Below are 57,671 nucleotides of genomic sequence, written 5' to 3' on the forward strand. Positions count from 1 at the left end.
CTCCCGTTGGTCGCAGTTTTGAAGAGAAGAAATAATTAAAATACAGTTGAAATTATGATAAAAGATTCATATAAAAATACAGCTAAAAGAAAGCTCAAAGATAAAGTTATCAGTGCCCGGTTTTCGGGTATTGAGTACATGGCTTTGAAGAAAAGGGCAAAAGATGCAGGGGTAAGCCTGAGTAAATTTGTCCGTTCAGTCTTACTGACTGGAAAAGTAGTCCAGCGTATCAGTAAATCCGATACGGATATACTTCGTAAACTCTCGGGAGAAGCAAACAACTTGAATCAGTTGGCAAGGGTTGCCAATAGAGAAGGATTCAAGAATGTGGCTTCTGATGTGATTAACCTTCGGGGTATAATAGTCGGTATCATAAACCAACTCTCAAATGATTGGAAAAGTTATGAAAAGAGCAGCATTTAAAGGATGTGTCAATTATGTGATGAATAAGCAGGATGCTAAGCTAATTTCAGCCGATGGTGTATTGTTGGGGAATGTCAATAACATAGTCCAGAGTTTCAATGCTCAACGCCTCATAAAGCCTAATATTAAACATCCTGTCGGGCATATCTCGTTAAGTTATTCGCCTGATGATGAGAAGAGGTTGACAAATGGTGCTATGGTTACATTAGCCAAAGAATATATGGAAAATATGGGTATTAAAGACACTCAGTATATTTTAGTACGCCACTTTGACAACGGTAATCCCCACGTTCATTTGGTATATAACCGCATCGATAATAACGGCAAAGTTATCAGTGATAAAAACGACCGGTACAGGAATGAAGCGGTCTGTAAAAAGCTGAAAGATAAATACGGCTTGACCTATGGTAAAGGAAAGGATAAAGTAAAGCGACAAAAGCTGAGAGGTAAGGATAAAACCAAATATCAGGTTTACAATGCTGTAAAAGATGTTTTGTCTAAATCCACCAATTGGACTGACTTTGAAAAACTGTTGAAAGAAAAAGGAATTGTTCTTTCTTATAAGTGTAAAGGGCGAACAAATGAGATACAGGGTATTTCTTTTACTAAAGGAGAGGTAACATTTAAAGGCTCGGAAGTAGACCGCAGCTTCAGTTATTCGAAGATCAATACTAGATTGCAAGAGAACGCTCAAAATCAAAGGATGGTTGAACCTGTCAAGAATATATCAGAAGATAAGCCCCAGAATCTGGGTGCGAGCCTTCTGGGGTCATTGATTCATGGGATAAGCTCTTTATCCACATTTGAAGTTCATGGGGATAATTATGAAGACGAACAGTTTGCTAAAAGGATGCAGTATGAGCAAAATAAGAGGAATCGAAAACGAAAATTTAAAAACGGAATTTAATTATGAAAAATAATATAGATAACAATGAGGAGTTACAGATTGTAATGGAAGGTTTTGTTCAGACTATATCGGAAATTAGAGAGGATATTACTGTTATTAAGGAGAACACAAGTCCAAACAGTAATGATAATCCTGCTGATTCGCCATTAACGGCAGACTTATTGAATAAGATAGCCGATACTGTTGACAATGCTAAAAAAGCGATTGATGAAGAGGATCTGAAAAAATTCATAAATATTATCATCAGTGTTACGACTCAGTTACAGGAAGAAGCTAATAAAGCTTCTGCCGAATTCCTGAACCAGAAGATTGCAGAGTTAAACGAACTTGTTAAAAAGCCGAGTATAGTGGAAAACAGATATTCGATTGATTTCAAGTCTAGTAAAACGTTTATTGCTCTTGTTATCTTAATCTTAGGTATTGGATGTTCATTGTATTACAATTATGACCAGTTACAGGAAAACAAGAGATTGAAGCATAATGATATTAAATACAGGTATATACAGATGAGAGGAGGTGTCTCTCAGGAGCATTTACTTTATTTGAACAAATCCTACGCTGAAAGATCTCAATACCGTGATAGTATACAGAGGAAAGTGATTGATTTTGAAGCTACAATCAGAAGGAAAGTGTATAATCAAACGATAAAGGAACAAAATGAGAAGGAGGAACAGCTAATTAATAAAAAGTTAGAAAAATTGACAAAATAGATTTACCATTAGCAATGTAATTTGTAAATAAAGGGTGTGTCTTTTAACTTAGTTTTGACAGAGTCCATAATATTGTGTAAATGAAAAANNTTTTTCATTTACACAATATTTCGGATAGTCCTTTTTTTGTCACCCCTCTTTATTCATTTTATAGGAAAATGCTAGGACTTGTTTTATTTTAGTTTTAGGCCCAATTGCTAAAAAAATAATGAATAGCATAAGCTTCTTTTACGCATTCCTCGAATTCTTTATTTCTAACACCATATCTAAATTCTTCTGCCTCATTACCTGTAAAAGGCGATACATAGACCGCCGGTATGAGATAGACATCTTCCTTTTCTTGATCTGTTAATGTATCATAGAGACGAATTAAGGCGTATGGACCAGTAGTATTAAATACAGCCATGCTTTTAGAAGCATATTTAGCGTCAGTCAAAAGAGTTCTAGAAAATACATATTTTACTATTCTTTCCATAAACGGATGCCCTGGAGTGCTAAGCATTAATGCATTGTTGAAGATGCGAAAATGGTTAGATATAAAATCTTTTTCTAAAGAGAAACAACACGTTTTGTCTTTAAGGAGAGTGTTCATCGGTTTTATAGACTCATAATCAAAATCCACATACATCCCTCCAATTTTATTTAGAATAAGGTAACGTATAGCATCCCATCGTTGTATATCATATTGGTATTTATTATATACGTACCAATATTGAGGATAATATTTTTTCACAAAATCATTCATGCGTTTATTATCCCAGAATTCGTATTTCCAATCTGGATAATCACGTTTCCATGTATCTCCTAATCGTTTAAAATTTTCTGGCAAAGGATCACTTATTCCTGACCAGATTTGATGAATAACTTGAGGTACTTTCATGATATTTTAATTTAATAAGATTGAAGTGCATTTTTACTTAGCTAATAAATAAAGATAATATCCCAAAGTTTTTTATCTTCACCTTTAAGTTTTGCATTAAATACGTCAGGAAGCTTTTCTTCATTATTATTGTATAGATACAATATTTTAAAAGATTCATCAATAGAATCTACTCGAAACGTTATTGACTTATTTTCTATATTTAATATAATTGAATCTTGGTGATTTATTTGTTTTGGTTTTATTGGTATTTGCATAATTCCTAAATATGAAGCCATATTTGTCTTTACAACTTCAATATTTACATTTTGACTAACTGGAATTTTTTTCGAAATGGCAATTGCTATTAAAATTAGAAAAACTAAAATAATAGATATACCATAACGTATCAAGAAATTTTTTTTTTGATTTGTATTACTCATTATTTAGCCAATTCTAATTGATTAAAAACTAATTTATAATATACTTCTTTTTTTCGAATTAATTGCTCGTGGTTACCTACTTCAGTTATAATCCCATTTTTTAAGACTACAATTTGATCTGCATTCTTGACAGTACTTAATCTATGTGCTATAATAACAACAGTCCTTCCCTTAAAGAAATGCTCTAAATTTTGGACAATTATACTTTCATTATCAGCATCTAGAGAACTTGTCGCTTCGTCCAGAAATAAATACTGAGGTTTTTTGTAAACAGCCCTTGCTATCATAATACGTTGCTTTTCCCCACCACTGATGCCTAGACCTGATTTGCCTATTTTTGTATATAATTTCAAGGGCTTATTTTCTATAAATTCCTGTAAATTAGAAATTTTAATAGCTTCCTTTAATCTATTTTCATCAATAGGATCAGCACCTAAAACAATATTTCTCAAAATAGTTTCAGAAAAAATATAGCTTTCCTGTATAACTATACCACATCTTTTCCTCCATTCATCAGATGAGAAATTATTTATGTCATAATTATCTATAAGTATTTCTCCATCTGTCTGTTGATAATATTTAAGTAGTAATTTAAGCAAGGTCGTTTTTCCACTACCACTTTCTCCTACAATAGCGGTAACTTTTCCTTTAGGAATTAATAAATTTATATTATTTAAAACCATTTTATCCGAAAATGGACCATACCGAAAATAGACGTCCTCCAATTTTATGTTGGAAACAGAATCTGGTATTTTTTGATATTCGACCTTATTGTCCTCATTTTCTAAAATATGGATCTCTCCGGCTCTTTCCAAACTAATTTTTGAATCTTGAAAATTTCTTACAAATCCGATTAATTGTTCCAGCGGAGAGTTCATTTGACCAATAATATATGTGATACTCATCATCATACCTAAAGTAATATGTCCCTGCACAACAGAAACAGCAACAAGAAAAGTTACTGTAATATTTCGAACCTGATTTATCAATGAATACCCTGCCGATTGTACTTGATTTACCTTTAAAGAATCAATATCAGCTTTATATTGTTTCTCTTGTATATCTTTCCATTCTTTTGCTTTATAATCCTGAAAATTATTAAGTTTAATTTCAGGCATTCCATTTATAATCTCTAATATGGAATTCTGATTTTCAGTTCTTACTTTAAATAGTTTGTAATCAACAACCTTTCTTTTCTTCAAAAAATAAAGCATCCACAGTATACTAATAACTGTAAAGCATGTATAAACTATTAAAACTTTTAGACTATAGAGACCAATAATGACAAAAAAAACAGAGAAAGATAATAGGGAGAAAACAGTCAGAAGAGTATCTGAGGTTGCGAAAGATTGTAATCTAGAATGATCCGCAATCCTTTGATGAAAATCTCCCGTAGACTTAGTATCGAAGAATTTCATAGGTAGGCGCATTATTTTTTCTAGGAAATCAGAGACTATATCAATATTAATCCTAGTACCCAAATAAAGGACAATCCAATTTCTCAAAAGAATAATAGCATAACTTCCCAGAAACAAACATAGCTGAGATATCGCTATAATTAATATGATACCTATATCAAGTTCCCCAATTCCTTTATCAACCATTGCTTGAGTCAAAAAAGGCATTATTAGTGAAACAATAACTCCGGCTAATAACCCCAAGCTTAGCTGAAACATCTCATTTTTGAAAGGAAGTAGATATTTTAATAAAAATTTCTTTATAGAATCATTCTCTGGAGGAGGTATCATTTGATAGAATAAATCAGTAGGAGTGGGAATTAAAATCACTCCTTGCCCCCCATGACTCCATTCTTTACAAAACTCCTCTTCAGATAACTTGTATTTGGAATAAGCAGGATCTGCAATCCAATAATATTTATTTTTAGTTATTTTATAAAGAACGACAAAGTGGTTCTGATGCCAATGCAAAATTACGGGAAGCTTGAACTCACACAATCTTTCTAGGGGCAGTTTGAAACTATTTACAGTCATACCTATTGCTTCTAGACCATCTCGTATTCCGGCAATTGAGACTCCCTCTGACGATAGGAAAGATAAATTCCGAAGATAGTTTAATGAATATTTTTTACCATAATATGCTGCTATCATACGAATACAAGCGGGACCGCAGTCTATACTATCCAATTGTCGTGAAAAATTCATACCCTTAAGTTAATGTAATCCTATTATTACTTATTATCTGAATCCTACTTTGAATTATATCTAATTTATCATCTTCACCTATGTTACCAGGGCATATATACAGAGACTGATTAATTTTTTTTTGAGAGCATACACTACAAATTGGCAAAATAGAGCAATCTTTACATATTGGATTAGAAAACCTAGAATTCATTCTACCTTGATAATATTTATTATATGTTATTGTTCCATCTTCGTTTAGTATCCCTTCTCGCTTAGCTTGAATAAAATCTTGAGATGTACACTTATATACATCTCCATTATAATTTACGACTATACTATCCCCTCTATCTGCATAACAAGATGTTCCCAAGCCTCCATTCTCACTATTTCCATCATGTTTCATTCCAAATGTGTCTAAAGTGAATCTTATCTTTTTTAATATTGGTGAGGTTTTTAGCCCCCCATCATGCGTTTGCCAAACAGGTTGAAAACTAAAATGAAATGAATCATAATATTTCTTATCCAAATCTTTAAATTCATCTATAAGATCTATAAAACAGTTAAGGTTATCAATATTGTAATTACATCGTATATTAACATGCAAACCTTTTTTTATTGCATATTTAATGTTTTTCAGAGTGATATCGTAAGTCCCTTTACCATTAGACATTTTTTTTATCGCATCATGCAAACTCTTATTTCCATCAAATGGAACTTGAATATATCCTATGACGTCTAATGAAGACAAATAATCTACAATATTAGATGTAAGTAAAACTGCATTTGTTGTGAATCCAATATTCAATTTGGTTTCAGAGCCATTACATAATTCTTGAGCAAAGTTAATCAAAGGTTTTACCGTTTTATTGAATTTTAACAATGGCTCCCCTCCAAAAAAAGAAATAGCCAAAGTCTTTAATTGTAAAGTTTTAATTTTATTCTCTAACAATTTCTTTATTGAATTCATTGTCTTATCATCAACATGACTGTTTTTTTGATGTGTTTCATAACAATACCAACAACGTAAATTACAATCAAGAGTTGGATTTATAGTTAATCTAAAATACACATCAGAATCTAATTGTTTCTCCCTATCTTGTATTGTTATTTCAACTTCATCTTTATAATTATCTATTATAAAAGAATTAGTTATAAGGCAGGTATAGAAATCAGGATGAAGTAATTTAATCCTATCTAAATTATTTTGGGAAATAATTGTATGAAGTTCTTTTGTAAGAATTAAAATTTTGTCAGTTCTACAATTATATAATATATATTTTTCATCTCCTGCTTTTATAGTTGAATTATATTTACTCCATTTCATGATATTAACTTTATTTTTTCAATAAGTGAAATACCCTCAAATGAGGGTATTTCACTTCACTGTTAATAGTAAGACATATTACTCTTAGCACTTCCACAATTATCGCATTTGCAATTGTCATTATTGCTAAGGCTACTATTGCTACAATTGTCATTGTTACTACCCCATCTAGGTTTGATCAGATCCGTTTCCACAACTCCATATCCACCTTTAAACGAGTTTTCTTCATCTGAAGTTAGAGGAGTTATATCCTCATTAACTTTTAATACTTTTTTCTCTTCCATGATTAAAAAAATAATATTATCTCTACTCTTTATAGGATTTTCGAGTTACTCCCTTGATTGATGTACATCTATTTAATTATCTTTATACTCATAATAATCTTGTATACTCTTGCTTTGCTTAGTTGTTACTTTTCTGCCTCCATTAAAGTTATAAATGACTTTAATCATAAATCCAGTTTCATTTGTTGTATAGTGCCTTTTTGACCATATATCAAGAGTATTTGTAATTCTTCTTCTATTATGTCGATACAGTGTAAAGTTTAAATTCAACAATAATTTATTATCCAATAAATATTTATATATTTTCCCATTTATACCATGTACTGTTTTATATATTCTATCCTGTGTTTTATAAGTCGGTTCTAAATAGTAAGAGAGATTTCCACCCCAGCCATTGTCAAAATCCATATTATTATTAATCGCTAAATAAGGTTTCCAACTTGATGAATTTATATCTACTCCTTCATATTTTAGCCATTGTATTCGTCCAATAGCTTTTAAACTCCACCATTTTGCTATTTTAAAGGTTCTATCTAGAGACAAGGCTTGCATATAATTCTTACCATCATTAACAGGCATAGTATAGGTTACTAATGGATCTTTTTCGTGTTGGAAGGTCTTAAAGAACAAAACATCTTCACTAAATCCGAATAGATAATTAATATTCCATTGACCATTAATCCCTCCTCCTAACATAATAAGGTGATAATTTACAGGTTTTATATCTAGATTACCTTTAGTATATAAATATTCATTATTATAGATTACCACAGGCGTGATCGCGCTATATGGAATTGGATCCATAGCTTTTTGATAGAAAAGGCTTATTGAGTTCCCTTTTTGTTCATCAATATTATACATTAAGTTAAGCGTAGGATATATGCCCCAATAATTTTTAGAATTCTGCTTGCTTATTTTTACAGAATTGTATTCAATTTTGTTTTCCTGTATTCTAATACCCACTTTGTAAGTAATTTTTTTTGTAATCATCGATGAAAAAGAAGCAAAACCTGCATAATTCTGTCCTTTCAGCTTATAATTATCACTAAGATCAAGATCAGACACCCAAATGTTATTTTCCCATTTTTTATAGTCTAAAAACTGTTTTGAATTATTCAAACTATAATTAAGACCAATATCTAGTTGCGATTTATCACTTATTCTTTGCTCCAACCTAGTATCTATTTCTAGCATATCAGTTCTATCATCTAATCGATCACTAGTATTCTCTTCATACCCATTATCTTTATCCAGATTGTATAAATAGCTGTTACCTCGTATCCTTTTATTATTGTATCTCAAATAGTCAATAATAAATTTTATTTTTGAACCTTTATCATCTAATATCCAATCATAATTTAAGGCCGCCTGATATTGCCTAGTTCTTAACTTTTCTTCTATTATCGATTCAGATCTGTCTATCCTTTCACCAACATTGTTTTTAACCGTAGACTCTGATCTATTGATAGGCTCTCCGTTAGTTATTCCCAATCTAAAATTACCACCTATGCTATGTCTGTTAGTAATATCATAGGTTAAACTCAATCTATCAGAGAAAGAATTTGTCCAACCTTTACCATCGGTCTGCATATCAATATACTTATTTATCTCTTTGTAATGGGAGTAAATATTATATTGACTAATATTTTTTAAATGTCCAAAATATGTGTAATTATATATACTCAGATTTTTATTCCTGTAATTCAATGATGCATTTATATTATCTGAATAATGTCCCCCTTTGAAATGTACAGAAAAATCGCTCGAAACAGATCCATAATATCCTCCATTAGACATCTTCTTCAATTTGATATCAATGATCCCTCCCATACTCGAAGCACTCTCTTCACTACCACTCATATGTACAATTTCGACTTTATCAATATTTTCAGCCTGAATTGCATCTAACTCATTTCTATCCCTTAGTTTTCGTCCATCAACATAAATTTCGGAAACATCTCGGCCATTAATTTTTAAGGAATTTTCTTCATTGGTAACACCAGGTAACAATGTAAGTACCTCTTTTGTATTATTTCCTTTTGTTATCGGGTTTCCTTGTAAGAATACTACGTATCTATCAATTTTTTGTTGAATAACATTAGCCGTAACTGTAACAGCATCTAATCCAACCACATTTTCCTCCATTAGAATGGAGTCAAGTATTGTATTTTCTTGTACTTCGATATTAACGTATTTGCGTTTATATAATAAATGGGTTACAGATAGTATGTATCTTCCGGATGGAATATTTTCAATTCTAAATTGACCTTTTTCGTTGCTAACATTTCCTTTAACGTACAAAGAATCAACCTCAGAAAGAATTGTAACTGTTGCGTAATCTACTGCTCTTTTTGATGTATCAAACAATACACCTTCTAAACGAAAATTCTTGATTTGTTGACTATGTAACAAAGGAACAATGAGTAGAAGCAAGATAAGAAATAATACTCTCATTATAAATACGTTATTTTTCACAGACTTGTTTTTATTATTAAATTAAGGATGTCAATTACATAATTGATGCAAAATAAAATTCAGGAAACAATTTAATATTTTTACCTGTTGCTATATTAAATAGGATATTGGTACACATCCCTGCTACAATCCAAGAGGCAACAGCCAATTGTGGGGGAGATAATTCTCTATTTTCTAGTGAATAAGCCTCAAGCACTTCTTCCAACCATTTTTTTCGATTATTCAAGTGTTTCAAATGTGTTATTACATAGGAGACAAAATATGCCTCAAATCCTTCACATGTATCATAAAATGTATTTAACTTCAAGCTTTCTCTATTTATGATAAATACACAACCTGCCCACCCTAAATTATAAGGATGTAATATTGGAATATTGTGACTTAGGCATACATCGTCAAAAAGAAAAGGAACATTCGATGTAAAATCAAGAGCATTAATCGCAATATCATATGCATCTAATGATACATAATCTTCAAGATTTTCCTCTGTCAGAAATATTGAATGATATGTTATATTAGCATTTTGATTTATCGCTTTTAATCTGTTATATATTGACTTAGTTTTCAACTCATCTATGTCAGACATTAAATAATTCTGTCTATTTAAGTTAGACTCCTCTACACAATCTCCATCAATGACACATATATTCTCAAAACCAAGTCTTAATGCACATTCTACTATTCCACTCCCCAAACCTACTCCTCCAACAAGAATTCGGTAGTTTCGTATTCTTTCTTGTTCTTCATCTGAAATATAGATTCTGTTTCTGCTATATAAAGATACCTTTGTTGTTTCCATAGAAAAGGTTTTAAATTTCTTGATATATTATAGACAGGAATTGTTTCAGAACCAATATGATTTTTAGACTCTCCTGCTTGAAGCATATATATACCTAGCAATCTTATTTTCTCATATAATTTACGATCACACTCTGCAAACATTATTGATTCATTAGAACAGATATGAAATAACGCTTGTACCAATAATATTTTTAAAATAACAGAACTAGCCTTCCCTAAAGAAAAAGAGTCAATAGCTAAACAACCAATATGCCAGATATTCGGCGTTTTAGTTTCTTTCTCTTGAATATTGTCAATATTAATATCAAATACTGCTTGTATTGGTAAAACATATTTTTTAGTCCATCTTAAAGTTCTAATAGTTCCTATTATATTTCCTTGATTATTTCTTATTCCATAAAAAAATGAATCTTGAAGCCAGCATTTTTCTCTCTCATATAACTCTTCAATTTCCCTTTTTATAGTTGTAGGATAATACCCCAAATGAGATTTATAATTTGTTTCAATTATAAAATTTGAAGCCTCCTTTAAACTTGCATTGGAAAACCTCCATAAAGAAAAATTCTCAAATTGTCGTATTAAGCGCTCCATGATAAAAACTTTAAATTGTTATTTATTAGAAACTTACAGAATAAAGTTTGAAGTAGATGATTAGCGACCAATCACAAATACAGCCGTAATAATATGAAAATCAAATTTTAAACACACAGAAAACATTTGAAAATCACTAAAAAACGAGCATTTATTGAATATGAGTTCTGTTTTATTTATGTATACAAAAATATTTTATTAAATAATAACTACCTTTACCCTTTTGGGTAGTTTTTTCTTTTTTTACTAAAAATACTATAATCCATCTTTACATATCTATTTAAAATGAAGAATTTATGTTATTCAATTTAGACGATTTTTTTGAAGGGGTTACTGATGAAGAGTGCAATGATACTATTGATTATAAAATATCACAACTACTCATTGATACCCTAGATGCAATGAGTAGAGTATCAGGGGAAAGCCTATATGTTATTAACTATTTAAGTAGAGGATTCTTATATGTTTCTCAAAATCCTTTATTTTTAAATGGTTATTTAAGAGAAGATGTGTTAAAAATGGGATATTCATTTTATGAAAAAAACTTACCCCAAGAAGATATAGATATGTTACTTGAAATAAATAAAAAAGGATTTGCTTTCTTTTATCAACAACCAATAGAAGACAGACTTAAATTTACAATTTCATATGACTTTAGATTACTTCAAAAGAACAAATCAACAACAATGATTAATCATAAATTAACACCTATATTGCTAACACCAAAAGGTAATATATGGCTAGCACTATGTTCTGTAATGCTATCTACAGAAAAAGAATCTGGAAACGTATATATTAATAAATCTGGGGTTCTACATAGACTGAGATATTCCTTTGAAGGAAAAAGATGGAGATCGACCGAAGTTGTTTCCCTATCAAAGATAGAAAACGTTATACTTAAGCTTTCTGCACAAGGTTTATCAAATAAACAAATAGCTGAAACAATTTATCTTAATATAAATACAATTAAATTTCATAAGAAAAATATTTATCAAAAACTTAATGTAAAAAATATTACAGAAGCTATCGTATTTGCTCATAATAATTATATAATATAAGCTCATTTTCCTATAGTCGGGGGTTACTCTAATTTTATTATATCGGTCTACTCTTCAACTATATAGGCTATTCAAAGATAATTATTTATTGAAACTGTAGTAAGGAATTATATTGAAGCCTGTCTTCTATGCTGTATCCTTCAATATACGAACCTGTTACTGATTTATTAGAGTGTCCCAAAGCAAAACCAATATAAGATTCAGGCACTCTGTTATGAGCCAATATTGTCCCATAGGAATGCCGAGCCGCATATGTGCTTACATTCTCAGGAAGATGCTTTTCTTCGGGTAAATTATCATTTATAGACTTGATAAGTTTTTTAATATTACTATTAACAACATAAGTAATATTCTTTGTCAGTCTTATTTCATCAGCATATGACTCATCACCTTTCAGAAATGAAAAGACATAACTCTCTTTATTCATATTATTACCCCACTCTTCAATAATTTCTTTCATTTTTGGAAATAAAGGAAAAGATATATACAGATCCTCCGTAGCGGTACTCTTTGTCTTCTCTCTAATAAACGTAAATTCATTTGTCTTTCTGCTGTAGTCAGACCATTTTAAACGAATCAGGTCTGCAAAATTCATTCCATTAGCCCAGAAAGAAAATAAAAATAAATCTCTTGACATTTTACGATTCCTTTCTTTTATAGAAACATTTGCTATTATTTTAATATCATCCAATGTCAATGCTATTTTTCTGCTACCTGTTTTTTTTATGGTATATGAGTTTTGAGAGCCCTTTTTAAAACAATAATCACTCGGTCTTATTGTACCATCACTTAAAGCAATATTGCAAATTGTCCGCATGGCACGCATACGCATAGCAATAGTTGTTTTCGTGTATCCATGTTCTAATGCTTCTTTCTCAAATCGTTGCATTTGTTCAGCAGTAATATCCTGAAAAGTTAATTCTAGAATATCTTTACTACATTTCTGCATTTCTTTTCGTTTACACCACTTACCACATTTGAAACAAACGAAAGCATTTAAAGCACCCTGATAAAACTCAGCAGTATTTAGTTTGTCTGCATCAATTAGTTTCTGAATCTTATGTTTAAAAGCTGTATTAACACTCTGTTTATTTCCTCTACCTAACAATGTTTCTAATCTGTCGAAGTTAAAGGCATTAAATTCGCAGAGCTGTTTAACTGCATTAAATATTACTTGTGATGACGCTTCTATACTTCGCCTAGCCTCTACAAGCTTAGATTCTCTAGCTTTAGGTAACCGTTGCCAGTCTTGAATAGTCATAGCTATTCCTGTAGGATAATATTTTTGCTTTTTCACCAAAGTAACCCTAGTTCTGACAAAATACAACCCATCATAATTGGCTCTTCTTGTATCTAAAAAGCTTGCAACTTTTACATTGTCTTTTTGTTTTTGGTTAATGGTTTCTATTTTTTCTTTCATATGGTTGTGTCTATTAATGTACATACTAACTATCCCTTAATAGCATTCAAGTCCTTTATTTAAGATAAATAAATGTACATACTATGTACATACTACTCGTGCAAATATAGATAAAAATACATATATATTACAAAAATAAACTCGAAAAATATTCAATCAAATTATTGATAATCAATTATTAATAAATAAAAAGTAGAAATGTGAAATAACATAAAATAGGTTGTTTTATTTTTCATAATCATGAGGTCCCGAGTTCAATTCTCGGTCCCGCTACAATGAAAAAGACTTACAAAGAACTGTAAGTCTTTTTTATTTATCTCAGATAATGCTTTGATTGAGAAAAGTTCTTTATAGATTCTTTATTTCAGACTTTTCTTGAACCGAACTACCGTCAATAAATCGCCAAGCTGATTCTCTTTATTTACATCAAAAATCATCGGAATTAGTTTCCTAATAGTTTTTGCTTTGGTAAATTCATCTTTGATTGTTTCCGAAATATCAAGTTCTGCAATTGCTTCAAGGTGCTTTTCCGTAAAAAAGAAGCTCGTTTTGAAAAAGCGTTCCCATATAGAAAGCCAAAAGATAGTTTTTTTCTTATACACTGCCTTACCTAGCCATGCTTTACCATCATTATAGTATCTCCATTCTAGGGTTAGAGCATATTCGTTGTTTGTAATAGTTTTAAGAAAAGACACTAATATGTTGAACCCTTCACCCAGTGCTTCTTCAAGATTCTTGTTTGATGGGAATATATCCGCATCTCTTAATAGCATTTGTGCTTCCATCGTTTATATTGGTCAATAGAATTTCTCTCCTTTTTGTATCATGTTGATAGTTTTGGCAATTCGATCTGCTTTCGTTTGTTCCCTTTTCGCAGAATTAATCCAATTTATAAATGCTTTTTTCTGCCCCTCAGTATAAATTTCAAATTTTTCAAGAACTCCATCTTCATATTCCAAACACAGAAGTAATTCCTGAGGGATTATTAAAGATGTTTTGTCTTCGTAAATAGTGATATGTACTATATCTCCCGCTTGCTTTTTTATCTTTTTCCTTATTTCAGCTCTAACAGCCAAACCCACATGTCCATTTCCAATAGGCATTAGGTGTGTATTGGAAAACGCATAATCATCTATTTTTCCCTTTACTTTTAGCATTCCAAAAGATGTTTTAGGCATGGGTATTTCAGGTATTTCAACAAAAGTCCAAGCTCCTTTACCTTCAGTTTTTAATAATAGATAGTCTTTATCTACTAAGGGTGTTTCTGTTTCCATCTTTTAAAGATAATATAAAAATAGCTGTGCTAAACATATACTACACAGCTATTCTACATATTGTAATTTTGTTGTGAAAGTGTTCATTTCACAGGAATGCGTAATTCTACTATCCATGGAGCATTGGGATCTTGAACGTCGCCGGCACAACTCAGATATAACTCATAGTGATCTCTTGAGTCACATTCATATCCTTTTTCGTTAATATCAACATATATCTTCTTCCAGGCTTCATCATATTCGGCCATTGTGACCTCTACCTGCATTACGAAATATTTGCCACCAGTTATTGTATAGCGTTTCATCCCATCTTCGGGTTCGATGCCTGAAAGATCTTCCAAACAGGCTTCCGAACGTAATTTTTCGACAGGGGTATTCATTGGATCATCATGATAAACTCCGGCCATTTTAGGAGAAGCCTCCCAAAGATTATTGGCTCCAGCCCATGCGGCTAATTTCTCAAATACGTTTCCAATACCTGAATAATCTCCTGTATGCGAAATTGCAATTGTCTTTATCGGTTCGAGATTTTTTATCTCTGTGCTATTTATTTTCATAACTCTAATTTTTCAATAATTTGTTTAATAATCTCTTTTATTTCAACGGGTTTAACAACTGTTGTTGTATCGGCGTTTGCCAACACCCATCTAGCGAGTCCTTCGAGTGAGTAAGCCATGTAGGTTTGTTCTATCCGTCCGTCGGCGAGTTCTTTCTCTTCGGTCAGTCCCATAAAATAGCATCGGTCGGCAAAATGTTTAGAGACCTCTTTACTTGTACGTAAAACAACTTCGGTCAAACATTGAGGATCATCACATCCGAGAAGCGATCCCAGAGCAGGATGAACTTTTGTATGCTTATCTTCTGTTGTTTTTATGTTGCCTATACGATCAAGCCTGAATATTCGGTAGCTTTTTCGTAAGTGACACCAAGCGGATAGATACCAGCGAGGGTATGAATAAGTTATGCCCACAGCTTCCAATGCTCTTCTGGTCTTACTTTCGTCTGCATTCGTGTAATCTACTTCTATGACCAACTTGTCGTTTATACTATTTAAGATCGTTTGCATTATATTCGGTAGACTTTCTCCTGCATTCCTGCTTTTATATACCGCTATACTGTCGTCCATATCGTGGAGATATTTCTTGTCCACAGATCGTAAAGCAGCTCGTATCTTATCCATTCCCTGGCGAAAGTAGTTGCTGTTTTGGGTATCGGTAAGTTGCTCGATAATTTTTTCGGCTGTGAGGAAAGCAATTGCTTCCTCTTTGGTAAACATGAGCGAAGGTAGCCTGTAGCCTTCTATTAAAGAATAACCAACTCCCGAATTTCCGCATATCGGCACTCCAGCTTCAGACAATGTATGCATGTCACGATATATTGTGCGCAGGCTCACGTCGAAGCGTTCTGCCATTTCAGACGCTTTAACAACGGGTCGTGACTGTAATTGTATCAGTAGTGCCGATATGCGATCAAGTCGATTTAATTCTTTATTCATGTTATCATTTTACTCTATAATCAATGCCCAAAGTACGCCAAATTTATCGATAATCTCGGCATAAAGTTTGGCATAAGGTGGTTGGCTAAGTTTACATTTTATTTGCCCACCTACGTCTAATTTAGTATAAATGTCTTTCAGTTGTTCTTCTGTGTCACAGAATATAGTGAGTGTATGCCCCAAAGAACCAAAGTTAGCCTTTGTGTCTGGTAAAATATCGGCCATGCTTATAGTACAGCCATTAAAGTCAAGGTCGGAATGGATTATCTTGTCTTTGTATTCGGCAGGACTTTCCATTGCCTGATATTCTCCATAGCGAAAAATTTCTCCGACAGTACCATTAAATACTTCGGTATAAAAGTTAAGTGCTTCTTCTGCATTGCCATTAAATGACAGGTAAGGTTTGATTTTCATAATTCTGATGTTTTAAAATTTAACTACAATGCAAATGTATCACCCCATTATGACAACAGTATGTCAGCAAGTTTTTTCAATTGTAAAAAATATAAAGGTATAGTAAAGATATAGAAGAGAACACAATACTAAAAATTAGTATTTATAATCTTTTGAATTCACTAACAGTAAGTTACATGGATGATAAATGTTTCTATGGGAAATTGTATTAAAATTTACGTTTATTTACTAAATAATAGTTAATTTTGCACGATTTTAAAAAATAACCTTGGATTAAGATCCAATAATTTATAGATATAAAGTTAACTACTAAATAATAGATTCTAATGAAAAATATAAAAGTTAGTTTGTGTCACTGTTTTGTGTTAATTTTTACCGTTTTTACCTTCTTTTCATGCAGTGAAGATAACGCTCCGGAGCAAAAGGCGGATTACAATTTACTTGGCATAACCTCTGTTACTATTAATGGTAGCCGCATTCCTGTCAAAGCTGATGGAGTATTACTAGACTTAGCTGATTCTAAAGATATAGTAGGAACAGGATCCCTGAGTGAACCGTATAAAAAACATTTTGAAGTAGAATATGCTATATTGACTAAAGATTTGTAAGCGTCTTCTGTGGATATACAGAGCAAATATCCGGACGTATCTATAAATATATCTCATGTAGTTACTAGTCCATCTGTAATTACATGGATAGCTAAGATTACAAGAGAGGGTTACTCAGAATCTGTTATATATAATCTGTCTTTTTTTGATCCAAGTTTAAATAAGATGTTTTTAGAATGATTTAGGAGATATAGAGCTTTTGGGAGAAAACCTTTATGCTGTTCACTCTATTGAGTATAAACGTATCGAAGAATATTATTTATTTTTGCCGCGCGCCAGATGGATAAATGTTTTTCATGAAAAGAAGTGAATTTTTATGCATCAATGTTTGATTTTCCTAAAGTCCCCGACTTGGTGTTGTCTCTCGCAATATTGGAGAATATCCCGTTTCGGAATTCATGCATAATGTTTTCAAATACGTCCGCAAAGGTCATGTGAAAACCGATAAGCACTGGACTCGCAATCGGAAGCGGGCTAAGTTGGTATGGGAGCAGTAGCTTTACAATAAAGATGTACTTATTTCTTTTACCATGAAAGATATTAAGGATTGAAATAATGATAACTTTGTTTTTACAAATCTATTGCGGATAAATATCAGTTAAAAAAAGATATTTTGTCTTCAAAGAATAGCATAACTATCATCATCAATTGATATTAAAAGAGAAAATGACAGATTATATTTTAACGACTGATCGGCTGAGATTAAGACATTGGAAAGATTCAGATATTGAGCCGTTCGCAGCAATGAATATGGATAAGGAGGTAATGAGATTTTTTCCTAAGACTTTATCTTATTCAGAAACTCTGGATTTTATAGATAGAATTAAGTTACACTTTAAGAAACACAATTTTGGACTGTTTGTTGTTGAAGAAAAAACAACGAAAGAATTTATTGGATTTACCGGATTCTCCATCCCTGCTTTTGATTCTTATTTTACGCCTTGTGTAGAAATAGGTTGGAGATTTAGAAAGGAATTTTGGAAAAAGGGATTCGCCACTGAAGCGGCAACAGCATGCCTTAATTATGGCTTTGATGTTTTAAACTTCAATAAAGTTGTATCATTTACTTCTGTTCTAAATATTGATTCAGAAAAAGTAATGAAGCGAATCGGTATGCATCTTGAAGGGTATTTTGATCATCCCAAAATAGAAAAACAAAACCCTTTGTGCAAGCATGTTCTTTACGAAATTAAAAGACCAAATAACTAGTATCGTTTATTCCTTATCATTAAAAAATGGATAATATAGTAGAAAAGGTTCGTCAGTCATTGATAATGTGTATTGATGAAAGTACACTTAATACTAGCTCTCGATTTTTCAAAGAGGGGGAAGCAGCTAAAGTACATGGTGTGCGAATGGGGGACGTCAGCAAAATAGCTAAAGAGATCCTTAAACAGATGAAGGGGTTTTCTAAACAGGAGATATTCGACTTATGCGAAGAGCTGTGGAAGTCCGGCTACTTGGAAGAATCGGTTGTTGCTTGTGTTTGGGCAGAATCATTACATAAACAATATGAATCTGCTGATTTTAAGATTTTCGAATATTGGGTGCACAATTACGTGACCAACTGGGTTGATTGTGATACCCTCTGTAACCATACTATCGGTACATTCGTAATGATGTATCCCGAATATATATCAGAGCTGAAAAAGTGGGCAAAATCTTCTAACCGCTGGGTAAAGCGGGCAGCAGCCGTTACATTGATTATTCCTGCCCGTAAAGGTCTGTTTCTAGATGATGTTTTTGAGATTGCAGATATATTACTCTTAGATAAAGATGATCTGGTACAAAAGGGATATGGCTGGATGTTGAAAGCAGCGAGCGAAACACAGAAAAAAAGTGATACCTATCAGAAAAGAGTGTTTGATTATGTGATGAAACATAAATCAGTAATGCCTCGTACAGCCTTGCGGTACGCTATAGAAAAAATGCCGGCAAATATGAAAGCAGAAGCTATGAAAAAGTGAAAATGATATTAAGTGAGATATGAAAGAAATGAAAGTAAAGTCATTGAAAGATATACACTTCGGCGTAATATATGAAGCATTTGATCAAGCTTTTGCTAACTATGAAGTACAAATCAATAAGGTACAACTCCAAACTATGCTTAAAAGACGAGGATTTGATCCTGGATTATCGTTCGCTGCATTTGATGGAGATAAAATAGTTGNNATTTACTTTAAATGGAATTGGAGACTTCAACGGAATACGCACAGCATACGATACGGGAACAGGAACTCTGAAAGAATATCGAGGACAAGGTTTAGCTACTCAGGTCTTTGAATATTCTATACCATTCTTACGAGAAGCCGGGATTAACCAATATCTGTTGGAAGTGTTGCAGCACAATACGAAAGCTGTTTCCGTATACAGAAATCTTGGATTTGAAGTAACTCGTGAATTCTATTATTCGATGCAAACAAATGAGCATATAAGCAATCTCATAAAAGAATCTGATACTTTATATTCTGTTAAACAGATAAGTACCGATCAATTGGATTTGTTTACTGAATTTTGGGATTTTACTCCTTCGTGGCAGAATAGTTTTGAATCTATACAGCGGGCTGTTGATGATTTTATTTGTTTGGGAGTATTTGTCGATGGACGAATAGTCGGATACTGTGTTTTCGAATCTATATCGGGAGATCTTACTCAATTAGCCGTTGACAAAAAATATAGAAGGCAGGGGATTGCATCTCTATTACTAAAAGAGATTTTAAATTTGAATAAAAATTCGATTCTGAAAATTGTGAATACAGATGTATCATGTGATTCGATTACAGATTTCATAAAAGCAAAGAATATTGAAGTGAAAGGAAAACAATTTGAAATGATCAGAAAAATTTAAAACCGACGATTTCCTTTGATAGATTCAGTTTGCTTATAAATGTCCCTTTTTTACAATTCAGCAAAGTTGAGGTTAACTATCTTTGTACGATGGACTCTTTTGAAATTGTACAGCCAAGTATTGAATTGTCGCCTTACATTAAGAACTATTGGTTCTTAAAAGCAAATGCGGCAAATCATGTGCAAGGTGTAATACCGACAGGGAATATCAATCTATTCTTTCATCGGGGCAATCCTTTATCAATTGAAGGTAAAAGTACTTTTTTGCCTCAGATGTTTATTAGTGGACAATCTACTACATATTCCAACCTCATTCAGTCAGGCATTACAGATATGGTTTGCGTTACGTTTCATGCATTTGGAGCACGCATGTTTTTCAAAGAGCCGATGTACGAATTTAAAGAACAGTCTATTGCGCTTGACTTACTCGACAATATTGAAATATTGGAGCTGGGTAAACTACTTCTGGATACATACGATAATAGAGTGTGCGTCCAAATGATTGAATCATTCTTGAAGAAGGAATATTTTGATTCCAAAGAATATAATTTGAGGCGAATGCAAGCCGCAGTAAAAGCTGTTAATATAGGGCATGTAGGAATTGAGTCCTTAGCTGGTATCAGCTGTCTAGGTTATAAGCAATTCAAACGTATCTTTACTGAATATGTAGGGTTGAATCCTAAAGAATTCTTGCGGATAATCCGTTTTCAACGAGCATTATATATTTTACAAACCAAACCTTCTACAAATCTTACAGAGCTTGCATACATCTGTGAGTTTTACGATCAATCGCATTTGATAAGTGAATTCAAACATTTTTCGGGATATACTCCGGGTGAATATCTTGCGATATGTGATCCATATTCCGACTACTTTTCTCTTTAAAAGATAGATGTCCTTTTTTTCCAAGTATAAGAGAAATGCAACTTTTAGTTTTGTATTGTCAATATTTATTCATTAAAAATCAAAAATGAAATGAAAAAGCTAGTTGCATTTTTTGAAATCCCTTCTGTAGATTTCAATAGAGCTGTAAAATTCTACGAATTATTACTGGGCATAAGTTTTAACGCTATGGACTTCGGTCATGAGAAAATGGCATTCTTTCCCGAAGAATCAGGTAGATGTCCCGGAGCTATATCTTACGCGCCGGACTTTAACCCTTCAAAAGATGGTGTTTTGATAAGTTTCTCTGTTGAAAGTATCGAAACGGCATTAGATAATATCGTGAAAAGCGGAGGGAAAAGAATTATCCCAAAAACAAAGATTGAAGCCGAAGGGGTAGGGTACTTTGCTACATTCATTGATAGTGAGGGAAATAGTATAGGTTTATACTCGGATAAATAACTGAAAATATAAATTTTTATAGGTGAGAACTGGTAAGATTTTATATTCTGCCAGTTCTGTTTATTTATAGTTTTCAACAAAATTAAAAACTACTTAAAAGTGTCCTTATCTCTCTTTGTTTTTCTGAAAAATATGCCTATTTGTACTATCAAAATGAAACTTATTTTCCGATTGTTCATGCAAATCCTTTCTGTAATTATAGTTTTTTGTTAACTTTGTCGCCAGTTAGGAGAAAATCTTCTAATAATCTAGAGTTGACTATTTAATAAAATCAAGACCGAAATTCTTTGGTATACAGTCGTATCTATGCTCTGGATTCTATTTATTAATATCGCATAATGTAGTATCGAGTCGTTTAAAATTGACTTCTAACTAATAGCGTTATGCCCCTTTGTTTTGCAAGATAGCATTTCAAAAATGATTATTTTCTTTGATTATTTCAAAGAGGGTATTCTTATGATCAATCCGTCAGATAATGAAAAGGATATTATTTATTTGCGCTATAACCATTTTTGTATCTTCTTTAAGAGCACAACAAAAAGAAGATTTTTTCAAACTCGGTGGAGCAATTCGTTTTAACACATCAGTAGAGAATTATGAAAAAAGTAATAAAGCTTTAAATACGTATATAAAACTCGATACGTGGTATTTGTCAGCCGATGCCCATAAATCAGGATTTGATTTAAGCTTTCAATACCGTTTCTATCCGGACTCTAAGGCCCACTTCTTACATCATGGTTATATCGGATACCAAATAGATCATAATCTATATATTAAAGGAGGTGTATTTCAAAAACCTTTCGGAATAGGAGATTTTGCGTCCCATTCGTGGTGGTTTCAGATTCCCTATTATATGGGATTGGAAGATACGTATAATACGGGGATAGGCTTATCATATCAATTAAGTCAATGGCATTTTGATTTTGCTTATTTCAGACAAGCAGCTCCAAAGGGTTTTATTTCGGATAATACTTTGGATAATGATGTTGGCAATGGCAGGTATTCTTATGCTGTCGTTCCTACTACANNAATCTGATCAATTCAATTTAAGAGCCCGATATAAATTGAATGAAAATATCGAGTTCGGCGTTTCCGGACAACTAGGAAGTATATATAATAAAGAGCTTAATAGTCGAAAATGGGGAATTAGTACTGCACTGCATGTAGTCGCTGATTATAATAAATGGAATTTTAAAGGAGAGTTTATCTCATATAATTATAATGCTCAGGGTAATAATAAAGAAAAACTTGACATCCTCCAGATGGCTGCTTATGGTGCAGCTTATGATGTGGCGGCGAAAGGAAATATTTATGTTCTGGGATTAGCATATATGATACCTATTAACAGAAGATTTATAAAATATATACAACCATATATAGACTATTCGATAGTAGATAAATACAAAAAAGAATATTTTAATACACAACACCTTATTCCCGGAGCACTTGTCTCTATGGGGCCCATATATACGTATGTTGATTTTGCTCTGGGTAAAAATCAACCGTGGCTGACATCTAACTTTGGAGAAGGTCTAGGTAAAGGGACTGCAAATGCCAGATGCAATAGTCGCTTTAATATAAATATAGGATATTATTTTAATCAATAATAAATATGAATAAAATAGAAATGAAGAACTTGTTTCTGATATTTGGAACAGCCAAGAAGCAAGCTCTAAGAATGCTGAAAAGCGGAAAATCAAAAAAAGAAATTCACCAAAGAACAAAGTGTACAATTGCAGTGAATAATGTAAGTCTTTCGATTAAAGAAGGTGAAATATTTGTTGTAATGGGTTTGTCGGGCAGTGGGAAATCGTCCTTGCTCAGGTGCTTTAATATGTTGAATGTGCCTACATCAGGTAGCATTTCTATCGATGGAGAAGATATAACAAAAATGAATAAATCTAAGTTGTTGAATCTTCGCAGAAAAAAAGTAGGAATGGTGTTTCAGAATTTTGGACTTTTGCCTCATAAGACAATAATAGACAATGTTGCTTTTGGTCTCGAAATTCAGAATATAAATCTGAAAGAGCGTTATGAAAAAGCAAAAGAAATAATAAAAATAGTTGGTCTGTCGGGCTATGAGAATGAATACCCTTATCAACTGAGTGGCGGAATGCAGCAGCGTGTTGGAATTGCCCGAGCCATAGCAACCGATTCTCAGATTCTTTTAATGGATGAAGCCTTTAGCGCATTAGACCCACTGATCAGATCACAAATGCAAGACGATCTGTTGGATATTCAACAAAAACTTAAAAAGACCATCATCTTTATTACACACGACCTTGATGAGGCTTTAAAGTTAGGAAACACTATTGCGATTATGAAAGATGGGGTGATTGTTCAGCAAGGTAGCCCCGAGGATATCTTGATGAATCCTGCCGATGATTATGTAAAAGCTTTTATCGGAAATGTTGATTTATCTAAAATTATAACAGCTTCTACAATAATGGAACCATTTAGAGCAAGAGTTCAGTTAGGAAAGGATGGTTTGGCATCGGCGTTGAGGTTGATGGAGCGTCACACTTTACGATTTGTGGCAGTTATAAGCGAGGATAACAAGTTTAAGGGCTATGTAAGAAAAAAAGATGTTGAACGTAAAATTGCTGCCGGAGAAAAGGGATTGGAATCTATATTGATGGATATTCCTAAAGTAATGGAAGATCACTCAGTTTCGGATATGCTCCCATTGTTTATAAATCAAAAATATCCTTTGGCTGTAGTTGACTGTAGTGAGAGGCTAATAGGCTGTATAAGATATTCTGATGTAGTAGCTATGGTTACAGGATATGACGAAGAAGCTGTTAAAGAAATAATAGAAAATGCAAGTTAAATATGAATAAACTAGATATAGGTAAGTATATAGAACGTTTTGTAGATTGGTTGTCAGATACAGCAGCACCGCTCTTTCGTCAGATAACCATTATGATAGATAATAGCGTTGATGTGTTACAAGAATTACTCGGGTATGTTCCGTTCTACATGATTATTGCTATTGTGGCACTGATCGCTTTTATTATTAAAAAGAAATCCTTAGGAAATCATAAATCATGGCAAAACAATATAGCAACACTGATAGGATTCCCTCTCTTTTGTGTTTTAGGGCTTCTGCTTATTTACTGGATGGGCTTTTGGGAACAAACAATGGATACATTTATCTTGGTATTGGTAGCAACGCTTATTGTGTTGATGATTGGCATACCTCTAGGTATATGGTGCGCATACAATAAAAAAGCCTATGCTATAATTCGCCCATTACTAGACTTTATGCAAACAATGCCCGCTTTTGTTTATTTGATTCCGGCAATTTTATTCTTTTCGGTAGGTAATGTGCCGGGTGTTTTGGCCACGGTTATTTTTTCATTGCCTCCGGCTGTTAGGATGACAGCTCTGGGAATAAAGAGTGTACCGAAAGAGGTTGTAGAAGCTTCTGTTGCCTTTGGTTGTACAAGACGTCAGACTTTGTTCAAAGTCCAGATGCCATTAGCCATGACCACTGTTTTGGCTGGTATTAATCAGGTAATTATGTTGTCTCTATCGATGGTCGTTATAGCCTCAATGGTAGGAGCCGGAGGACTGGGCGAAAGTGTATATGCAGGTATTCAGCAGGCCGATGTTGCTTTGGGTTTCGAAGCAGGGCTTTGTATTGTAATATTAGCGATTATATTAGATAGAATGACACAGCTTTTAGGTAAAGAAAAGGAGGAACAGAAATGAATAAGATAATATACATTCTACTCTCAGTCTTATTGCTCGGTCTTACATCTTGTGAGCCTCGTCATAAACAAGATGTACTGATATTATACCCCAACTGGGCGGAGGGAATCGCTATTACATATTTGGCAAAGGTTATGTTAGAGGATAAAGGATATACGGTAACCTTAAAGCGTATAGAACCGGGTCCAATTTATACAGCTCTATCTCGTGGTGATGCCGATATATATATGGATGCATGGCTACCTCATACACAAAAAGATTATTGGGCTAAATACGGGCATAAACTAGATGTATTAGGAACTGTTTTTGACGATGGTATAACCGGGCTTGTTGTTCCTGCCTACGTTAATATAGAGTCTATAGAGGAGTTGAATGAAAATAAAGACAAGTTTGACAAGAAAATCTATGGAATTGCTTCAGGAGCAGGAATTCATGCTAATACAGAAAAAGTAATAACCGCTTATAATCTCGATTACACTCAGATTTCCTCTTCCGAAACGTCTATGATAACAGCCTTAAAAAAGGCAGAAAAGAATAAAGAGTGGATTGTAATAACAGGGTGGAAACCACATTTTATGTGGACAGAATTTGAACTCAAAAAATTGAGTGATCCAAAAAAGATATATCCCACAGATAATATTCAGGTTATATCTCGGCGCGGGTTTAAAGAAGACAAGCCCGAAATTGCTGCTTTTTTTGAGAATTTTAAATTAGATGACAAGCTATTACACGAACTGATAATTGATGTAAGTATGGATAAGAATCCTGAAATTGGAGCTAAAGTATTTTTTGAAAAATACCGGACTTTTCTGTAATAAAAACGATGGGTGGAGGAGGGTACTTTTACATATACAAATAAGAAAACTACACTATACTGCAAAATGAGTTTTCCTATTTTCAAAAACAATTAATGATCAATGGTAAATGAAAATTAATCATCCTTAACAACAATTATGTAAACGAACCGCAAAGACATGTGAGATGCTAAAAAATGAATACAAACTTACCGATAGGCCTTAAAAAGAAATCTTAAAAAGCCAAAAATAAACCATCCAGACAAAGGAATGTATTAAATTTGCGATTCGAAAAAAAGCTGTTCTGATGGCTTGTAAAAGGCCTTTTGACTTACGGTTTAATCTTAAAAAAATCAGAGATTATGTTTGATTATAAATTTAGAGATGTATAAATAAGATTGAATGAGTACCGTTTCTTCGAAATTATATTGTACCTAATGTTTTACAAATTGAAAGAGATTTCAGTTATAGAAACATCAAAAAGACTTTTATAAATGTATAGAATTATTATCGGAGTAAGCAAAGATATAGTAAGACCAGTAAGAAGAACTGCCTTCAAGAAACATAATCGCAACAGTATGCCAATCGCGAATTTAAACTATCCTTCAAATTCAATTAAAAGCTAAACTGTGAGGAGCGTTATAAAAAGAAACCAAAAGTTTTCATCCTATACATTTTGGGATGAGGAAAACAGCAATATTTCCTTTTCCAATCAATATGTAAACAGTGTCTTTTGGTAAAATATGACAAGTCTCAATTAGGTATATCGGATAGTATAGAAATATACTAAGATTCTATTATTGGGATTCAAGTCAATAGGCGGTTAATTTTCTGCCTATCCATATTTGTTGAAAGAAAACAAAGCAAAGTAATATAAATAATTAGTTTTCAATTAGTAATCATGACATCAGTAAAAGTGAAAATCAGACCTTCCATTGTCGAAAATAGGGAAGGTGCGCTCTATTATCAACTTATTCATAATCGAGTAACCAGGCAGATAAATACAGATTATAAAATCTTTCCTGGTGAGTGGAACAAACGTGGTGCAAATATTATTCTGCCTCTGTTTGATGAAAATAGAAAGAATTATCTCCTGTCTATAGAAGAAAAGATAGTATGGGATACAGAAAGGCTTGCAAATATTATAGACGTATTTAGTAAAAGAGGAGTTTCTTATACCGTAGATGAAGTTGTCTCAAGTTTTGAAAAGCAGATTCGAGGGACTTCTTTTTTTGTCTTTATGCAGCAGTTGATTGTCCGACTCAAACAATTTGGTAGAATTAGAACTAGTGAGACATATAAAACTACCTTAAATAGTTTTATGCATTTTAGAAATGGAAAGGATTTATATCCTTACGACATTAATTCGGAGCTAATGACAGAGTATGAGGCTTACTTAAGATCTAATGGTGTAAGTCAGAATAGTTCATCATTTTATATGAGGATACTTCGAGCTGTGTATAATCGTAGTGTGGAGAAAGGTTTGACAGAACAGAAATATCCATTCAAATATGTATATACCGGCATTGAAAAAACCATTAAAAGAGCAGTTTCTTTTAAAGTCATTAAGCAAATCAGAGATTTGGATCTGGCTTCTTACCCAACATTGGATTATGTGCGTGATATGTTCCTATTTAGTTTCTACACAAGAGGAATGTCGTTTGTGGATATGGCTTACCTCAAGACGAAAGATCTTAGTGGAGGAGTGCTGTCTTATCGTAGAAAAAAAACAGGTCAGCAACTATTTATTAAATGGGAGCAGTGTATGCAGGATATTGTAGATAAGTATCCTCCTAATGAGTCTTCATACTTACTCCCCATTATTAAAAGTGCGGAGAAAGATGAAAGAAGTCAATACAAGAACGCGTCTTGCCTTATAAACCGTAATTTGAAAATTATTGGAAGTAAATTAGGACTATCTATTCCTTTAACGATGTATGTGGCTCGTCATTCATGGGCTAGTATAGCAAAAAGTAAGAATATTCCTGTTACGGTAATAAGTGAAGGAATGGGGCATGATTCAGAAGTAACCACACAGATCTATCTAGCAGCATTAGATACATCTATAATAGATAGGGCTAACAATATGATACTTAAATCTCTATTGTGGTATTAAAATGATTCTTAAATATGGATATCTCTTGTTAAGAGATATGTTTAATCCTGCAAAAGTATACAAAATATTGAAAACAAGAAGATAGTTCTGAAGCTTTTTTTAAGGAAATTATTTAAAATATAAAAATGTTTAGTGAAAGCTTTCTATCCGTTTGCGTATATACCTGATAAATAATCAAATACAATAAAAACATATCTCTTAGCAAGAGATGTGCATACAGCGAAATCATAACTACTTATTGAGAATTTTATTTAACACATAAGTGTGTTGTAAATAAATAAAAAATCTGCTGTATTATACACTTTATATCTATAACTAATTGGAATACATTATATTGTAATATTTCATGGAACCAGAGCTATGCTCATATCTGAAATAAAACCTTATAAAGTTCCAGATAATAGCACACTATTCATTCTTATGTACAAGCAAGAGATTCCGAGTTGGTACGCTATGCGTGCGATATTCCGCAAAGAAATGGATACAAAAAAATTATTGGATAAGGAATGCATTAGGAGTTTTATTCCTATGCATTATACACTCACTATGAAAAATGGTCGTAAAGTAAGAGAACTGGTTCCTGCTATTACGAATCTGATCTTTGTTCACGCCACGCCAACAGCTATTAAACAGGTCAAGTCAAAAACCGAATACCTTCAGTATATTATTGATTCGAGGAGTAAAGAAAAAATTATAGTTCCTGATGATCAAATGAAACGCTTCATTGCTGTAGCGAGTATTTGCCACGAAAAAATGACTTACCTAAAACCAGAGGAAGTCGATTTAAGAAAAGGAACTTTAGTGCGGGTACTTGGTGGTCCTTTTGATGGCGTTGAAGGTGTTTTTGTGAAAGTGAAAGGTGCGCGAAGTAGGCGAGTGGTAGTTCTTATACAAGGTATTGCTGCTGTTGTAACTGCCGAGATAGAAACTGACCTGATTGAAGTTATATCATAAGGTGGAATAATTAACTAATCTATTGAAAAAATACATACCATCGCTTCAAGTATTTACAGACTACAAGGAGTTGATTGATAAAACAATGCCGGATGCTATTATCGTCTGTACTCCTCCTAATTATCACTATGCAATATGTAAATATGCTTGTGAGAAGGGGATTAATGTTTTTTGCGAAAAACCCTTTACTCTTTCCACCCAAGAGGCAGATGAACTACAAGATATGTTCAACAAAAAAGGCTTAATTAATCAAGTTGGGTATGTAAACCGCTTTAATGATATGTTCACAACAGCGCGAGAATATGTAAAAGAAGGCTTACTCGGTGATATTGTAAGGTTTAAATCGGAAATGTTCAGTTGTACTATTTCAAAACCCGAAACAGGTGAGAGCTGGCGAGGTAAAAGAGAGAGTGGGGGCGGGGCTGTTTATGAAATGGCTGTCCACGTATTAGACCTTATTAATTATATAATANNTTCCAAATAAAGTTATTGGTACCAGCATGAACCAAATATATTCAAAACATGTGGAGGATATGGTTTCAAGTACTTTAATATACGATAACGGGTGTGTTGGGACATTATATGTGAATTGGAGTGATTCGAGTTATAGAAAACCCAGTAACAAAATTGAAATATTTGGTACAAATGGAAAATTACTGGTAGACCAGTACGAAATGAAGATATTTTTAAATGAATCTGTCTCAGGTCATAATTATAGAAAAGGTTGGAATACTATATACATCACAGACATCTTTAAACCTGTTCCTTTCTACGTTCGAGGAAATGAATTTACTAGACAATTATATCATTTTGCTGACAGTGTTTTAGCCGGTAAGATCGTTGGTGCTACCCAATGTACATTTGAAGATGGATATAATACGCAACGTTTGGTGCACGACATGTTCAATGACTATGATAATAAAAATAAACAAGATTAAATATGGAAAGAATAGATAAAGTCATCTTTGGGGATAATCAGTTTTTCGGGATTAATCACATGTCACAAGAGAAAGCTCAGCAACTTTCCGAAAAATTTCATGATATAAAGAATATCTACAAAGTATATGATCTTGCTTTCAAAAATGGCATTGGAGCTGTTATGCTTAATAGTAATGATCGCGCAAAAGATATATGCGAATATTTTCGTCAGAATAAATCAAAATATAATGATATCGTATGGTATCCTTCAATTCCTTATCCGCACAAATATGCAAACCTGGTCGCTGAGAAAGGAATATTTCCTGCAATCAATGAAGTAATATTTTCTAATAACTCAGCAGTAGGAGCATTGTCGATGATTGCCAAAGGAGGAATGGCAGTATTAGGAAAAGATCCTATAAAGATGATGCAGATGTTGATAGATGCCGAAGTAAAAATGTTCAAGGGGTTAAATGTTAAAGTATTATTCTTACAAAATATCATAACAGATCTTCTTCTTGGGTATGGAACAAAAGATATTTTTGAGGCATATTGCGACTATGTTCGTAAGAAATATAAATTGATTCCGGGACTTATTACTCAGAATATGCCTTATTTGAAGCAAAAACTATCTGAGTGGGGAATAGAAGAGGTTGTTATATGCAGCTCTATTAATAAGATAGGTTACCTTATGTCCCCTTCGGTAGAAGCGTATGTTGATACAATTCGAAATAATGATTCTTCAAAATACCAACTCATGGCAATGAGTACACTTGCTTCAGGAGCAATTAGTGCTCCTGAAGCTTATGAATTTATTAATGCTCTGAATATACAATCCGTTGTTTTTGGTGCTTCCTCAGAAAAAAATATCAGAGAAACTGTGAGTTTAATAAAGTGATATTATTTTGATTGTCATTTGTTTACTATTTAATCTCTGTTTGTCTGAATAGAAATTGCTTACGACTAAAAACGAAATAAGCAAGAATTACACTGAAATATGAATTATGCAAATTTAGACCGTCTCAAGATTCTGGACTATCTTGAGAGGTGCGGTAATGAGGCTTCTGTTGTTGATATAATAGCATATTCAGGAGCAGAAAAACTGAGGGTATACAGCTTGATAACTAAAATGGAACTGAATGGGGAAATCAAAATTTTAGAAAAAACCTCTTTTGGTGCTCCTATATATGTTAAAATAGCCTAAAATATATGTCTATTCCATTATTATACATTTATATATAACCGATCAATTAAATAATTAATCAGATCTCGTGTAGAATCAAAATAGTCTCCAATCCAAGAAATACAGAAGTTCGACTATATTTTCTTACGCAAATTTGAATTTAAATTATTCTAGCCGTCTTGCTTGTGATAAGTAGGGCGGTTTTTTTATTTTAAGGATTATCTATATAACGTTCGATATATTTTATTGAAAATTTTAATTCTTCTTATATTGTAAAGGTGTCAGGCCAGTTCTCTTTTTAAAGTAGGTGCCAAAAAAGGAAGAATTTGGAAAATTCATCTCTTCCGATATCTGTAAGATAGTCATATTTGAGCTCTTTAGTAAAGCTTTAATTGCCATAATAACCATATCGTCTATCCATTGTTGGATATGTATACCACTAGCATCCTTCACTATTTGAGATAAATATTTTGGCGTAATAAACATTTTATCTGCATAGAAACGCACACTACGTTCTTTCATATGATATTCAAATAACAAGCTGATGAAAGTTTGTAAGTATTTTTCTTTGCGGGTCAATACCTTATAGTCAATCTTCTTGTCCTGATATAGCTGCAAAACTTCATAAATTAATGTCTGCAATAAACTTCTTGCAATTTCTTCTTTGTAAAGAAAATTTGTTCTTTTGTAACGCTTTACAATAAAGGCATGCAATTCCAATAAATCATTCGTTTCTTCTTCACTTATCTTTAAACAAGCCATCTGATCTATTTTTTTAGGAATATCAATATCTATAATTAACTTGATATCGGAAATAAAGTCAAAAGAAAATAATAAGAACTCTACAACTAAATCTTCACTTTGCTCTACCAATTCTAAAATATAATTAGGCAGAACAACAATAATAGTACAAGGCTCAATTTTGTACTCACGTAAGTTAATTTTGATTCGTCCGGTACCTTTCACACAAATAGCAAAAGCTATTCCTTCCATAATTTGCGGATATTTGAAATCAAATGCATAATCATCAATATTAGCACTATCATCAGATATGACAAAGTTCTTTATTCCGTGATTTGAGGTTTGATCTTTAAAGTCATCCAGCGATATTTTAGCATAATTTTCCTTATTCATGATCTTATATGTTTCATTTTGGTCCTAAAAATATAAATAAATGTTGATAACTGCATAAAAAACGAAGTTTTGAACGTTTTTGGCGTAGTATTGATTTAGACAGAACCATATTATAAAGAGATCTTTGCGACAGAAATAAATAGTTGTAAAATTCCTTTTTAATGAAAGTTATGGATAAATTGAAATTATTTTTTAGTAGATCGGTATTGTGTCTTCTATTTTTAGGAATGGTTTCCTGTTCCGCAAAAAAGAGTGAAGAAGCCAATTCTAGAACTGTTCCGGTAAAAATACAAACAATAAAGTATAGTGATGATATATACCAACAAGAGTATATAGGAACTGTAGAAGGTGAGAATTCGGTTGATGTTAGTTTTCAAGTAAATGGAAATATTGAACAAGTATATGTACAGGAAGGGCAAAATGTTCGAAAAGGACAATTGTTAGCCCGATTGAATACAAGTTCTATTGAAAGTATGCACAATGCAGCAAAATCGACCCTTAATCAGGCACAAGATGCATATAATCGCTTGTCTATTCTTTATAAGAACAACAGCCTTCCGGAAATAAAATATATAGAGGCGAAGACTCAGTTAGAGCAGGCTCAAGCTAATGAGCAAATCACCCGTAAGAATTTACAGGACTGTAATTTGTATGCTCCCATATCTGGTGTAGTAAGTCAACGCTATCAAGAAGCAGGTGCTAATGTCGCTCCTGGTACTCCAATTTATAATTTGGTAACTATAAATTCGGTGAAAATAAAAATAGCTATTCCCGAGAACGAAATCTCAGCAATAAAAATTGGTGAATCTTCCCGGATAAAAATATCTGCGTTGAATGATGCTGAGTTTGAAGGCAAGATTCAGGAGAAAGGAGTATCTGCAAATCCGTTATCACATACCTACGATATTAAGGTGCAGGTAAATAATCCCAATTCACAGATTATGCCAGGGATGGTGTGCAAAGCTTATCTAATAAATCCATCAGGAGTTTTAGATCGAAAGAATATTATAATTCCATTGAAGGCAATACAGGTAGACTTTTCAGGTAAACAATTTGTCTGGATAAAAGACGATCAAAATAAGGCTATATATAGAGAAATAATTCAAGGAAAGCTGATCGGCAATGGAGTTGTAATAGAGGAGGGGCTGCAAGATGGGGATAACCTAATCATTGAAGGCTATCAGAATGTAAGTCCTGGTGTAACAGTCGAAATAGCTAAATAAGAAGAAGATATGAAATCAGAATCTGGTATTATCGGCTGGGCAATGAAGTATAATAAGATTATATTGCTCATTGTAATAGTGTTAAGTTTATTTGGAATTTATGCGCTTAATGTGATGCCCAAACAGGAATTTCCTGTATTTACAATCCGTCAGGGTGTTGTAGTGGGAGTATATCCTGGAGCCACTTCTGTCGAAGTAGAGGAGCAGTTGGCTAAGCCTCTTGAGAATTTCTTGTTTACATACAAGGAAGTAAAGAAATCGAAAACATATTCACATTCTAAAGATGGGATTGTCTATGTATATGTAGAGCTGAATGATGATGTAAATAACAAGGACGAGGTATGGTCAAAAATAAAACATGGATTGATGTTTTTCAAAGCCAAATTACCATCAGGTGTTTTAGCTCTTATTGCTAATGATGATTTTGGAGATACTTCGGCATTACTAATAACGCTTGAATCGGAGACCAAAACTTATCGTCAATTGGAAACATATTTAGAAAATCTCGAAGACCGTTTACGAACTATAGAATCTGTTTCCAATCTGCGCCGTTATGGAGAACAGAATGAACAGATAAGTATATATGTTGAAAAAGAAAAGCTGGCAGCGTATGGTATTAATATATTGAACCTGTATCAGACGCTCATCACGAAGGGATTTATTACAACTGCAGGTAAGATTGATAATCGTGATATGGATGTGCCAATACATATCGAGAGACCCTATCAATCTGAGAAGGATTTGGAAGAACAAATCATCTATTCAGATGCTCAGGGAAATCATATCCGATTGAAGAATATAGCGAAAGTTGTTCGGGAATATCCTAAGCCTACTAGCTATACTACCAATAATGGCAAAAAGTGCCTCGTTTTATCTACTGAAATGCGTGAAGGCTATAACGTTATTCAATATGGAAAAGATGTCGAAAAGGTTCTCGAACAGTTCCAGAATGATATTCCTAGTGATATTCATATCTATCGTGTAGCCGATCAACCTCAAGTTGTGGCTCATTCTATCACAACTTTCCTAAAAGAGTTAATGATTGCTATTGTAGCTGTTATACTCGTAACAATGATATTATTACCCTTACGGGTTGCCGGCGTTGCGGCATCTTCCATTCCTATATCTATCTTTATATCTTTAGGGTTGATGCTTGCTTTTGGTATGGAGCTTAATACGGTTACATTGGCTGCCCTAATCGTGGTATTGGGTATGATTGTAGATAATTCGATCGTAGTTGTAGACAGCTATCTTGAAAAATTGGATCATGGTATTCCTCGTTGGCAGGCATCGATAGAAAGTGCCAAAGAATATGCTAAAGCCATCATCTCGGCAACACTTGCAATCAGCCTCACGTTCTTTCCATTCTTAGCGATGCTTACAGGACAGTTTCTCGACTTTGTAAAGCTCTTTCCTTGGACTGTACTTATTACGTTGGGTGTATCTTTGGCTGTGGCTGTTCTTTTTATACCTTTTCTGCAATATTTCTTTATACGCAATGGATTACATCAGCCCGGTAAGAAGCAGAAAGAAACATTCTTAGATAAATTACAAAACGGATATAATTGGCTATTGGAAAAAGTATTTCAATACCCGAAGATATCTCTTACGATAGGTATCATTTCTATCATATCGGGTATTTACATGTTTGTCAATGTTCCACAGAAGCTCATGCCTATAGCTGAACGGAATCAGTTTGCAGTTGAAATATATTTACCGAACGGCAGCTCTCTGGAACAGACAGAAGTAATAGCTCAGGATCTTGAAAAGGTTTTGAGGAAGGAGAAAACTGTTGTTTCTGTAACGTCTTTTATTGGAACGGGATCTCCTCGTTTTCAGACAGCTTATGCACCAAAAGTGGGAGGACCTAATTTTGCTCAGTTTATTGTAAATACAACATCGAATGAAGATACAGAATTGTTGTTGGATAAGTATTCCACTCAATATGCCTATCATTATCCGAATGCTTTTGTAAAATTCAAACAATTAGAGTATGAATCAGTAGATGCTGACATTGACGTTCGTATATCGGGAGAGAATATAGCCGATCTGAAGAAAGTGGCAGACACTTTAATGACTAAATTAAAGAAACTGGATGAACCGATCAGAATTTATACAAATTATGAGGAGCCGTTGCCCGGTATAAAAATAACACTAGACCCTGTAGAATCCAATCGGTTGGGCGTAAATGAAGGAACTTTGGCGTTGGGTTTGGCTTCTCGTTTCGGGGGAACACCAATCACTAATATCTGGGAAAATGATTATTCATTGCCTGTTGTATTGAAATCGAAATGGGAGAATAAAGATCCTGTGGCCGAGGATGTATCGAATGAGTATGTTGCAGGTTTATTATCACCTAGTGTCCCTTTACGCCAGATAGCTGATGTTTCAGCAAACTGGACTGAGGGTCAAATCAACCGAAGAAACGGAGTACGCACCCTATCGGTTTTCGTTGATCTAAAGAGAGGCGAAAGATCGGGACTGGTTCAACCAAAGGTGGAGGAGATTGTGAATGCAGTCACTGCAAAATCATTACCTAAAGGTGTTTCTATTTCATATGGAGGAGTAAAGGAATCTGATGGCGAGACAATGCCAAAGTTGATTAAAGCTCTTTCTATCTCAATCGTTATCATCTTTTTCATACTTGTGTTTCACTTCAAAAAGATAAGTTTAGCTACACTCGTTTTGGCTTCTACCTCTTTGAGCATTTTTGGTGCGGCTATTGGTTTAAAGGTGATGAATGTAGACTTTAGTATAACGGCTGTGTTGGGAATTGTGAGCCTAATTGGTATTATCGTTCGTAATGGAATTATTATGTACGATTACACCGAAGAGTTAAGGCATAAACATGGTAAAACAGTATTTGAAGCATCTTTGGAGGCCGGAAAACGACGGATGCGCCCTATATTCCTTACATCAGCTGCTGCATCTATGGGGGTTATTCCTATGATCATAAGTAAGAGCCCACTTTGGTGTCCGATGGGAACAGTTATCAGTTTTGGAACTATTTTCTCCATGATATTCATCCTTACATTATTACCCCTTGCTTATTGGCTAATTTATAAGCATGAAGATAAAAATATATCTAAAGACGAAACCGAACAATTATGATCAAAAAATATATAACAATAGTAACAATGTGTATGATAACTGTATTTATATCTGCACAGACGAAGTATAGTCTCGAAGACTGTAAGCAATTGACTATCGAGAACAATCGAAAAATTAAAAATAGTCGGTTGGAAATCGAATCATCCAAAGAAACTAAAAAGGATGCATTTACTAATTATTTCCCATCGGTCAGTGCTTCAGCATTTGGATTCTCGGCTAAAGATCCTTTGGTTACGATGAACATGGGAGGAGCCCCGATCGGATTTCTTAAAAATGGTATGAGTGCTGGTATTACAGCGACGCAACCGATCTTTGCAGGAGGCAAAATAATCAATGGCAATAAATTGGCTGACTTAGGAATTCAGGTAAGCCAATATCAGGCTAAACTATCCGAAAATGATATGTTGCTGAATACAGAGAATCTTTACTGGCAATTGGTTTCTTTGTATGAAAAAAGAAGAACTTTGGATGTTATAGACAGTCAGGTAGATCAGTTGTTGAAAGATGTAGAGTTGTCTTATAAGACAGGAATGATTACCAATAATGATGTTTTGAAGGTAAAATTAAAAAAGAATGAAGTCGTAAGTAATCGTATTAATCTAGATAATAATATCAAATTGGTGAAAATGTCTTTGTGTCAGCAAATGGCTATGGATTTGAGTTCAGCAGATTCTTTAGATATACAGGTTCCTAATATTGAAGACGTTGAATCGCCTATGAAATATTACGTGGATCATAAAAATGTTTTACCCAATAGAGCAGAAGCAAAACTCCTTGATAAAAATGTAGAAGCCTCGAAGCTGCAGACTAAAATAAAAAGAGCTGATTATTTACCCACAGTGGCTGTTGGTGCAACATATTCCAGAGATAACTTTATGGATAAATGGAATACGAATGGGGCCGTTTTTGTTTCTGTCAATATTCCAATCTCCGGATGGTGGGGTGGTTCTCATGCTATCAAGCAGCAGAAAATACAAGAAAAGATAGCATTAAACAATAAGATAGATATAGAAGAACAACTGTTGTTACAAATGCAGAATGTAAAAAATGAATTGGATAATACTTATAAGCAAATATTGTTGGCAAAAGATGGTGTTGAGCAATCTACAGAAAACTTGCGTCTTAATAATCAGTATTATAAAGTGGGCACAGTAACCCTTACGGATGTATTAGATGCTCAAACATTATTACAGCAAAATCGAGATAAGTATGTTGAATCGTATGCTAATTATCAAAAGAAACGGATTGAGTATTTGCAAGTAACCGGGCGCTAATTTTTTTTATTTAATACCTGTTTTGATAGGGCTGTATGATCTTATATAATAATTCATTTCATTGATAATGAATTAAAATATCTAGATTGTTACAAAATCCCTTGATGGTAAAAGGACATTTTTTATTAAATGTCCTTTTATTTATAATATTTCCCTGTAATTTCAATTGGATCTATCTCTATAATACCCGTTGCTTTCAGCATTTTTTCAGGAAAGCTCAAATGAGATAATTGAGGGGTATATTTTGAAACAACAGCATGTAGTACATTTTCTTTGAGCGATTTATCTTCCACAATTTTGGCTGTACCTAAGATGATTAAACTTCTGAATGCAGTATTTGTGTCACAAACATTTTCGTTATCAGGAATGATTGCACCCATTTCATCACTTCAAATCCAACCTTATCATTTTTAGTCAAGTTTGAAATCTTTTGTCCTTTGATTAGTCCGTGGATATATATTTTTTCATCATAGACGATGAAATGTACAGGGACAACATATGGATACCCATTTTCATTGTGTGTACCTATGCGTCCAACTTCTGCTTTTTTCAATACATCATCTATCTCTATCTTCGACAACTGATGATGCTTCATTCTTCCTTGCATGATAATAGTTTTTATATTAGTATATTACAAAAATATTTATTTTTAGGATTGTCTTTATGGTGCAGATATAATAAAAAATGATAGGCCAGATGTTGCGATCTCAGGATATAACTTGAAAAAAAGAATAAAAACCTTAAGTAAATATTTATAACTGTCTAAGAGCGTTTATATCCTTACAATTTTATCTGATACATATTCAAAATCTTTTAGGTGAGTCGCCATTAGAATTATAATGTCGGGATATTCACGTTTTATGTTCTGAAATATAGTAATAGCATTTTCGGAACTAATACCCGCTGTTGGTTCATCTACAACTAACAGTTGTGGTCTTTTTAGCAAGGCCTGGGCCAGAAGCAATTTCTTCCGCTGCCCACCACTCAGAATTTCACCATTCTCTCCCAACCAGCTATCCAATCCATCGGGAAGCGATAAACGCCAGCTAGTAAGATCTACTGTATCTAATACTTGTTCAATCGCTTCATCCGGGTTACCTTCAAAGTTTTCTCGCAATGTTCCCGTTAATAAATAAGCCTTTTGGGTTACATAAATACATTCCGGGACAGGTAGATGAGACAATTCAATATCGTTATTCCATACTAACGATCCGCTTTTACGATATTCAGGATAAAAAAGGCTGTTTAATAAAGTCGTTTTTCCTTTTCCTGTCTCTCCGAATAGTGAAATCCATTCACCTTTCTTTATTTCTAATGACACCTCTGAGGTAGTCACAGATGTCTCGGGGATCATTGCACTCACATTCTTAAGACTTAGGCTCTCCATTCTTGAATGTACGATTACAGTTTTCAGAGGTTTCTCCCCATCCTTGATAATTCTATCAACATCTTCAACTTGATGAGCAACAGCACTCTTTTCTGATTTTCCCGAAAATAGCATTTCTGCCAATTCGGCCTGTGCCATAATACCGAAAAATATCCCGATGGCTGTAGGTGCATCTATACCATTACCATATGAACTCCATAGTAAAAGCGATGCAATATAACTAAAACCGAGTCCCGCAATTAGCTGCAACCAGAATGAATTGGTTTGTAACTTGTCTTCCAATTGCTCGAGGCGTAATAGCCGTTGTTCGTATTGTCCGATAACTTTCTCTTCCAAACTGTATTTCGATATTTCTATTCTCCCTCTAAAGCTTTGTATAAGAACCTGATTGTTATCTTCTCGGCACATCTTTAGTTCTTCATAGAGTTTTCTGTTTTTCCTGAAAATTAATTGAGGAATAATAAATAAAAGAATGGCTGATGAAATCAAAAATTCTATTGCAATCGTTTGAGAAAAGACAATAAGAAAGAAAAAATATATACTGAGTGAAATGATTAGTGCCGTAAAAGGTAAAAGCCACAAAAGAATGTGATTCAATATCTGGTCGATTCCATGTGTACTGTTCTCTAGTAGTGTTGAATTATTATTTACCTGTTTTTTGAAATAGGGAAATCTGGCTACGGACTGAAAAATTCTCAATTGCAAGCTCTGCTGAGCGTCTAGTGTAGCTTTGTGGTTTTCTAATCGTTCAAAGTATCTTGCAGCCGTTCTGAAAAATGCCATTAAACGTATTATAGCAGATGGTACCAGATACGAAAAAGTAGTACTTGTAGTAACAAACACCACACTACAGATCGCCAAAAACCATCCCGATATAGCAGGAAGGGCAATAAAAGAGATCGTCCACAATATTAGAAGAAATGTTCCTCTCAACCATTTTCCAGCTAAGGGCTTTAATATATATACTCTTATAAATTTATTCATGACTCATTTGCTCTCCCCAATTTAAGTTTACGATTGTATCAGCTACATTATCGAACATTTTCTCATGAGAAGCGACTATAATCAATCGGTCTTCTGCTAATTTCATTATCTCCGGAATGATGATTTCGATTGTATCGGGATCCAGATTGGCTGTAGGCTCATCCAATATTGCTATTGGTTTTGGATACAACATCATTCGGGCTAGTGTAACTAATTGTTTTTCTCCTCCTGACAGTTGTTTGCCATTATGACTTAGTTTAGTTTCCCAACCATCGTCCTTTTTAGCAAGTATTTTATCTAAAAACTCAGGGTATTCTTGTGATTTATTCATTTCATTTTTTAAGAAAACATTATATCTCAAAGTTTCGTCAAAAATAAACGGGAACTGATTCATATATGAAGAATTCATCCTAAGCCACTTTTGCGAATACTTAGTATCCTTTCCGTTTACAGAAATGCTATTGTCCTGTACATACAAGCTTCCGGAGCATATTTTAAGCAAGGTCGATTTTCCTGAGCCCGAAATTCCCTTTATTAATACCAGTCCTTTTAAAGGAAATTGTACATTAATATTGTGTAGAACTTTCACCGGTGAATCGGGATAAGCGAAATTCAAATTGTTAATTGCTAAGTCATTAAACTGATGATCGATATTGATTGAAGTTGTGTCGATGCCTTCATTTAATATTGGTATTAATAATTTTGCTGCAGCCACAGCTCTATTTCTGTCATGGTAGGCACTCACGAATTTTCGTAGATAAAAGAAAAAATAAGGAGACATCATTAGTAAAAATAATGCAATCTGAAAGTCGTAACCTTTTCCGTAATTAGGTCCTGTCATAATACCGAGGAGGCTCATTCCTAAATAGATTGCAACGACAGCAATACAAATAGTAACGAATAGCTCTAATACTGCTGACGATAAAATAGCTACTCGCATGACGTTAGTTGTAGCTTTATTTAACTCCCTACTTTTTTCTGACAAGAAATTATATTGAGGTCTGAAGTTATCTAAATTAACTATTTCCGCAATAGTCTGAAGGCGATTATAAAATACAGCTGAATATTTCAAAAACAGATTAATATGTTTTTTATGAAGAGCTTCAGCCCCTATGCCTATTATGATCATTTGCATTGGGATAACAATCAATGAAACCAAGAGTGTAAGGCCAACCCATTTTTCGATCCAAAAACTAACAATCAGTATCAACCCACTAACCAAAAGGGATGCCATTGCGTATGGAATAAAAAAGGCGTAAAAAGGTTTCAAATCCTCACAAATTCTGGTAATGTAGAGGGTGCTTGCTACAGAGTCTAATTTATTGTTGTTTAATAATATTGGATAAAGGTTTTTTTTGACTTTGGATACAATCGTATTTCCCGCTTTATAATTGAATATCGAAGCAAAATGAGCAAAGATATATCTAGCCGTAAGAAACACTAATGCAGATAGGAGAGGATGTGGCTGAAGTAATCCCCGATCAAGCCATGAGGTTGCAAATTGTGATAAATACCAGCAAAAAGCGATAAAAGATACCGCACTTAAAATAGTAAATACAGCCGCTATAATATATAGACCTTTGGCTTCAGTTATTTTTTTACTCAGCCATCGGGATGCATTATCTTGGTTTGAACTCATAATGATTATCTATAATTTTGGTTCATTTATCAACAAAGATAATGATTTACTCCATGTTGTTACAACATATAGGAATGATTTTCCTCGATCTTGATTTTATCCTACAAGAAACAAATTAGGTAATATTAATTACTATTTTATAAAAACGGAGTGGAGATACCTACTATATGGTATTTATAGGAATCAAAATACCAAGAATATGCGATTGAAGGCTTTTTGTTGAACAACTACATTTGTATCTCTAACATTTTATAAAATTAATGAAAAAGAGTTTATTGCTCTACTTTTTATTTATATGCACTATTGAATCTGCATATTGCCAGTTATACACGATATCGGGAAAACTCTTAGACAAGAAACATCAGACGCCCATAGAGTATGCTACAATCTCTATCTCAGATCTTGGCTTAGCTGTTATTTCCGACATTGAAGGGAAATTCACTATTAAAAATATTCCGGCGGGATTTTTTGAGCTGAATATTTCTATCTTGGGATATGAGAAAAAAGCATTCAAAATACAAGTAGATAAGAATAAAAACGATCTGCTTTTTTATTTGGCAGAGGATAACTTACTATTGAATGAGATAGTTGTTACTGCAGAGAAGAAAGTGGAAGATCTTACAACAGCCTATACTATCGAACGTGCAGCATTAGATCAGATACAAGTGTTGAATATCACTGAAATAGCAGCTCTTTTACCCGGAGGCCAAACCAGTAAAAAAATAAATTTAGCTATTAGTCGTGCAGGTGCCGACCGCTTTAATCTTCGCTCTAACGGAGGGAGTGAACTAGGCTTATCTTCTTTTGGAACAGTAGTCGAAGTCGATGGCGTACGAATATCCAACAATAGTCAATTTATAAAAGAAGTAGAGGGGGCTGATACCCGCAATATAGCTTCAAATAATATTGAGTCTGTAGAGGTTATAACCGGAGTTCCTTCTGTCGAGCATGGAGACTTATCCAATGGGATGATACGTATAAATTCGAAGAAAGGCAAATCGCCATTAAATATAGAACTAAGTACCAAGCCGAATACAAAATCTATCGCTTTCGATAAAGGCTTCCTTTTAGGGAAGAAGTGGGGGATACTTAATACGAGTTTTGAGCATACAAAATCCAACTCCGATATAGCTTCTCCTTATACAACTTATGTAAGAAATAATCTATCTCTGATTTATTCCAAGGCATTTAATCCGTATCGGAATAATCCTTTGAATTTTTCTTTAGGTTTGACAGGGAATGTTGGAGGCTATAATTCGAAAGGAGATCCGGATGCTTTTGTAGATACTTATACAAAAGAAAGGGATAATGCACTTCGGTTGAACATGAAGCTAGATTGGCTGCTTAACAAACCGTGGATTACTAAATTAGAATTTTCGGGAACTCTTAATTATTCGGATCTACAAAGTGAGAAGAAAGAAAACAAGGACAGTAATACTTCAACAGCTGCTATTCATACATCAGAATCTGGTTATTTTATCGGTTCTTTGTATGACATCAACCCGAATGCTGAGATTATACTGATCCCCGGAGGATATTGGTATACAACAAGAAGAGAAGATAGTAAACCTCTTTTATTTACAACAAAGATGAAAGCTAATTGGATACGAAAATTCGGAGATGTAACTAATCGCTTTATGCTAGGATCAGATTTTAATCGGACTACAAATCTAGGCAAGGGAATATATTATACCGATATGCGCTATGCTCCTACATGGAGAGAATATAAATATAGCGATCAGTCTGCAGTAAATAATCTGGCTCTTTTTGCCGAAAATGAAGTAACTTTTGTCTTACCTAGGGAAACTTCATTAAAGACATCAGTTGGTCTGCGAAGTGATTTAACATATATAAGTAAATCTGAGTACGGAACAATTAATAGTTTGTCACCTCGGGTTAGTGCAAAATATATATTCTGGAATCGTCCCAAAAACACTCTTTCTTTAATGAGTTTACGTGCAGGATTTGGAGATGCTGTAAAGCTTCCTTCTTCATATATATTGAATCCAACTCCTACCTATCAGGATAGATTGGTTTTTACACCAGGTACAACGGCACAAAACACAACGTATTACGCATACAATACGATGCCCAGTACAACTATTTACAATCCGAATCTTAAATGGCAAAGAAGCCGTTTAATAGAATTAGAATTCAATACTCGTATTGGACAAGTAGATATTTCGTTACTAGCCTATAACAGTAAGACAATAGCCCCCTATGCTGATGCTACCCTATACACTCCGTATTCTTATAAATTTACAGATCAGACAGCACTTGAGAATAATTTAATTCCTGAAGCTAATCGTTCATACCAAATAGATAAGACTACCGGAATAGTTACCGTTTCAGATTTGACAGGAAATTTGCCTAGCCAACAGTTAGCTTATAAAGAAAGGAATACATTTAAGACCAATAGTTATTATTACAATGAATCTGATTTTTCGAAAAGAGGGCTGGAATGGGTAATTAATTTCGGCAAAATCCCCTCTATTCATACTTCATTCCAAGTAGATGGATCTTACAACTATTATAAGGGGCTAAAAACAAAGTTGATAGCATATTCGCCTAGCCTTTCTCAAAATATGGCTGATGGAAATCCTTATAAATATATCGGTCTATATGAAGGTACGGATGATGTTGCTAATGGCAGCCTCTCTAAAAAAATAACAAATAATCTTTCGATAAGTACTCATATACCAGCAATACGCCTCATAGTATCTCTTCGATTAGAAAGTTGTTTGTATGATTATAAGCAAAAATTGAGCGAATCATCTACAGGCTCACGAGGTTTTGTAATAGATAATAGGAGTGATTACATCCCTTCAAATTCAGAGACAAATATCTATAAAGGAGACTATTTCGTTGCTCTTTATCCTTTATATTATGTGAGCTTGGATGATATGAATACAAAAATTCCATTTAAAGAAAAGTTCTTATGGGCCAAAGATAATGATTCCGCTTTATTCAACGAGCTGGCAAGAATGGTGGTTCGATCAAATGTTAATTACTATTTCAAACCTACAGATATATCCGCATATTTTTCGGCGAATCTGAATGTGACAAAAGAGTTGGGTGATCATGTTTCAATATCATTTCTGGCAAATAACTTTTTTAATAATGTTGCAAAGGTTAAGAATAAACAAAATAACAGTGAATATTCTTTATTCGGCTCTGGTTATTTACCTGAATTTTATTACGGACTAACTCTTCGTATCAAATTGTAAAAAGATGGTTGAGAAAGATGTAAAATAAATATAAACATATAAAAAGTAACTTATGAATTTACAAAAATTATTTTTCTTACTAATAGCAGTTCTTACAATAGGAACTTCTTGCAATGACACTGATGATAATGATAAATATCAAACTTATGATGTGGCTGTTAAACTAGTTTATCCAGATGATTACACTTCATCTGAAAATGTTATTGTTACACTCGTTAATACAACTACGAAAGCAGCATATACGGCAACAACAAACGCTTCGGGGGAGGCATCTTTTAAAGTCTCTACAGGTATCTATCAGGTAACAGCGACTGATAATAGGGCCGTTGGTGGAAGCTCTTATGTTTTGAATGGTCAATCGAATCTTACGATTGGAAATAATTGGGTTAATACCACCCCGGTTGAATTAAAATTGAATGCATCCAAGACAGGACAAATAGTTATCAAAGAATTATATGTTGGAGGATGTCAAAAGAATGATGGATCGGGAAAATTTCAGAATGATGCATACGTTGTTTTGTATAATAACTCAAGTATTGATTTGAGCTTAGAAAATACAGCGTTAGGTACAACTATACCTTACAATTTTACATCTGCTAATAAATACTATTCGAACGGAAAGCTTTCGTACGAGGCAGAAGGATGGGTTCCGGCAGGAGCAGCTATCTGGTATTTTAAGAATCCGGTAAAAATAGCATCCGGTAAGCAAATTGTAATTGCATTAAAAAATGCAGTAGACAATACTACAACCTATAGTAATTCGGTAAATTTAGCGAACTCTGAATATTATTGTACATACGATATCTCGGGACAATATACAAATACGACATCTTATCCTTCTCCGGCTTCTGTTATTCCTACAAGTCATTACTTGTCAGCATCTGTTTATGGAGCGGGTAATGCATGGCCTCTAAGTACTATATCTCCAACATTCTTCATCTTTAATACACAAGGAACAACTCCGGCAGCATTTGCCAGTGATGCAACAAAAAGAGAAGATTATTTCGGAAGTACGGCTTTAGTAAGCTTAAAGGTTCCGGTAGAATGGATTCTTGATGGTGTAGAAATAAAAGGACAAGGAGTTGATGGGGTTAAGCGACTAACCTCTACAGTTGATGCGGGCTATGTAACAATGATTAATGGTTTTGGGTACTCAGTATACCGTAATGTAGATAAAGAAGCAACGGAAGCTGTTGAAAGTAATGCAGGGAAATTGGTTTATAATTATTCATTGGGAACAATCGATCAACAAGATGGAACAACCGATCCAAGTACAATCGATGCCGAAGCTTCAATTAAAAATGGTGCACGCATTATATATAAAGATACCAATAATTCAACAAACGATTTTCATCAACGTAAGAAAGCTTCCCTGAAAGATTAATACACAAAAATAATGACTAAAAAAGTACATAATATAACGATTCTTTTGCTTCTAGTTGGATTTTGTATACCCAAAAAGCTAATTGCGCAATACGAAAAAACAGGATGGGAAAGTTATGAGTATGTACAAGAATCAAATCCCTGGCTGTATTCTGATAATGCAGCCGGGCTTCATTCTATTACTATCGACAATCTCTCTTATGCCGAAGCTTATTTTAATAAGAAAAATGGTAAGTTAAGAAACTACTTTCAGTCTGATAATAGTTTCCAATCTGGAGCAGATGTGAAATCTTTATATCGATTAAATTCCAAAACAGTATTTTATGGAAATGTAAATTATAGCCATTTTGAAGGCAAAAATATGGGGGGTGCTACCTTTATTGATCCTTATGTAAGCCCATTCAACATCGTAGAATATGCAGATAGTACGCAGGGGAAAAAGGCGTTGGATATATATCATCTGATAGGGGCATTTAGTACGGAACTTGCGAGAGGATTTAATGTAGGAACAAAATTAGATTATAAAACTTCTAATTATGCAAAATTTAAAGATCTTCGTCATGAAAACAGAGAAATGGACTTGATACTCACATTAGGAGCTGCTTACCGGATATCTCCATTTTGGGAAGCTGGTATTAATTATACATATCGACGTAGGATCGAAGAAATACGTTTTCAATCATATGGGAATACCGATCAACAGTTTAACTCATTGATAGACTTTGGTGTTTTTTATGGGCATCAGGTACGATTCAGTAAAAGTGATAGTTATACAGAGGCTAATACTCGCAAACCTCTATTTGAAGAGTTTCAAGGAGCATCCCTTCAATTAAATTTTACATTGTCTCCTAACATATTATTTTTTAATGAATTGACTTTGAAGTGGAGAGACGGATATTATGGTAAGCGTGGCACATCGTCTGTCGTATATACAGAACATACTTCTAAAATAAATGAGTATCGGGGTAATTTGACATTGCTAAATAGTAACGATCGCCACATACTCTCATTTAATATAAGTAGAGAATTGCTCAAGAACTATGAAAATTCATATCAAGATAGTACGCTACCCAATGGAACTACGGTGATTGACTATTCGAGCCAAGAAGAGATGTTGAATAAGAAAATCTGGAAATTTAGTGCTGGGTATACGGCATATCTTGGCGTAAAAGATTATTCTCCTATATGGATATTGAAGATTAATGGAGAAGCAAATAATATGAAGCAAACTGTTTCTATTTATCCGAATTACCGCAAACAAGATATAAATCAATGGAGTGTAGGAATGTCAGCGAGTCGTAATATTCTAAAATCATTAAATCAGTATAGTTTAACTCTTGGATTCGGTTATATTTCAGGAGGAGGTAACGAAAAGAAAGATGGGGCTTATGATTCTTCCACTCAAGGATCTACCTCTGTTAGTTTAAATCGTTATATCTACCGGGAATTCGAATATCTGACGACAGACCGTGTCCGAGGAAATGTAAGTTTTCGTTATTCAAGACTTTTTCCAGGCAAGATAAAAGGGTATGCACAATTTAATTATGCTTTGACAAATGCCTTTTCTACCAAATACATTGGTAAAACTTTTAATGAGCTGGCTCTATCGGTAGGAGTTGGCTTTTAATAAATAGAATAAGGAATCACTAAGAACAACTATCATAAAAGAACCAATTATGGATACAATTATTCAGTGTGACAAAATAACACACTATTATGGAACAAAACTTATCTACCAAGACTTGAGTTTTGAAGTCAAGAAAGGCAAGATATTAGGATTGCTCGGAAAAAATGGAACGGGAAAGACCACAATTATAAATATCCTCAACGGATATCTACGTCCACAAGCAGGTGTGTGTCGAATTTTTGGTGAAGAAATGGACCACTTTACGCCACAGACCAAAGCTCGTATAGGCCTTTTGCTCGAAGGACATATACAGCATACGTATTTTAATGTTGTACAAATAGAGAAATTCTATAGTAGTTTTTTCCCAAATTGGAACAGAGATGCGTATTATGAATTGCTGAAAAAACTACAGGTAACTAAAACTCAGAAGATAAGTACGATGTCTTGCGGGCAACGTTCTCAAGTAGCTCTCGGATTACTATTTGCGCAAAATCCCGATTTGCTGATTCTCGACGATTTCTCTATGGGATTAGATCCCGGCTATCGCCGCTTGTTTATCGAATATCTGAAAGAATATGCGACAGCCGAAGATAAAACGATTTTCCTTACATCCCATATAATACAAGATATGGAAATGCTTATTGATGATTGTATTATTCTCGATTATGGTAAAATATTACTTCACCAACCTACAAGTTACATCATGAATCAATTTAAACGCTATCGCTTTACAGCCAAGACTGAAGAGATAGGTGCTTTAGATGGATTATGGAATACAGAAAAGATCGGATCGTTCTGGGAAACTTATTCCTTTGACGGAATAGGAGCTGTGAATCAAAAATTAGCACCTTTTGCTGTTGCTGAGGTAAAAGAGGAAGCTTTGACATTAGAGGACGCTTTTATAGGTTTGACAGGTAAATATTAATAAGAAACAGAATACAAATAGATATGATACAAGCTCTTTTATTTAAAGAATGGATTAAAACCCGACGTGTGGTTACCTTAATTGGAATTATCTTCGTTGCTCTGATTATTTACACACTCATAAACACAGGACAACAATTTCGTCTTGGAGGTGCTGTACAAATTTGGTCGACAGTGATACTTAAAGATATGCCTATTCTCCCCGGATTTGCACAATGGATTCCTCTTTTGGCTGGTCTTTTATTAGGTGTTTCTCAATTTGCCCCTGAAATGCATGACAAGCGTCTTAAATTGACTTTGCATTTACCTATGTTAGAAACAAAAATTATGTCTGTCTTACTCTTTTTGGGAATAGGCATCTTGTTGTTTATCTTTTTGTTAAGCTATCTAGTCTTATCGTTTTCTTTTTCTTTCTATTATCCTTCAGAAATTATAAAAGCAATGATATGGGCAAACTTACCATATTTGCTTGCTGGTATTTTTGGATACTTATTCGCTGCATGGATAAGCCTTGAACCCATATGGCGTCAACGAATAGGATATACATTGGCCTCTATTGGCTTTCTTTCTTTCCTATTCATCCGCTCCGTTTCAGGAGCCTACATGCCATTTATGCCATATCTTGTAGTTTTAATGGTTCTTTGCTTTTTCTTTCCCTTCTATTCTATGTATCGGTTTAAAGATGGGGCACAATAACGGAATATTAATTGATAGAAAGTTACAGAAATGAAGTTTAAAAATATTATTTATATAATCATACTGTTGTTCATAACCTTAATAGGAATGTGGGTAATTCCTGCTTTGGTAAATAAAGCAACATATAACTCTGACCAATATCCTTTTGCCTATTACAGTACAATACTGAAAGATATTGGCTTAATAGATTACAAAAACAAAAAGTTCCCGATGCAAGATTTGAAGGGGAACAAATATAATACAGCGCAGTTCGACTCCCTCATGCCAATGTTGAATTATCGTCAGTTGATGACTGATGGGAAATTGCCGGATAGTATCAATGGGCAAAAAATAACCCCGCAGTTACTCCGATCTAAATCTGTTGTTTATAAATACAAGCCTTCAGATATAAATACTCCTGTCAATGGGCTTTATATTTTATTAGAAACTATGCCTAAGCGTGTAGGATTAGAAATTCCGAACGATGTGTTTCGTCTTAAAAATAACATTGAGTTTATAGATGCACAAACCAATACATTGGAAGTTGAAAAAAGTAGGCTTTTTCAACAGGCTCTGGACAAAGAAGGGTTTCAGTATCCCGCCCAATGGCTTATAGGAAATCCAAATCCACGTAAGCCTTACGATGAAGGATATTTTGTGTTGGATGCTAACAATCAATTATTCCATATGAAGATGGTTAACAATCGTCCTTATATAAAGAATACAAAAATAGGTGAAAAGATACAGGCTTCATATTTCTCGATGCTGGAAGTTGCCGATAAAAGATTTTATGGATTTCTTTTCAGCAAACAAGGTGAACTATTTATTATCGAAAATGATGGAGCTAATTATAAGACAGTGAAATTGGATATAGATCCGATAGATATGCAAAAGGACGAAGTAATCTTGATGGGCAACATGTTCGATTGGACTGTTTCCGTCGTAACACCTTTTGCTAAAAAGATTTATGCACTAGATGCCGAAACCCTAAAAAGAATTGGAGAGCATACTATTGATCGTACACCCGGTAGATGGGATGCTGTTTCTAAATGGACATTTCCTGTATATTTAACTCTCGAAAAATCAGAGACTAGCTATATACAACCCTATTTTCACTATATAGGGATTTATGGCTTTGCAGTAAATCTAATTATAGCATTCTTGACAGTTATTTTTATAACGGGTTCTCCTAAAAGGAAAATTTTTAATGGAATATATATCTTTTTAACCGGTATAGCGGGCTTAGTAGCCTTGTTAATCTTGCCTAATTCAAAAAATAAATAAAGTATATGAAAAAAATTATGTTATTAGCCTATATGGCTATTTGTTTAGTCTCTTGCACAAGCAAGAACACAGAAAACAAAGGGAGTGATGCTGATTCGACGTCTGTAGCTCAAGTATCAGATCTTTCCATGTATCCATTAGATAGCTTATTGGCTGAGGCAGACCAATTAGTAAATAAAAAAGTAATAGTTAAAGGTAGTGTAACGCACACATGTAAGCATTCGGGCAAACGTTGTTTTATTGTAGGTGATAACGAAAATGTATCTATGCGGGTCGAAGCTAAAGGAAATATAGGAGGTTTCAATCGCGAATTGGTAGGATCTGAATTAGCAATCACCGGAGTGTTAAAAGAACGTCGCTTGACAAAAGAATATATAGATCAGTACGAAAAAGATGTAAACGAAAAGAAAGTGAAGGAAGACGGTTCTGCTGAAACTTGCCAGGCCGAACTTGCTAATATTAGCGAGATGCGTGATTGGATGAAGAAAAACAATAAAGATTATTACGCCATTTACTATTTAGATGGAGAAGAATTCAGTATCGTCGAGCAGTAGAACATTGCGCCGTTTGGCAAGGGTTATTCATAGAGACTTAGGATTTCTGATGGTTGGTGTCAGTCTTGTATATGCGATTTCAGGAATTCTATTGAATCATATGAACGGAAAAGACCCGGCTTTTCATACCGAAGAGATAACTCTTCAAGCTGAAAAAGGACTCAATTCGCAAGAGTTGACATATTGGTGGAGCGATAGGAAAGATGTTCCGCCTTTGCGGAAAGTTCTATCGATAGATGACCAGCATCTTAGATTGATGCTAGACGGTGGAGTCGGCGTTTACAATTCAGAAAGAGGAATGCTGGATTACGAAAAGCATAGCAAACGACAGTTCGTTTATTGGATAAATAAGCTTCATTACAATAAAGTAAAGGGCTGGAGTGTAATGGCAGATTTCTTTGCCGTATCTCTCATTTTCTTTGCCTTGTCAGGTCTTATTATGGTAAAAGGGAAAAATGGTATTAGTGGACGGGGCAAATGGTACCTACTACTGGGGCTTATAATACCAGTCCTTTATATCGTGCTTTCTTGATTTATAAGTGAAAAGAGTATGTTTGTTTTTTGAGCATACTCTTTTTATATACAGCTAATACCTATTGATAATACCTTTATATTCTTAATATCAAATAATAGACAAAAAATCGCTGGTATTATTTAATGATATAAAAGCAGAGTAAATAGAAAAAGACTATTTACTCTGCATCTTTAAATATGTAGTTTTATTCGGGCTAAGGTCAGAAAGTCCCGTCTTTTTATCGCTCTATTTTACTGCGTATATTTGGATTTACAAGTATGTAGCAACCCTTTACATTTACTTTTATCAGATTGTAGGCTGTACCGCAAGTCGTGTCGGAGGTTATTCTGCGATAATAATATGTTCCTGATCTTATTTGTGTCGGAGGAATATAAGAAGCACTGACAGCTCCGGCTATATTAAACCAAGATATGCCATCCGTACTCGATTGCCATTGATAGGTATAGAATCCCTCTCCACCTGTCACTTCTGCCGTTAAAGTTACTTGTTCTCGTACACATACCTCTAAAGATTGATCTGCAGTACTCGGTGTGGGTAGCAAAGGTGGTGTCACTGTAACATGTATGCTATCGAGTTTCGCTATACCACAAAACTCAGGTGTAACCGATACTTTATACCAACCTGTCATATTTGTATCTACATTGCTAATAGTCGGATTCTGCATATCAGAAGTAAAACCATTAGGTCCTGTCCATGTATAATTAGTGCTCCCCAGAGTTATGCATTTAAGCTGTATTGTTCCTCCTGTACAAATCGGATTTGAACTCGCATATACTATTTTTGCGGTCTCTAGGTTTGATATCATTATCTGCTGCTTAAATGCGTTTCCACATTGGTCGTTGATACGAATTGTATAAGTTTCATCTGCTAGTCCGTAAGTAAAATGAGCAGTGCCGCTGGTTGTTATATCTGCAACACCTGATATCTTCACTGTATTATCTGCATTCCACAACTGATAGGTATAAGGAGCAACTCCATTCATCGCTTTCACCGAAATATTTCCAGTTGTTCCTCCTACACATACATATGCCGAAGTAGCCTTAGGGTCGAGATCTAATGGTGGAGCTGTATAAACAATCGTTGTATCACCAATAACACAAGCGGCAGAATTATTATCTGTTAATATACCTAGCACATAAGTTCCCGGTGCAGAGAAAGTAAAGGATCCGCCGGGTGCAATTACTGTTTTATCATATCCCGTAGGACCACTAGTTAAGCGGTAATATGTAGTTGTAGGATTACGTTTATATGTTATAGTACCCGTTGGAGTTATTTTCATCCCCGAACAAGTTTGTTGACTAGTATATCCAAGGTCTTTATAGTTATATATCCCCGGATTATTGAAGGTCGAGACGATAGGATTTCCGCAACCATGATTCACTGTGAGAGTGTAAGTTCCCGGAGGTAAGTTTGTTGCAGGCATAGTATAAGAGGCAGATGACGCTGTCATTGTTGCCGATTGTGAAACATATCCAGTCGGTCCTGTTATTGTTAAAGTCGTTCCTATTGGCCAGCCTGCATTTGCGTATATATATAAGCGTCCTTTATCTACAGTACATTTATCGTCGTATGAACTACTTGTACTCAATGCATAACTTGTAGGTAGTGTGGATGCTATATTACGTGTAGTAGTATAAGTAAATCCATCTGCATAAACTGCGGTGAATGTATATGTTTTTCCATACTCTAAAGGGCAAGAATAATTAGTTGCAGTATTAGTTAGGGTTTGGGTACATACCACCACATTATTGGGGTCGGTAATAGTCACCTCAACAGGTATACACTTATGGGTTCCGGTTGGTAGATAATAAACTAGTTGATAACTATCACAATCAAATCTATTGGTTGAAAATGAAATGTTCCGGTTTATAGCGGAAATAGAACTCGTGACTACTGTTCCATTTTGATCTGTACACGTAACTGTATACTGAGTATCATACTCTAATGTCATTATATCATTCGAATTGACGCTGTTCAACCAGTTCGGATTATTATAAACGATATCTCCCCCTGTTGTTTTTTTTACTACAATATTTAATGGATAACAAAATAATCCATCATAATCTGTCCATGGTCTTACGGTATATGTATAGTTATTGCAATTGCGATCACGCATAGAATAAGTGAAATAGGTAGGTTTTTTTATATTCGTAGTGAAGCTTTTGTAAATGTCATTACAACCTTTCAATCGTATATAAATAGCAAGACTATTTGATGAATAAAAATGAGCTATATTATAAGGAGATATATTCAATAACATTCCGCCAGAGGCAGTACTGTTCCAGTCTGACCATTGGGTTGGTATCTGTCCGGCGGGAGCTGCTCCTATTTCATACATTCTATCGTTATAATATCTTTTAAAATCAAGATTAGCCAATATTTCATTAGAAGAGGCAGTCCATTTTACATATCCACATGAACCTTGAGTATTATCCAAATCGGGGAGAAAAGCAGTCTGAGTAAGGTTACTAAAAGTAGGAAATCCAGAAATAGTACCCAATGTAAAATCTCTTACTGAGGTATAACATCCGTCATTTACTTGTACGGTGTAATTCCCTGCAGGGTAATTTTTGTTAGGAAATGTGTAAACATTACCACTCTTTGTGGGCGTCACCGTCTGCGGAGTAGCAACCCCTGCGGGTGCCGAGGTAATCGTAAACTCAAAATTTCCACTGCCATTGGTAACATTCAGCGCAATAATACCTGTACCACATCCTAGATATGATTTACGTGATACATCAGAATTAAGCGATACTTCCGGCACTTTGTAATTACCTCCTACAACCAGATTTGAGAGATTTTTAACCGTACTATACTCACTGTCTATTTTACAAAAAGCTCGAACAGTCAGCTGATATGTGCCGGGAGGTATATTTCGCAACACATGATCACTTTGAGGATTTATAGAAAAACCGCCTTCAGAACTAAGTCCGTATTGCACATTAAAAATATTTGTGGTATCTCCCCCTAATGTTACGGTTATTTCTCCATTCGACAAACAGGTAGAATTCTTTATTTGTGTACTTACAGTGAAGTTGGGACTACAAGTCTGTGCTCCAATTTGTGACGAGCTAAGTAAACTTATACACAAACAAGAGAATATATAAATAATTCTTTTTGTCATAATATATTTTTATAAGATTCGTCTTTAACAAGAACAATAGTCAATGTACCCTCTAATGGAAAGTTATAATCACTATTTCCATAAATCTCTGGAAAAGTAAATGTTGCAGTGTTTCCTTCTATAGTCAAAGAGTACAGAGGAGACAAGGAATATGGCGAAGAAAAATTATCTTCTGGTTTTGGTTCTATTTCCTTCTCAGATTCTTTAGCTGGCAATAATAACATTCCCTCATTGATTACATTATATTCCGCGAGGTTGTTCCACAAAGTACAAGCAGCTAGCTTTCCCGATTGTATATATACCGATAAGAATATGGGGTGAATGGGAAATGGCAGCTTGTTTATCCCATCTAGAGATGTGGTGTCATTAAAGGTATGCGTCAATACTTCAGCTTTAGTCTCATAGTTACGAACATTTATTGTGACACTACGAAACCAATAATTTCCATTAGTCTCTTGTTTTGCATCCTTTACTATATTGTTTTGCGCAAATGCAGAAATGGTGCATACGCAAAATATTAATGCATAAAATATTTTCATAATTTACTAATCTTTATTTTGTACAAACTATTGTCATTTAACCTTAAAAACAATGTTCATAAACGTTTTTTCGGAATAAGTAAATTGTGCGAAAAGTTTGTATTTCAAAATCCCTGTATTACTCAATGTGATATTCTGGAAAACCGTATTGTCATAATAAGGAATGAAATACTCTAAGTCATTACTTGCTAACACAGGTAAAGTTGTTGCACCCGCACCCTTGATAGACGAAGCTGAATTAGTCAGTTCGAATTGTTCTCTGTAAAGAGTATATAAATCAACAGTAAACTCTTGTGTAGCTGAATTGTAAGATGGATCTGCGGTATCTGTCGGTAGCACAATAGATGGCATATAAAAGAATTTAGGTGTAACTGCTGAAACTTCCGCAAAAAGTTTTATCCATTTAGTCCCATCATTATAATAATATCCGGGGCTTACATCGTTCGTCGTAGCGGTGTTATACACAGTCATCCCCGCGACATGATCTAGCAAAGGAGAAAACGATGTTGTTGATGAAAGTGAAACGCGTGGTAGCAGTAACCCCTTTGTAGAACTGTGGTCGGAATTCTCCTGTAAATCGAGTAATGCATTTGAATTTGGTTCATATCCCGAACCGATGGTTACCTGGCCACGTAATAAGGAAGAAGCTCCTAACATTATAACTATGAATAATGTTTTCTGTTTGCTTCTGTTTAGTTTGAAGTTTGTTGGTTTCATTTAGTAAATGTTTTAGTTTTATAATGAAATATTTAATCACTCATTTTTTGCTTATATAATTCTATCCCGTATAAAAACTTCAATACCCTATATTCTCTTCCGAATACTTTCCCAAGCGGCGGTTGAAAATAAATGGGATGACAACAAATATTAAAGACAAACAAATTAAAGACAAACAAATGGTTACCCCGTTTTATAGGGTATTGAAACTTTTGTATGGGTATATATAGTTCGTGTAAATGTCTGGAGTGGAAAAGAAACATTATGCTATAATTTATTTTTCTAAAGTTTGCTATCTCATTGATTTTTCTGATTAATCAACAAATGTAATGTATAGAGCAAAGGCAAAATTTATCGTATAGGGTATATCTCCTGTTAAGAGATATATCTAAATATGTAATATATTGATAACGTGTATTATATGTTTTTGTAGATCTATCTAAATTAAATTTATGACCATATTGCAGATTATGCCTTTTTCTTTTTTACGCCTTTTAATTACTTAAATTCAATTTATTTTCTAATTTTGTAATTAATTAAATATCTCTTAACAGGAGATATTTTTTTTGTTTATTCTTATCTTATTTATAATTAGACTGTTGATGTCTTCTGTAACAGATCTATTTAATGATGCAAAATAAATTTGGTTTGTTGTTTGTGAACATGTCTCATCTCTTTTTCTCTTGTTATTTATGTCTTCAATATATAGTATCGCTTGTGCTATGTAGATAGTTTAATAAATCAAGCGTAAAAGTTTGCAATAAAATGTTGTAATAAATCTCTGGTATATACTCACTATAGTCTTCTAAAAAAACAGCTATACATCTTGTGATATATAGCTATTTATAATTGCTGTATTGTGATCCCGAAGCGATTCGAACGCTTGACCCACAGCTTAGAAGGCTGTTGCTCTATCCAGCTGAGCTAAAAACGCAAAATGGAGCGGGTGAAGGGAATCGAACCCTCGTAACTAGCTTGGAAGGCTAGCACTCTACCATTGAGTTACACCCGCATATTGGAGCGGAAGACGAGATTCGAACTCGCGACCCCAACCTTGGCAAGGTTGTGCTCTACCAACTGAGCTNNATAGTACTTTTTATAAAAAGAAAAAGACTTTATTTCAAAAGTTTTCATTTTTTTAGTGCTTAAATAAATTAGAGGTATGTAAATCAAATCTTTATAATAATCTACATGTAAAAGATTATCAAAAGACAAGAGATAAAGTCAACC

At 33.9% G+C, this 57,671-nt stretch carries 51 protein-coding genes, 2 tRNA genes and 2 pseudogenes; 32 read left to right on the forward strand and 23 right to left on the reverse strand.

The window, feature by feature from the left end; genetic code table 11:
- The first annotated feature begins 54 nt into the window (after positions 1–54).
- Genes B3P17_RS14420 through B3P17_RS14430 form a run of 3 tightly spaced genes read left to right on the forward strand, consistent with a single transcriptional unit; the run spans position 55 to position 2,040 of the window.
- A complete protein-coding gene (locus tag B3P17_RS14420; RefSeq protein WP_291106001.1) occupies positions 55–423 on the forward strand; it encodes a plasmid mobilization protein in 369 nt (122 codons plus the stop codon).
- Positions 389–1,330, forward strand: coding sequence for a relaxase/mobilization nuclease domain-containing protein (locus B3P17_RS14425; protein ID WP_291106003.1), 942 nt, complete (start codon positions 389–391; stop codon positions 1,328–1,330). The genes B3P17_RS14420 and B3P17_RS14425 overlap by 35 nt, the downstream gene beginning before the upstream one ends.
- 2 nt (positions 1,331–1,332) lie before the next feature.
- A complete protein-coding gene (locus tag B3P17_RS14430) occupies positions 1,333–2,040 on the forward strand; it encodes a hypothetical protein (RefSeq protein ID WP_291106004.1) in 708 nt (235 codons plus the stop codon).
- Between the two features lie 184 nt (positions 2,041–2,224).
- Here the strand turns inward: B3P17_RS14430 and B3P17_RS14435 are convergent, their stop codons facing one another.
- The 7 genes from B3P17_RS14435 to B3P17_RS14465 all read right to left on the reverse strand — a co-directional run bounded on the left by B3P17_RS14435 (position 2,225) and on the right by B3P17_RS14465 (position 10,961).
- A complete protein-coding gene (locus B3P17_RS14435; protein ID WP_135105912.1) occupies positions 2,225–2,920 on the reverse strand; it encodes a glycosyltransferase family 32 protein in 696 nt (231 codons plus the stop codon).
- A gap of 41 nt (positions 2,921–2,961) precedes the next feature.
- Entirely contained in the window at positions 2,962–3,342 is a 381-nt protein-coding gene (locus B3P17_RS14440) for a hypothetical protein (RefSeq protein ID WP_135105914.1), read from the reverse strand.
- The gene (locus tag B3P17_RS14445; RefSeq protein ID WP_291106007.1) at positions 3,342–5,504 is read right to left on the reverse strand and encodes a peptidase domain-containing ABC transporter; all 2,163 of its coding nucleotides are present in this window, start codon (positions 5,502–5,504) and stop codon (positions 3,342–3,344) included. Before B3P17_RS14445 ends, B3P17_RS14440 begins: the two co-directional genes overlap by 1 nt.
- A 4-nt stretch (positions 5,505–5,508) precedes the next feature.
- Positions 5,509–6,810, reverse strand: a complete 1,302-nt coding sequence (locus tag B3P17_RS14450) for a radical SAM/SPASM domain-containing protein (protein ID WP_291106009.1) — start codon at positions 6,808–6,810, stop codon at positions 5,509–5,511.
- Positions 6,811–7,166: 356 nt separating this feature from the next.
- A complete protein-coding gene (locus tag B3P17_RS14455) occupies positions 7,167–9,569 on the reverse strand; it encodes an outer membrane beta-barrel family protein (RefSeq protein WP_291106011.1) in 2,403 nt (800 codons plus the stop codon).
- Positions 9,570–9,603: 34 nt separating this feature from the next.
- A complete protein-coding gene (locus tag B3P17_RS14460) occupies positions 9,604–10,368 on the reverse strand; it encodes a HesA/MoeB/ThiF family protein (protein ID WP_283687539.1) in 765 nt (254 codons plus the stop codon).
- Complete coding sequence (locus tag B3P17_RS14465) at positions 10,266–10,961, reverse strand: hypothetical protein (protein WP_291106013.1); 696 nt, start codon at positions 10,959–10,961, stop codon at positions 10,266–10,268. Before B3P17_RS14465 ends, B3P17_RS14460 begins: the two co-directional genes overlap by 103 nt.
- Before the next feature lie 296 nt (positions 10,962–11,257).
- On the opposite strand from B3P17_RS14465, the gene B3P17_RS14470 reads away from it, so the two are divergent.
- Positions 11,258–12,019, forward strand: a complete 762-nt coding sequence (locus tag B3P17_RS14470) for a response regulator transcription factor (protein ID WP_291106015.1) — start codon at positions 11,258–11,260, stop codon at positions 12,017–12,019.
- Positions 12,020–12,104: 85 nt separating this feature from the next.
- Here the strand turns inward: B3P17_RS14470 and B3P17_RS14475 are convergent, their stop codons facing one another.
- The 6 genes from B3P17_RS14475 to B3P17_RS14500 form a co-directional block, all read right to left on the reverse strand.
- Positions 12,105–13,439 (reverse strand): tyrosine-type recombinase/integrase, encoded by a 1,335-nt coding sequence (locus B3P17_RS14475; protein ID WP_291106017.1) that lies wholly within the window; start codon positions 13,437–13,439, stop codon positions 12,105–12,107.
- A gap of 359 nt (positions 13,440–13,798) precedes the next feature.
- Complete coding sequence (locus B3P17_RS14480; protein ID WP_252637521.1) at positions 13,799–14,224, reverse strand: DUF3788 family protein; 426 nt, start codon at positions 14,222–14,224, stop codon at positions 13,799–13,801.
- A 12-nt stretch (positions 14,225–14,236) separates the two neighbouring features.
- Complete coding sequence (locus B3P17_RS14485) at positions 14,237–14,713, reverse strand: YdeI/OmpD-associated family protein (RefSeq protein ID WP_252637519.1); 477 nt, start codon at positions 14,711–14,713, stop codon at positions 14,237–14,239.
- A gap of 83 nt (positions 14,714–14,796) precedes the next feature.
- Complete coding sequence (locus B3P17_RS14490) at positions 14,797–15,270, reverse strand: AraC family transcriptional regulator (protein ID WP_252637517.1); 474 nt, start codon at positions 15,268–15,270, stop codon at positions 14,797–14,799.
- On the reverse strand, positions 15,267–16,208 hold the full coding sequence (locus B3P17_RS14495; RefSeq protein WP_252637515.1) for a helix-turn-helix transcriptional regulator: 942 nt from the start codon (positions 16,206–16,208) through the stop codon (positions 15,267–15,269). The genes B3P17_RS14490 and B3P17_RS14495 overlap by 4 nt, the downstream gene beginning before the upstream one ends.
- 9 nt (positions 16,209–16,217) lie before the next feature.
- On the reverse strand, positions 16,218–16,622 hold the full coding sequence (locus tag B3P17_RS14500; RefSeq protein ID WP_252637513.1) for a VOC family protein: 405 nt from the start codon (positions 16,620–16,622) through the stop codon (positions 16,218–16,220).
- Between the two features lie 326 nt (positions 16,623–16,948).
- On the opposite strand from B3P17_RS14500, the gene B3P17_RS14505 reads away from it, so the two are divergent.
- The 17 genes and pseudogenes from B3P17_RS14505 to B3P17_RS14585 all read left to right on the forward strand — a co-directional run bounded on the left by B3P17_RS14505 (position 16,949) and on the right by B3P17_RS14585 (position 31,121).
- Positions 16,949–17,230, forward strand: coding sequence for a hypothetical protein (locus tag B3P17_RS14505; protein WP_291106021.1), 282 nt, complete (start codon positions 16,949–16,951; stop codon positions 17,228–17,230).
- Between the two features lie 175 nt (positions 17,231–17,405).
- Positions 17,406–17,727: pseudogene (locus B3P17_RS14510) on the forward strand (RNA ligase family protein); the annotation flags it as partial.
- A gap of 169 nt (positions 17,728–17,896) precedes the next feature.
- Positions 17,897–18,439 (forward strand): GNAT family N-acetyltransferase, encoded by a 543-nt coding sequence (locus B3P17_RS14515; protein ID WP_252637510.1) that lies wholly within the window; start codon positions 17,897–17,899, stop codon positions 18,437–18,439.
- Positions 18,440–18,465: 26 nt separating this feature from the next.
- Positions 18,466–19,197, forward strand: a complete 732-nt coding sequence (locus B3P17_RS14520; RefSeq protein WP_252637508.1) for a DNA alkylation repair protein — start codon at positions 18,466–18,468, stop codon at positions 19,195–19,197.
- A gap of 28 nt (positions 19,198–19,225) precedes the next feature.
- Positions 19,226–20,078 (forward strand): annotated as a pseudogene (locus B3P17_RS14525) (GNAT family N-acetyltransferase).
- 89 nt (positions 20,079–20,167) lie between these two features.
- On the forward strand, positions 20,168–20,962 hold the full coding sequence (locus tag B3P17_RS14530; RefSeq protein WP_291106024.1) for a helix-turn-helix domain-containing protein: 795 nt from the start codon (positions 20,168–20,170) through the stop codon (positions 20,960–20,962).
- A gap of 90 nt (positions 20,963–21,052) precedes the next feature.
- Positions 21,053–21,421, forward strand: coding sequence for a VOC family protein (locus B3P17_RS14535; protein WP_252637505.1), 369 nt, complete (start codon positions 21,053–21,055; stop codon positions 21,419–21,421).
- Between the two features lie 1,064 nt (positions 21,422–22,485).
- Positions 22,486–23,028: a hypothetical protein gene (locus tag B3P17_RS14540; protein WP_291106026.1), complete on the forward strand. Its 543-nt coding sequence runs from the start codon at positions 22,486–22,488 to the stop codon at positions 23,026–23,028.
- 5 nt (positions 23,029–23,033) lie between these two features.
- On the forward strand, positions 23,034–24,251 hold the full coding sequence (locus B3P17_RS14545; protein WP_252637503.1) for a quaternary amine ABC transporter ATP-binding protein: 1,218 nt from the start codon (positions 23,034–23,036) through the stop codon (positions 24,249–24,251).
- A 2-nt stretch (positions 24,252–24,253) separates the two neighbouring features.
- Entirely contained in the window at positions 24,254–25,135 is an 882-nt protein-coding gene (locus B3P17_RS14550) for an ABC transporter permease (protein ID WP_252637502.1), read from the forward strand.
- Positions 25,132–25,950, forward strand: a complete 819-nt coding sequence (locus B3P17_RS14555; protein WP_252637500.1) for a glycine betaine ABC transporter substrate-binding protein — start codon at positions 25,132–25,134, stop codon at positions 25,948–25,950. Before B3P17_RS14550 ends, B3P17_RS14555 begins: the two co-directional genes overlap by 4 nt.
- Before the next feature lie 880 nt (positions 25,951–26,830).
- On the forward strand, positions 26,831–28,045 hold the full coding sequence (locus B3P17_RS14560) for a tyrosine-type recombinase/integrase (protein WP_291106029.1): 1,215 nt from the start codon (positions 26,831–26,833) through the stop codon (positions 28,043–28,045).
- A gap of 420 nt (positions 28,046–28,465) precedes the next feature.
- A complete protein-coding gene (locus B3P17_RS14565; protein ID WP_291031190.1) occupies positions 28,466–28,999 on the forward strand; it encodes a UpxY family transcription antiterminator in 534 nt (177 codons plus the stop codon).
- A gap of 85 nt (positions 29,000–29,084) precedes the next feature.
- Positions 29,085–29,483, forward strand: a complete 399-nt coding sequence (locus B3P17_RS14570; RefSeq protein WP_422653401.1) for a Gfo/Idh/MocA family protein — start codon at positions 29,085–29,087, stop codon at positions 29,481–29,483.
- Between the two features lie 49 nt (positions 29,484–29,532).
- A complete protein-coding gene (locus tag B3P17_RS14575; RefSeq protein ID WP_291106033.1) occupies positions 29,533–29,937 on the forward strand; it encodes a Gfo/Idh/MocA family oxidoreductase in 405 nt (134 codons plus the stop codon).
- 2 nt (positions 29,938–29,939) lie between these two features.
- Positions 29,940–30,815 carry a hypothetical protein gene (locus tag B3P17_RS14580; protein WP_291106035.1) on the forward strand — a complete coding sequence of 292 codons (876 nt, stop codon included), beginning with the start codon at positions 29,940–29,942 and terminating at the stop codon, positions 30,813–30,815.
- 99 nt (positions 30,816–30,914) lie between these two features.
- Positions 30,915–31,121 carry a hypothetical protein gene (locus B3P17_RS14585; protein WP_252637497.1) on the forward strand — a complete coding sequence of 69 codons (207 nt, stop codon included), beginning with the start codon at positions 30,915–30,917 and terminating at the stop codon, positions 31,119–31,121.
- A gap of 234 nt (positions 31,122–31,355) precedes the next feature.
- Here the strand turns inward: B3P17_RS14585 and B3P17_RS14590 are convergent, their stop codons facing one another.
- On the reverse strand, positions 31,356–32,234 hold the full coding sequence (locus B3P17_RS14590; RefSeq protein ID WP_252637495.1) for a helix-turn-helix domain-containing protein: 879 nt from the start codon (positions 32,232–32,234) through the stop codon (positions 31,356–31,358).
- 170 nt (positions 32,235–32,404) lie between these two features.
- Here B3P17_RS14590 and B3P17_RS14595 point away from each other — a divergent pair, with 170 nt between their 5' ends.
- The 3 genes from B3P17_RS14595 to B3P17_RS14605 are packed head-to-tail and all read left to right on the forward strand — an operon-like array spanning position 32,405 to position 37,842.
- Positions 32,405–33,457, forward strand: a complete 1,053-nt coding sequence (locus B3P17_RS14595; RefSeq protein ID WP_252637493.1) for an efflux RND transporter periplasmic adaptor subunit — start codon at positions 32,405–32,407, stop codon at positions 33,455–33,457.
- A gap of 9 nt (positions 33,458–33,466) precedes the next feature.
- Positions 33,467–36,568 (forward strand): efflux RND transporter permease subunit, encoded by a 3,102-nt coding sequence (locus B3P17_RS14600; protein ID WP_291106039.1) that lies wholly within the window; start codon positions 33,467–33,469, stop codon positions 36,566–36,568.
- A gap of 32 nt (positions 36,569–36,600) precedes the next feature.
- Positions 36,601–37,842, forward strand: coding sequence for a TolC family protein (locus B3P17_RS14605; RefSeq protein WP_291106041.1), 1,242 nt, complete (start codon positions 36,601–36,603; stop codon positions 37,840–37,842).
- Between the two features lie 137 nt (positions 37,843–37,979).
- Here B3P17_RS14605 and B3P17_RS14610 read toward each other — a convergent pair whose 3' ends face one another.
- The 4 genes from B3P17_RS14610 to B3P17_RS14625 form a co-directional block, all read right to left on the reverse strand.
- Positions 37,980–38,222, reverse strand: a complete 243-nt coding sequence (locus B3P17_RS14610; RefSeq protein ID WP_291106043.1) for a pyridoxamine 5'-phosphate oxidase family protein — start codon at positions 38,220–38,222, stop codon at positions 37,980–37,982.
- A complete protein-coding gene (locus tag B3P17_RS14615; protein ID WP_291106045.1) occupies positions 38,159–38,449 on the reverse strand; it encodes a pyridoxamine 5'-phosphate oxidase family protein in 291 nt (96 codons plus the stop codon). The genes B3P17_RS14610 and B3P17_RS14615 overlap by 64 nt, the downstream gene beginning before the upstream one ends.
- 165 nt (positions 38,450–38,614) lie before the next feature.
- The gene (locus B3P17_RS14620; RefSeq protein WP_252637486.1) at positions 38,615–40,213 is read right to left on the reverse strand and encodes an ATP-binding cassette domain-containing protein; all 1,599 of its coding nucleotides are present in this window, start codon (positions 40,211–40,213) and stop codon (positions 38,615–38,617) included.
- A complete protein-coding gene (locus B3P17_RS14625) occupies positions 40,206–41,852 on the reverse strand; it encodes an ATP-binding cassette domain-containing protein (RefSeq protein WP_252637485.1) in 1,647 nt (548 codons plus the stop codon). The genes B3P17_RS14620 and B3P17_RS14625 overlap by 8 nt, the downstream gene beginning before the upstream one ends.
- A gap of 260 nt (positions 41,853–42,112) precedes the next feature.
- Between B3P17_RS14625 and B3P17_RS14630 the strand changes: the two genes are divergently transcribed.
- Genes B3P17_RS14630 through B3P17_RS14665 form a run of 8 tightly spaced genes read left to right on the forward strand, consistent with a single transcriptional unit; the run spans position 42,113 to position 52,058 of the window.
- Entirely contained in the window at positions 42,113–45,079 is a 2,967-nt protein-coding gene (locus tag B3P17_RS14630; protein ID WP_252637484.1) for a TonB-dependent receptor, read from the forward strand.
- Between the two features lie 52 nt (positions 45,080–45,131).
- Complete coding sequence (locus B3P17_RS14635) at positions 45,132–46,463, forward strand: DUF4876 domain-containing protein (RefSeq protein ID WP_252637482.1); 1,332 nt, start codon at positions 45,132–45,134, stop codon at positions 46,461–46,463.
- Positions 46,464–46,475: 12 nt separating this feature from the next.
- On the forward strand, positions 46,476–48,089 hold the full coding sequence (locus B3P17_RS14640; protein ID WP_291106049.1) for a DUF6850 family outer membrane beta-barrel protein: 1,614 nt from the start codon (positions 46,476–46,478) through the stop codon (positions 48,087–48,089).
- 49 nt (positions 48,090–48,138) lie between these two features.
- Positions 48,139–49,014 (forward strand): ABC transporter ATP-binding protein, encoded by an 876-nt coding sequence (locus B3P17_RS14645; RefSeq protein WP_252637479.1) that lies wholly within the window; start codon positions 48,139–48,141, stop codon positions 49,012–49,014.
- A 23-nt stretch (positions 49,015–49,037) separates the two neighbouring features.
- Positions 49,038–49,709 carry a hypothetical protein gene (locus B3P17_RS14650; protein WP_252637477.1) on the forward strand — a complete coding sequence of 224 codons (672 nt, stop codon included), beginning with the start codon at positions 49,038–49,040 and terminating at the stop codon, positions 49,707–49,709.
- A 30-nt stretch (positions 49,710–49,739) separates the two neighbouring features.
- A complete protein-coding gene (locus B3P17_RS14655; protein WP_252637476.1) occupies positions 49,740–50,972 on the forward strand; it encodes a DUF4857 domain-containing protein in 1,233 nt (410 codons plus the stop codon).
- Positions 50,973–50,977: 5 nt separating this feature from the next.
- Positions 50,978–51,526, forward strand: coding sequence for a hypothetical protein (locus B3P17_RS14660; protein ID WP_252637475.1), 549 nt, complete (start codon positions 50,978–50,980; stop codon positions 51,524–51,526).
- Positions 51,495–52,058, forward strand: a complete 564-nt coding sequence (locus B3P17_RS14665; protein WP_252637474.1) for a PepSY-associated TM helix domain-containing protein — start codon at positions 51,495–51,497, stop codon at positions 52,056–52,058. Before B3P17_RS14660 ends, B3P17_RS14665 begins: the two co-directional genes overlap by 32 nt.
- 220 nt (positions 52,059–52,278) lie before the next feature.
- Here B3P17_RS14665 and B3P17_RS14670 read toward each other — a convergent pair whose 3' ends face one another.
- From B3P17_RS14670 to B3P17_RS14690, 5 genes are all read right to left on the reverse strand, one after another.
- Positions 52,279–55,185 (reverse strand): hypothetical protein, encoded by a 2,907-nt coding sequence (locus B3P17_RS14670; protein WP_291106053.1) that lies wholly within the window; start codon positions 55,183–55,185, stop codon positions 52,279–52,281.
- A complete protein-coding gene (locus B3P17_RS14675) occupies positions 55,182–55,724 on the reverse strand; it encodes a hypothetical protein (RefSeq protein ID WP_252637470.1) in 543 nt (180 codons plus the stop codon). Before B3P17_RS14675 ends, B3P17_RS14670 begins: the two co-directional genes overlap by 4 nt.
- A gap of 33 nt (positions 55,725–55,757) precedes the next feature.
- Positions 55,758–56,441 carry a hypothetical protein gene (locus B3P17_RS14680; RefSeq protein ID WP_252637468.1) on the reverse strand — a complete coding sequence of 228 codons (684 nt, stop codon included), beginning with the start codon at positions 56,439–56,441 and terminating at the stop codon, positions 55,758–55,760.
- 863 nt (positions 56,442–57,304) lie between these two features.
- A tRNA-Arg gene (locus B3P17_RS14685) sits at positions 57,305–57,367 on the reverse strand.
- A 12-nt stretch (positions 57,368–57,379) separates the two neighbouring features.
- Positions 57,380–57,453 (reverse strand) — tRNA-Gly (locus B3P17_RS14690).
- Between the last annotated feature and the right edge of the window lie 218 nt (positions 57,454–57,671).

Source organism: Dysgonomonas sp. UBA7630 (assembly GCF_002483985.1).
In the GTDB taxonomy this organism is placed as follows: domain Bacteria; phylum Bacteroidota; class Bacteroidia; order Bacteroidales; family Dysgonomonadaceae; genus Dysgonomonas.

Coding starts and splice junctions, on each gene's coding strand:
- B3P17_RS14515 (WP_252637510.1), top strand. CDS start 17,897: ATGACAGATTATATTTTAACGACTGATCGGCTGAGATTAAGACATTGG.
- B3P17_RS14630 (WP_252637484.1), top strand. CDS start 42,113: ATGAAAAAGAGTTTATTGCTCTACTTTTTATTTATATGCACTATTGAA.
- B3P17_RS14610 (WP_291106043.1), bottom strand. CDS start 38,222: ATGGGTGCAATCATTCCTGATAACGAAAATGTTTGTGACACAAATACT.
- B3P17_RS14555 (WP_252637500.1), top strand. CDS start 25,132: ATGAATAAGATAATATACATTCTACTCTCAGTCTTATTGCTCGGTCTT.
- B3P17_RS14420 (WP_291106001.1), top strand. CDS start 55: ATGATAAAAGATTCATATAAAAATACAGCTAAAAGAAAGCTCAAAGAT.
- B3P17_RS14440 (WP_135105914.1), bottom strand. CDS start 3,342: ATGAGTAATACAAATCAAAAAAAAAATTTCTTGATACGTTATGGTATA.
- B3P17_RS14640 (WP_291106049.1), top strand. CDS start 46,476: ATGACTAAAAAAGTACATAATATAACGATTCTTTTGCTTCTAGTTGGA.
- B3P17_RS14675 (WP_252637470.1), bottom strand. CDS start 55,724: ATGAAAATATTTTATGCATTAATATTTTGCGTATGCACCATTTCTGCA.
- B3P17_RS14655 (WP_252637476.1), top strand. CDS start 49,740: ATGAAGTTTAAAAATATTATTTATATAATCATACTGTTGTTCATAACC.
- B3P17_RS14670 (WP_291106053.1), bottom strand. CDS start 55,185: ATGACAAAAAGAATTATTTATATATTCTCTTGTTTGTGTATAAGTTTA.
- B3P17_RS14580 (WP_291106035.1), top strand. CDS start 29,940: ATGGAAAGAATAGATAAAGTCATCTTTGGGGATAATCAGTTTTTCGGG.
- B3P17_RS14595 (WP_252637493.1), top strand. CDS start 32,405: ATGGATAAATTGAAATTATTTTTTAGTAGATCGGTATTGTGTCTTCTA.
- B3P17_RS14535 (WP_252637505.1), top strand. CDS start 21,053: ATGAAAAAGCTAGTTGCATTTTTTGAAATCCCTTCTGTAGATTTCAAT.
- B3P17_RS14480 (WP_252637521.1), bottom strand. CDS start 14,224: ATGGAAGCACAAATGCTATTAAGAGATGCGGATATATTCCCATCAAAC.
- B3P17_RS14505 (WP_291106021.1), top strand. CDS start 16,949: ATGAAAAATATAAAAGTTAGTTTGTGTCACTGTTTTGTGTTAATTTTT.
- B3P17_RS14450 (WP_291106009.1), bottom strand. CDS start 6,810: ATGAAATGGAGTAAATATAATTCAACTATAAAAGCAGGAGATGAAAAA.
- B3P17_RS14520 (WP_252637508.1), top strand. CDS start 18,466: ATGGATAATATAGTAGAAAAGGTTCGTCAGTCATTGATAATGTGTATT.
- B3P17_RS14425 (WP_291106003.1), top strand. CDS start 389: ATGATTGGAAAAGTTATGAAAAGAGCAGCATTTAAAGGATGTGTCAAT.
- B3P17_RS14660 (WP_252637475.1), top strand. CDS start 50,978: ATGAAAAAAATTATGTTATTAGCCTATATGGCTATTTGTTTAGTCTCT.
- B3P17_RS14430 (WP_291106004.1), top strand. CDS start 1,333: ATGAAAAATAATATAGATAACAATGAGGAGTTACAGATTGTAATGGAA.
- B3P17_RS14470 (WP_291106015.1), top strand. CDS start 11,258: ATGTTATTCAATTTAGACGATTTTTTTGAAGGGGTTACTGATGAAGAG.
- B3P17_RS14495 (WP_252637515.1), bottom strand. CDS start 16,208: ATGAATAAAGAATTAAATCGACTTGATCGCATATCGGCACTACTGATA.
- B3P17_RS14490 (WP_252637517.1), bottom strand. CDS start 15,270: ATGAAAATAAATAGCACAGAGATAAAAAATCTCGAACCGATAAAGACA.
- B3P17_RS14585 (WP_252637497.1), top strand. CDS start 30,915: ATGAATTATGCAAATTTAGACCGTCTCAAGATTCTGGACTATCTTGAG.
- B3P17_RS14445 (WP_291106007.1), bottom strand. CDS start 5,504: ATGAATTTTTCACGACAATTGGATAGTATAGACTGCGGTCCCGCTTGT.
- B3P17_RS14575 (WP_291106033.1), top strand. CDS start 29,533: ATGGTTTCAAGTACTTTAATATACGATAACGGGTGTGTTGGGACATTA.
- B3P17_RS14500 (WP_252637513.1), bottom strand. CDS start 16,622: ATGAAAATCAAACCTTACCTGTCATTTAATGGCAATGCAGAAGAAGCA.
- B3P17_RS14650 (WP_252637477.1), top strand. CDS start 49,038: ATGATACAAGCTCTTTTATTTAAAGAATGGATTAAAACCCGACGTGTG.
- B3P17_RS14475 (WP_291106017.1), bottom strand. CDS start 13,439: ATGAAAGAAAAAATAGAAACCATTAACCAAAAACAAAAAGACAATGTA.
- B3P17_RS14625 (WP_252637485.1), bottom strand. CDS start 41,852: ATGAGTTCAAACCAAGATAATGCATCCCGATGGCTGAGTAAAAAAATA.
- B3P17_RS14565 (WP_291031190.1), top strand. CDS start 28,466: ATGTACAAGCAAGAGATTCCGAGTTGGTACGCTATGCGTGCGATATTC.
- B3P17_RS14550 (WP_252637502.1), top strand. CDS start 24,254: ATGAATAAACTAGATATAGGTAAGTATATAGAACGTTTTGTAGATTGG.
- B3P17_RS14530 (WP_291106024.1), top strand. CDS start 20,168: ATGGACTCTTTTGAAATTGTACAGCCAAGTATTGAATTGTCGCCTTAC.
- B3P17_RS14635 (WP_252637482.1), top strand. CDS start 45,132: ATGAATTTACAAAAATTATTTTTCTTACTAATAGCAGTTCTTACAATA.
- B3P17_RS14645 (WP_252637479.1), top strand. CDS start 48,139: ATGGATACAATTATTCAGTGTGACAAAATAACACACTATTATGGAACA.
- B3P17_RS14620 (WP_252637486.1), bottom strand. CDS start 40,213: ATGAATAAATTTATAAGAGTATATATATTAAAGCCCTTAGCTGGAAAA.
- B3P17_RS14435 (WP_135105912.1), bottom strand. CDS start 2,920: ATGAAAGTACCTCAAGTTATTCATCAAATCTGGTCAGGAATAAGTGAT.
- B3P17_RS14485 (WP_252637519.1), bottom strand. CDS start 14,713: ATGGAAACAGAAACACCCTTAGTAGATAAAGACTATCTATTATTAAAA.
- B3P17_RS14600 (WP_291106039.1), top strand. CDS start 33,467: ATGAAATCAGAATCTGGTATTATCGGCTGGGCAATGAAGTATAATAAG.
- B3P17_RS14545 (WP_252637503.1), top strand. CDS start 23,034: ATGAATAAAATAGAAATGAAGAACTTGTTTCTGATATTTGGAACAGCC.
- B3P17_RS14560 (WP_291106029.1), top strand. CDS start 26,831: ATGACATCAGTAAAAGTGAAAATCAGACCTTCCATTGTCGAAAATAGG.
- B3P17_RS14680 (WP_252637468.1), bottom strand. CDS start 56,441: ATGAAACCAACAAACTTCAAACTAAACAGAAGCAAACAGAAAACATTA.
- B3P17_RS14665 (WP_252637474.1), top strand. CDS start 51,495: ATGGAGAAGAATTCAGTATCGTCGAGCAGTAGAACATTGCGCCGTTTG.
- B3P17_RS14615 (WP_291106045.1), bottom strand. CDS start 38,449: ATGCAAGGAAGAATGAAGCATCATCAGTTGTCGAAGATAGAGATAGAT.
- B3P17_RS14465 (WP_291106013.1), bottom strand. CDS start 10,961: ATGGAGCGCTTAATACGACAATTTGAGAATTTTTCTTTATGGAGGTTT.
- B3P17_RS14460 (WP_283687539.1), bottom strand. CDS start 10,368: ATGGAAACAACAAAGGTATCTTTATATAGCAGAAACAGAATCTATATT.
- B3P17_RS14605 (WP_291106041.1), top strand. CDS start 36,601: ATGATAACTGTATTTATATCTGCACAGACGAAGTATAGTCTCGAAGAC.
- B3P17_RS14590 (WP_252637495.1), bottom strand. CDS start 32,234: ATGAATAAGGAAAATTATGCTAAAATATCGCTGGATGACTTTAAAGAT.